Annotated in this window: 41 protein-coding genes and 1 tRNA gene (1 of these 42 cut by a window edge); 25 read left to right on the plus strand and 17 right to left on the minus strand. The window is 61.9% G+C overall.

The features are described from left to right. The 13 genes from coaBC to PLO63_05405 form a co-directional block, all read left to right on the plus strand. A protein-coding gene (coaBC, locus tag PLO63_05345; GenBank protein HOI73556.1) for a bifunctional phosphopantothenoylcysteine decarboxylase/phosphopantothenate--cysteine ligase CoaBC crosses the window boundary here: on the plus strand, positions 1–463 show its 3' portion. It extends 752 nt beyond the left edge of the window; only the last 463 of its 1,215 coding nucleotides appear in the window; its start codon lies beyond the left edge, outside the window; its stop codon occupies positions 461–463. Next, a complete protein-coding gene (locus PLO63_05350; GenBank protein ID HOI73557.1) occupies positions 460–1,200 on the plus strand; it encodes a uracil-DNA glycosylase in 741 nt (246 codons plus the stop codon). The genes coaBC and PLO63_05350 overlap by 4 nt, the downstream gene beginning before the upstream one ends. Beyond that, positions 1,197–2,513 carry a nodulation protein NfeD gene (locus PLO63_05355; GenBank protein ID HOI73558.1) on the plus strand — a complete coding sequence of 439 codons (1,317 nt, stop codon included), beginning with the start codon at positions 1,197–1,199 and terminating at the stop codon, positions 2,511–2,513. The genes PLO63_05350 and PLO63_05355 overlap by 4 nt, the downstream gene beginning before the upstream one ends. A gap of 3 nt (positions 2,514–2,516) precedes the next feature. Next, positions 2,517–3,257 (plus strand): slipin family protein, encoded by a 741-nt coding sequence (locus PLO63_05360; protein HOI73559.1) that lies wholly within the window; start codon positions 2,517–2,519, stop codon positions 3,255–3,257. Positions 3,258–3,374: 117 nt separating this feature from the next. Next, the gene (locus PLO63_05365; protein HOI73560.1) at positions 3,375–3,704 is read left to right on the plus strand and encodes a DUF5668 domain-containing protein; all 330 of its coding nucleotides are present in this window, start codon (positions 3,375–3,377) and stop codon (positions 3,702–3,704) included. Continuing rightward, positions 3,701–4,447, plus strand: a complete 747-nt coding sequence (locus tag PLO63_05370; protein HOI73561.1) for an MtnX-like HAD-IB family phosphatase — start codon at positions 3,701–3,703, stop codon at positions 4,445–4,447. Before PLO63_05365 ends, PLO63_05370 begins: the two co-directional genes overlap by 4 nt. A gap of 6 nt (positions 4,448–4,453) precedes the next feature. Then, entirely contained in the window at positions 4,454–4,834 is a 381-nt protein-coding gene (locus PLO63_05375; GenBank protein ID HOI73562.1) for a hypothetical protein, read from the plus strand. Then, positions 4,834–5,826: a methyltransferase gene (locus PLO63_05380; GenBank protein HOI73563.1), complete on the plus strand. Its 993-nt coding sequence runs from the start codon at positions 4,834–4,836 to the stop codon at positions 5,824–5,826. Before PLO63_05375 ends, PLO63_05380 begins: the two co-directional genes overlap by 1 nt. 399 nt (positions 5,827–6,225) lie before the next feature. Further along, a complete protein-coding gene (locus tag PLO63_05385) occupies positions 6,226–7,200 on the plus strand; it encodes a phosphotriesterase-related protein (protein HOI73564.1) in 975 nt (324 codons plus the stop codon). A gap of 60 nt (positions 7,201–7,260) precedes the next feature. Next, positions 7,261–8,913: a class I adenylate-forming enzyme family protein gene (locus PLO63_05390; GenBank protein HOI73565.1), complete on the plus strand. Its 1,653-nt coding sequence runs from the start codon at positions 7,261–7,263 to the stop codon at positions 8,911–8,913. Beyond that, positions 8,910–9,944 (plus strand): hypothetical protein, encoded by a 1,035-nt coding sequence (locus tag PLO63_05395; GenBank protein HOI73566.1) that lies wholly within the window; start codon positions 8,910–8,912, stop codon positions 9,942–9,944. Before PLO63_05390 ends, PLO63_05395 begins: the two co-directional genes overlap by 4 nt. 1 nt (position 9,945) lies before the next feature. Next, on the plus strand, positions 9,946–10,938 hold the full coding sequence (locus tag PLO63_05400; GenBank protein ID HOI73567.1) for a phosphotransferase family protein: 993 nt from the start codon (positions 9,946–9,948) through the stop codon (positions 10,936–10,938). A 1-nt stretch (position 10,939) separates the two neighbouring features. Continuing rightward, positions 10,940–11,332 (plus strand): DUF6285 domain-containing protein, encoded by a 393-nt coding sequence (locus PLO63_05405; GenBank protein HOI73568.1) that lies wholly within the window; start codon positions 10,940–10,942, stop codon positions 11,330–11,332. A gap of 21 nt (positions 11,333–11,353) precedes the next feature. Here the strand turns inward: PLO63_05405 and PLO63_05410 are convergent, their stop codons facing one another. From PLO63_05410 to PLO63_05425, 4 genes are all read right to left on the minus strand, one after another. Then, the gene (locus PLO63_05410; protein ID HOI73569.1) at positions 11,354–12,997 is read right to left on the minus strand and encodes a sigma-54-dependent Fis family transcriptional regulator; all 1,644 of its coding nucleotides are present in this window, start codon (positions 12,995–12,997) and stop codon (positions 11,354–11,356) included. A 239-nt stretch (positions 12,998–13,236) separates the two neighbouring features. Beyond that, the gene (locus PLO63_05415) at positions 13,237–16,557 is read right to left on the minus strand and encodes a caspase family protein (GenBank protein HOI73570.1); all 3,321 of its coding nucleotides are present in this window, start codon (positions 16,555–16,557) and stop codon (positions 13,237–13,239) included. A gap of 43 nt (positions 16,558–16,600) precedes the next feature. Next, complete coding sequence (locus PLO63_05420; protein HOI73571.1) at positions 16,601–17,032, minus strand: hypothetical protein; 432 nt, start codon at positions 17,030–17,032, stop codon at positions 16,601–16,603. Positions 17,033–17,237: 205 nt separating this feature from the next. Then, complete coding sequence (locus PLO63_05425) at positions 17,238–17,954, minus strand: HAD family hydrolase (GenBank protein ID HOI73572.1); 717 nt, start codon at positions 17,952–17,954, stop codon at positions 17,238–17,240. A 421-nt stretch (positions 17,955–18,375) separates the two neighbouring features. Here PLO63_05425 and PLO63_05430 point away from each other — a divergent pair, with 421 nt between their 5' ends. After that, positions 18,376–18,831 carry a PilZ domain-containing protein gene (locus PLO63_05430; protein ID HOI73573.1) on the plus strand — a complete coding sequence of 152 codons (456 nt, stop codon included), beginning with the start codon at positions 18,376–18,378 and terminating at the stop codon, positions 18,829–18,831. 245 nt (positions 18,832–19,076) lie between these two features. On the opposite strand, the gene PLO63_05435 is transcribed toward PLO63_05430, so the two are convergent. Beyond that, positions 19,077–19,997, minus strand: a complete 921-nt coding sequence (locus PLO63_05435; GenBank protein HOI73574.1) for a hypothetical protein — start codon at positions 19,995–19,997, stop codon at positions 19,077–19,079. Positions 19,998–20,503: 506 nt separating this feature from the next. Here PLO63_05435 and PLO63_05440 point away from each other — a divergent pair. Continuing rightward, complete coding sequence (locus PLO63_05440; GenBank protein ID HOI73575.1) at positions 20,504–20,713, plus strand: hypothetical protein; 210 nt, start codon at positions 20,504–20,506, stop codon at positions 20,711–20,713. Here the strand turns inward: PLO63_05440 and PLO63_05445 are convergent. The 3 genes from PLO63_05445 to PLO63_05455 all read right to left on the minus strand — a co-directional run bounded on the left by PLO63_05445 (position 20,670) and on the right by PLO63_05455 (position 23,011). Beyond that, positions 20,670–20,767 (minus strand) — tRNA-Sec (locus PLO63_05445). The two genes, PLO63_05440 and PLO63_05445, sit on opposite strands and share 44 nt — an antisense overlap. Positions 20,768–20,802: 35 nt before the next feature. Continuing rightward, on the minus strand, positions 20,803–22,044 hold the full coding sequence (locus PLO63_05450; protein ID HOI73576.1) for a molybdopterin molybdotransferase MoeA: 1,242 nt from the start codon (positions 22,042–22,044) through the stop codon (positions 20,803–20,805). Between the two features lie 82 nt (positions 22,045–22,126). Further along, positions 22,127–23,011, minus strand: coding sequence for an MBL fold metallo-hydrolase (locus PLO63_05455; GenBank protein HOI73577.1), 885 nt, complete (start codon positions 23,009–23,011; stop codon positions 22,127–22,129). Positions 23,012–23,211: 200 nt separating this feature from the next. Here PLO63_05455 and PLO63_05460 point away from each other — a divergent pair, with 200 nt between their 5' ends. Then, the gene (locus tag PLO63_05460) at positions 23,212–23,859 is read left to right on the plus strand and encodes an adenylate kinase (GenBank protein HOI73578.1); all 648 of its coding nucleotides are present in this window, start codon (positions 23,212–23,214) and stop codon (positions 23,857–23,859) included. Between the two features lie 76 nt (positions 23,860–23,935). Beyond that, positions 23,936–25,900 (plus strand): ATP-dependent helicase, encoded by a 1,965-nt coding sequence (locus PLO63_05465; protein HOI73579.1) that lies wholly within the window; start codon positions 23,936–23,938, stop codon positions 25,898–25,900. 195 nt (positions 25,901–26,095) lie between these two features. Here the strand turns inward: PLO63_05465 and PLO63_05470 are convergent, their stop codons facing one another. The 4 genes from PLO63_05470 to PLO63_05485 all read right to left on the minus strand — a co-directional run bounded on the left by PLO63_05470 (position 26,096) and on the right by PLO63_05485 (position 33,858). Next, a complete protein-coding gene (locus PLO63_05470) occupies positions 26,096–27,985 on the minus strand; it encodes a histone-lysine N-methyltransferase (GenBank protein ID HOI73580.1) in 1,890 nt (629 codons plus the stop codon). Between the two features lie 43 nt (positions 27,986–28,028). Beyond that, entirely contained in the window at positions 28,029–29,807 is a 1,779-nt protein-coding gene (gene aspS / locus PLO63_05475; GenBank protein HOI73581.1) for an aspartate--tRNA ligase, read from the minus strand. Further along, a complete protein-coding gene (hisS, locus tag PLO63_05480) occupies positions 29,800–31,083 on the minus strand; it encodes a histidine--tRNA ligase (protein HOI73582.1) in 1,284 nt (427 codons plus the stop codon). Before hisS ends, aspS begins: the two co-directional genes overlap by 8 nt. Positions 31,084–31,287: 204 nt before the next feature. Next, positions 31,288–33,858 carry a ComEC/Rec2 family competence protein gene (locus tag PLO63_05485; protein ID HOI73583.1) on the minus strand — a complete coding sequence of 857 codons (2,571 nt, stop codon included), beginning with the start codon at positions 33,856–33,858 and terminating at the stop codon, positions 31,288–31,290. Between the two features lie 118 nt (positions 33,859–33,976). Between PLO63_05485 and PLO63_05490 the strand changes: the two genes are divergently transcribed. The 5 genes from PLO63_05490 to PLO63_05510 all read left to right on the plus strand — a co-directional run bounded on the left by PLO63_05490 (position 33,977) and on the right by PLO63_05510 (position 39,569). Then, positions 33,977–35,671, plus strand: a complete 1,695-nt coding sequence (locus PLO63_05490; protein HOI73584.1) for an ATP-binding protein — start codon at positions 33,977–33,979, stop codon at positions 35,669–35,671. Positions 35,672–35,701: 30 nt separating this feature from the next. Further along, positions 35,702–37,069 carry a sigma-54 dependent transcriptional regulator gene (locus PLO63_05495; GenBank protein HOI73585.1) on the plus strand — a complete coding sequence of 456 codons (1,368 nt, stop codon included), beginning with the start codon at positions 35,702–35,704 and terminating at the stop codon, positions 37,067–37,069. A gap of 26 nt (positions 37,070–37,095) precedes the next feature. Next, positions 37,096–38,649, plus strand: a complete 1,554-nt coding sequence (locus PLO63_05500) for an FGGY-family carbohydrate kinase (protein HOI73586.1) — start codon at positions 37,096–37,098, stop codon at positions 38,647–38,649. Positions 38,650–38,766: 117 nt separating this feature from the next. Further along, positions 38,767–39,255, plus strand: a complete 489-nt coding sequence (locus tag PLO63_05505) for an HIT domain-containing protein (protein ID HOI73587.1) — start codon at positions 38,767–38,769, stop codon at positions 39,253–39,255. Beyond that, on the plus strand, positions 39,255–39,569 hold the full coding sequence (locus PLO63_05510; GenBank protein HOI73588.1) for a LapA family protein: 315 nt from the start codon (positions 39,255–39,257) through the stop codon (positions 39,567–39,569). The genes PLO63_05505 and PLO63_05510 overlap by 1 nt, the downstream gene beginning before the upstream one ends. A gap of 117 nt (positions 39,570–39,686) precedes the next feature. Here PLO63_05510 and PLO63_05515 read toward each other — a convergent pair whose 3' ends face one another. Together PLO63_05515 and PLO63_05520 are read right to left on the minus strand one after the other, a co-directional pair. Beyond that, positions 39,687–41,714: a diguanylate cyclase gene (locus tag PLO63_05515; GenBank protein ID HOI73589.1), complete on the minus strand. Its 2,028-nt coding sequence runs from the start codon at positions 41,712–41,714 to the stop codon at positions 39,687–39,689. A gap of 108 nt (positions 41,715–41,822) precedes the next feature. Continuing rightward, complete coding sequence (locus PLO63_05520; protein HOI73590.1) at positions 41,823–42,521, minus strand: arylesterase; 699 nt, start codon at positions 42,519–42,521, stop codon at positions 41,823–41,825. A 39-nt stretch (positions 42,522–42,560) separates the two neighbouring features. Between PLO63_05520 and PLO63_05525 the strand changes: the two genes are divergently transcribed. Beyond that, entirely contained in the window at positions 42,561–43,202 is a 642-nt protein-coding gene (locus PLO63_05525; GenBank protein HOI73591.1) for a metallophosphoesterase family protein, read from the plus strand. A 61-nt stretch (positions 43,203–43,263) separates the two neighbouring features. On the opposite strand, the gene PLO63_05530 is transcribed toward PLO63_05525, so the two are convergent. Next, positions 43,264–44,178, minus strand: coding sequence for a gamma-glutamylcyclotransferase (locus tag PLO63_05530; protein HOI73592.1), 915 nt, complete (start codon positions 44,176–44,178; stop codon positions 43,264–43,266). A gap of 99 nt (positions 44,179–44,277) precedes the next feature. Between PLO63_05530 and PLO63_05535 the strand changes: the two genes are divergently transcribed. Beyond that, the gene (locus PLO63_05535; GenBank protein ID HOI73593.1) at positions 44,278–44,763 is read left to right on the plus strand and encodes a Mut7-C RNAse domain-containing protein; all 486 of its coding nucleotides are present in this window, start codon (positions 44,278–44,280) and stop codon (positions 44,761–44,763) included. Here the strand turns inward: PLO63_05535 and PLO63_05540 are convergent. Together PLO63_05540 and fusA are read right to left on the minus strand one after the other, a co-directional pair. Then, positions 44,729–45,223, minus strand: a complete 495-nt coding sequence (locus tag PLO63_05540; GenBank protein ID HOI73594.1) for a MogA/MoaB family molybdenum cofactor biosynthesis protein — start codon at positions 45,221–45,223, stop codon at positions 44,729–44,731. The genes PLO63_05535 and PLO63_05540 overlap by 35 nt on opposite strands. Continuing rightward, the gene (gene fusA / locus PLO63_05545) at positions 45,220–47,316 is read right to left on the minus strand and encodes an elongation factor G (GenBank protein HOI73595.1); all 2,097 of its coding nucleotides are present in this window, start codon (positions 47,314–47,316) and stop codon (positions 45,220–45,222) included. The genes PLO63_05540 and fusA overlap by 4 nt, the downstream gene beginning before the upstream one ends. 222 nt (positions 47,317–47,538) lie before the next feature. Here fusA and PLO63_05550 point away from each other — a divergent pair, with 222 nt between their 5' ends. Beyond that, positions 47,539–48,075, plus strand: coding sequence for a ferritin (locus PLO63_05550; protein ID HOI73596.1), 537 nt, complete (start codon positions 47,539–47,541; stop codon positions 48,073–48,075). The last annotated feature ends 138 nt before the right edge of the window (positions 48,076–48,213 follow it).

Genomic DNA, 48,213 nt, shown 5'->3' on the forward strand with positions numbered 1-48,213 from the left:
TGCTCTGGAGATGCGGGACGCCGTCCTGTCCCGCCTGGAAGGCGTGACCGCCGTCATCAAGGCGGCCGCCGTGGCGGATTACCGCCCCGCCGCCCTGGCGGATCAAAAGATCAAAAAGAAGGAAGGTCCCCTGACGCTTGCCCTGGAGCGGAATCCCGATATCATCCGGGAGATCGGGCGAAAGAAGGGAAAGCGGGTGCTCGTCGGGTTCGCCATGGAATCGGAGAACCTCCTGGCAAACGCACGGTCCAAGCTGATCGACAAGAACATGGACCTGATCGTGGCCAACGACCTCCGCGAGGAAGGCGCCGGTTTCCAGTGCGACACCAACGTCATCAAGATCCTGGACCGCAAGGGAAACATCGAGGCCCTGCCGCTGATGGACAAGGCCGAGGCGGCCGGGCGGATCCTCGACCGGGTGCAGGCGCTCCTGAAGGAAACGAAACGGGGGCGGCGCCGATGAGCGGCTTTTCTCCGAACCAGGCGGAAGATCTCCGGCGGGTCGTCTCCTCTCTCCGGGAATACGCCCAGTGGGAGCGGGAGGCCGGGCGACGCGTTTCGTTCTTCCGGGCGTCGGGGCCTCTGCCCGCGGAGCCGGAGCCTGCGAGGGCGGAACCGGTCCTTCGGAAGGGACTGATCCTTCCGGCGGGAAGAACGCTGGAGGACGTGCGTGCGGAACTGGGGGACTGCCGCCGCTGTGTTCTGGCGGAGTCCCGGAAGAATCTCGTCTTCGGGGAAGGAAACCCGCGGGCGGACCTCGTCTTTGTCGGAGAGGCGCCGGGGGCCGACGAGGACGCCCAGGGACGGCCGTTCGTGGGGCGGGCTGGACAGCTTCTGACCCGCATCATCGAGGCCATGAAGCTCCGGCGGTCCGACGTGTACATCTGCAACATCCTGAAGTGCCGCCCTCCGGGGAACCGCAATCCCGCCCCGGCGGAGATCGAGGCCTGCGAGCCTTTTCTTCGGAAGCAGCTGGAGGCCATTGGGCCGCGGGTCATCTGCGCGCTGGGGACCTTCGCGGCCAAAACCCTGCTGAAGACGGAATCGCCGATCACGGTCCTCCGGGGCCGGTTTCACGATTACCAGGGAATCCGGCTCATGCCGACCTATCATCCGGCGTATCTCCTCCGGAATCCCGGGGCGAAGAAAATGGTCTGGGAAGACGTCCAGATGATCATGCACGAACTGGGGCTCTCATGAAAAAAAGATCGATATGGATCCTGGCGGCAGCCCTCCTGGCGTTCCTGATCCTGGCCGGTCCCGTGCCGGCGGCCGAGGAGGGGAAGAAACCGGTCTTCGACCTGATTACGGTGAACGCCACCATCACCCCGCCGATTGCCGAGTATATCGTTCAGAGCATCGCCGAGGCCGGGAAAACGAAGGCCGACGGCGTGATCCTGCTGCTGGACACGCCGGGCGGGCTTGATCTGGCCATGAGGGACATCGCCAAGGCGATCCTCAACGCACCCCTGCCGGTGATCGTCTATGTCGGTCCGTCGGGGGCCAGGGCGGCTTCGGCGGGAGTCATCATTACCGTCTCCGCCCACGTCGCCGCCATGACGCCGGGGACGAACATCGGGGCGGCCCATCCGGTAGCCTTGGGATTCGGTGGTGGCGACAAGACCATGATGCAGAAAGTCGAGAACGATGCCGTGGCCTATGTCCGGGGCATCGCCAAGCAGCGGAACCGCAACGAAGACTGGGTGGAGCGGTCCGTCCGGAAGAGCGAGTCCATCACGGCGGAGAACGCCCTGAAGCTCAATGTGATCGATTATGTCGCCACCGACGTGAATCATCTCCTGGCCCAGATGGACGGTCGGGAAGTGACCCTGGTGTCCGGCAAAAAAACCCTTCGGACCCAGGGTGCCCAGGTCAGGGCAAAGGAAATGGGGACCCGCCAGAAGATCCTGACCGCCTTGAGCGATCCGAACATCGCCTATATCCTGCTCCTGGTAGGCCTGGCGGGCCTGTACTTCGAATTCGCCAATCCGGGGGTTATCCTCCCAGGCGTGATGGGCGGGATCTCGCTGATTCTCGCCTTTTTCGCCCTTCAGACCCTGCCGGTCAACTACGCGGGGGTGGCCCTCATCCTGCTTGGGATCGTCTTCTTCATCGCCGAGATCAAGGTCATCAGCCACGGGGTCCTGACCATCGGCGGCGTTATTTCCCTGGTCCTGGGCTCGCTTCTCCTGTTCGACTCTCCCGAGCCGGCCCTTCGGGTGTCCTGGGGAGTCCTCGTCCCGGCGGTGATTCTTGTTTCCCTGTTCTTCGCCGCCATCGTCAGCCTGGCGGTGAAGGCGCAACTCCGGCAAAAGCGGACGGGACGGGAAGGAATGGTGAATACGGAGGGGTACGCGGTGACGGACGTCCACGGGGAGGGCAAAGTCTTCGTGAAGGGGGAATACTGGAGCGCCTGCAGCGATCAGCCCATTGAAAAGGACCAGAAGATCCGGGTCCTGGAGGTGCAGGGGCTCCGGCTCAAAGTGGAAGGGCTATTGAAAAAGGAGGATTGATCCATGTCTCTGACCGTCATTACAACCGTCGTCATTCTCGTTATCATGTTTCTTGCGTCGGCCCTGCGGGTTCTCAACGAGTACGAGCGGGCCGTCGTCTTCCGCCTCGGGCGGATCATCGACCAGAAGGGGCCGGGCCTCATCATCCTGATTCCCGTGATCGACCGGATGGTGAAGGTGGACATGCGGACCATCACCATGGACGTGCCGCCCCAGGACGTGATCACCCGCGACAACGTCTCCATCAAAGTAAACGCGGTGGTCTATTTCCGGGTCGTCGACGCTACGTCGGCCGTGACGGAGGTGGAGAACTTCCTGTACGCCACCTCCCAGCTCGCCCAGACGACCCTGCGAAGCGTCTGCGGCCAGGCGGAGCTCGACGAGATCCTTTCGGAGCGGGAGAAAATCAACGTCCATCTCCAGGAGATCCTGGACCGGAGCACCGATCCCTGGGGGATCAAGGTCACCCTGGTGGAGGTCAAGCACATCGACCTGCCGGAAGAGATGAAACGGGCCATGGCCAAGCAGGCTGAGGCCGAGCGGGAGCGGCGGGCCAAGGTCATCAGCGCCGAGGGCGAGTTCCAGGCGGCCCAGAAGCTCATCGAAGCGGCGGCCCTCATGGAGACCCAGCCGATGTCGCTCCAGCTTCGCTATCTGCAGACCCTGAACCAGATCGCGTCGGAGAACAACTCTACGACGGTGTTCCCCATTCCCATCGATCTGTTCAAACCGTTTCTGAAGTAGCCGAGAGCGGTTGCCGGACGCGTTGCATCCGCCTTTCCGCCCCTTCCCGCAAAGAGACGGTGGGGGGGAAGGAATGACGGGAGCCGTCCCCGACATCGGAAAGGAGAAAGGGATCTCTTGGAAGCGAGAGAAAAACGACATATCCTGACAGGAGGCATCATCCTCATCGCCCTCGGCGTGCTGATCTTTCTGCACAACACGGGCCTGTGGGGCTTTGGAGACAGCTGGCCGGTTCTCCTGATCGTCGTCGCCGCGGCGACACTTTTCCAGCGGGTGAAGGATCTGGGCGGCTGGATTTTAATGGCCGTCGGGCTCGTGTTCCTCCTGACGAAGACGCTGAACGTCGACCTGGAGGTCCTGGGCCAGTACATCCTGCCCCTCATCCTCATCGCCCTCGGTGTGAGCATGATCCGGAAGAAGAAAAAGAAAGACGATCAGAATCCATGAGGGGAGCCCCCGGGGACGGGAAGGTCCTCGTCATCTGCGACTTTGACGGCACCATTTCCCGGACGGATGTCGGGAACGGGCTCTTCAACCGATTCACCGGCCAGGGCTGGCAGGCCATCGACGAGGCCTACTGCCGGGGCGAGATCGGCTCCCGGGAGGCATACGCGAAGGTGGCGGCCATCCTGGAGGGAGACCGGGAACAGATGCTCGCCTTCGTTCTCGGGGAGGCGGAGCTGGACGGACACTTTCCCGCCTTCCGGCGATTCTGCCGGGAGAAGAGCCTGGACCTGATCATCGTTTCCGACGGTCTGGATTTTTACATCGACGCGGTCCTCCGGGGGCACGGCCTGGAGGATATTCCCGTTCATGCAAATAGGACGGTCTTCCGGGACGGATTGCCCCCGTCCATCGACTTTCCTTGGGCCAGCGAGGACTGCGGGCGATGCGGGACCTGCAAGCGGGGGATCCTCCGTTCCCGGCGGGACCGCTATGATCGCATCGTCTACATCGGGAACGGCCAGTCGGACGTCTGTCCCTCCGCCGAAGCGGACCTCGTGTTTGCCAAAGGGGTCCTTCTCGAAGTCTGCGGGAAGAGGCACCGTTCCTGCGTGTCTTTCGAGACGTTCGGGGATGTGCTCGATTTCCTGAAACGGAGCGTGTTTCCGTTCCCCGAGAAAGATCAGTCATGCCTCCGCGGCGCTCGCGCCTCGGATCAAATCGAAGAAAATTCAACTGGGAGGTAATGTTTCATGGCTTCGAAAGCAAAGGGGATCCGCCAGAGCCAGAAGGAAATCTGGCAGAAGAAACTGGATCAGCGACTGGCCGAACTGGCTGCCAAGGGAATTGAAGGCGTCGCCGCGGCCCGGGACGCCGTTGTGCGGGCCCTGAAAGCGAAAGTCCGGGAGGCCGACGGGCGTCTGGCCGCCATTGACGCCAAGGACAAGAAGACCACCGACAAGAAGGAGACGAAGGCCAGGAAACTGGAGGAGGCCAAGCTGGGGAAGACAAAGGAAGAGGCCCCACCACCCGCGGCGGAGGAGAAAGTCTCCAAGAGTAAGAAGAAGAAAGAGGAAAAAGCGGAGAAGAAGGAAGGCGCCGCCAAGGAAAAGAAACCCAAGGCAAAGGAATAATGAGGGAAAACTGGACAGCCGGACGCCTCCTGGAGGTGTCCGGCTCCTACTGGCAGACCTGCGCGCTCCATGCGGGGGTGAAACTGGGTATCTTCACCGCCCTCGGCAGGAGTCAGCTGACCGCGGAGGACGTGGCGCAAAGGACTGCGTCCAGCCTGCGCGGAACCGCGGCACTCCTGAACGCCCTCACCGCCATGGGGCTCCTGGCGCGCGACGGCGACCGGTACCGGAACACCGACGAGTCCTGGACGTATCTTGTGGAGGAGTCGAAGGAGTATATCGGGTACATGATCCTCCACCATCATCACCTGATGGAGTCCTGGGCCAGAATGCCTGCAGCCGTGCGGGGAGGCAGGCCGATCCGGAAGCGCTCGACGTTCCGGAACCGGGAGGTCCGGGAAAGCTTTCTCATGGGGATGTTCAACCTGGCCAGCCGCCTGGCGCCCATGATCGTAAGCGAAGTCGACCTGACGGGACGGAAGCATCTCCTGGACCTGGGCGGGGGACCGGGAACCTATGCGATTCACTTCTGTGGGCGTTACGAGGGGCTCCGGGCTACCGTCTTCGACCTCAAGACCACCCGGCCCTTTGCAAGGAAGACCATCCGCCGCTTCGGCATGGGGGACCGTATCGCCTTTCGGGCTGGGAACTATCTGGAAGATGCTCTGGGGGACGGGTATGATGCCGCCTGGCTGTCTCACATCCTGCACGGGGAAGGACCGGAAGACTGCCGGAAGATCGTGTCCAAGGCGGCGGCGTCCCTGGAGCCGGGAGGCATTCTGGTCGTCCACGAATTCATCCTGAACGATACGAAGGATGGGCCCCTGCACCCGGCCCTGTTTTCCCTCAACATGCTACTGGGGACCCCCGAGGGGCGCTCCTACTCGGACTCGGAGATCCGGGACATGCTCACCGCCGCGGGCCTCCGGGACATACGCCGCCTGCCCTTCCAGGCTCCCAACGACTCTGGCCTCATTGCCGGCTGGAAATGAACTGCATCATGCCTGGCAAGATTCACGGCGCCTGCTCCCGGTGAGGCAGGAATCGAATCACGTACCTGTTTCCCCGGAAAATTCCTGTCCCTCTCCAATCAGGCTGTGAGGCTCCGCTTTTGCTCACCGGCGCGAATCTTCTTCCCCCCTTTCCAGAGTAGACATTTTCCCCTTTCCTCACGACGGATCCCCGTCGAACACAATGGGACAGAGTGTCTCACGGCCGCGCGACAACCCGGCTCGCCGGGAAGGCAGCCGCCGTCCGTTGAATTCATGTAAAAATAAAAAATACAAGATGTTGAAGCATGCTGGCCCGCGGGACCGTTCATGGTACGCCTGTTGCTCCAGGGGAGAGCGCGGCAGTTCAAATCCCCATCAACCCTTTTCAGGAGGGCAGCCATGGACATCAGCACCGTTTCCGGCGTCATTTCTTCCGAGAACCTGGGCATGACCCTGATGCACGAACACTTCCTGTTCGGATTTCCCGGCTGGCAGGGCGACGTCACCCTGGGTCCCTTCGACCGGCAAGCCTGCGTGGAGGCCGGCTTGAAGATGGCTGAAAAGGTCATGGAGCAGGGCGTGAAAACCGTTGTCGACGTCACGCCGAACGAGTGCGGCAGGGATGTGGAGCTGCTCCGGGAGATCTCGGAAAAGAGCGGCCTCAACGTTCTCTGCTCCAGCGGATACTACTTCGAGGGCGAGGGGGCGCCGCCCTATTTCAAGCTGCGCAGCCAGTTCGGGCAGGGCATGGAGCAGGTGTACGAGATGTTCAAGACGGAGGTGGAGAAGGGCGTCGGGACCACCGGCATCCGGCCCGCCGTCTTCAAGGTTGCCTCCGGCAAAGAGGCCATCACGGACTATGAGGCGATGTTCTTCCGGGCGGCCGCCCGGGTCTCGAAGGAGAACGGCATCCCGATCATCACGCACACACAGGAGGGCAGGCTCGGACCCGAGCAGGCCGATCTGCTCATCGCCGAAGGGGCCGACCCGAAGCGGATCATGATCGGGCATATCGACGGATCGACGGACATGGACTACCTCCTCCGGGTCCTCGAAAAAGGCGTTTTCATCGCCTTCGACCGTTTCGGCGTGGAAAACGTCGGTGGAGCGCCGCCGGATTCCCGCAGGGTTGCCTGCCTCATCGGCCTTCTCGGTCTCGGCTGGGCCGATAAAATCATGATTTCAAATGACTACGTGAATTACTGGCTTGGCCGGCCGGGAGTTTCGGAAATCGTGAGCCTCGTCATGCCGAATTACAACATCACCCACATTTTCCAAGACATCATCCCGGCACTGAAGAAGGCCGCCGTCAGCAGCGGGCAGATCGAGACGATGCTGATCGCCAATCCGCGGCGGTTCTTTGAGGGAATCTGAGGCGCCCGCGAACCGCCCGGAGCAGAAGGAAAACATCGCCATTTCACGGAAGGAGGAACCATGTCCGAATACGTGCCGATCACGTTTGAGAAAAGAAACCTGCTGGAACACCTGGCGCAGGTCATCGGGGACTATCCGGATCGGACAGCCGTCGTCACCGCGGACGGCACGGTCCGGAAGACCTATGGGGAGATCGACCGACGCGCGAACCGGCTGGCGCATTATCTCGCCCGGCTCGGCGTCGGCAAGGGCGACCGTGTCGCCATCTTCCAGAACAACAGCTGGCAATACCCGGAGCAGTACCTGGCGATCCTCAAGCTTGGTGCGATCTGCGTTCCCATGAACTTCCGCCTGAAGAGTCCCGAGGCGCTGTTCATCCTGACGGAATCAGGGGCCAAGGCGCTGATCCTGGAAAGCCGGTATGCCGCCGTTTTCGAGCCGACCCTGACCTATCAGCTGGGGGTGAAGCACTATCTCTGCACCAACGGAGATGCCCCCGAATGGGCGGTCGATTACGAGACGGCGCTGGCCGGGGAGCCGGAAGAGGCAATCGAGTCACCGGACATGACCCTGGACGACATCCTGGCCATCTGCTTCACCAGCGGCACGACAGGCCTCCCCAAGGGCTCCATGGCGACGCACCGGCAGATCATGACGAACTTCTACGGTGAGATGGGGAACCTCATCGAGAGCACCATGCTTCCGGACCGGGGATATCATGTCGTCATGATGATCATTCCCGTGTACCACATCGCAGGCATCATGACGCTCTACGCGGGCATGAGATTCGGCTGCACCATCGTCGTATCGTCGGATTTTGTGCCGGAAGGATTCATGCAGACGGTAGAGCGGGAGCAGGTTTCCCTGTGCTACCTGGTGCCGATCATGTTCTTCTTCATCCTCCACGATCCGTCCTTCGGGAAGTACGATCTCAGCAGCCTGCGTTTTGTCCCCTATGGCGCGATGCCGATGGACCCCGCCCTCCTCCAGGACATCCTGAAGAAATTTCCTCCGGGCATCCGCTACATGGACGCCTTCGGCTCGACGGAGGTGTGCATCAACATCGCCAAGCTTCCCGAGGATCACGATCTGACGGGATCTCCCGAAGAAGTTGAAAAGAAGATCGCCCGCCTGAAGAGCATCGGCCGTCCTTTCCGTTACGGCATCGAGAGCACGATTCTGGATCCTTTCGGCAAGGAGGTTGCTCCCGGGGTCGTCGGCGAGATCGCCTCCCGGGGCGAGAAAGTGACCGTCGGATACTGGCGCAATGCGGAAGAGACAGCGCGGACGATCGACCGGAACGGCTGGTTCCACACCGGCGACGCCGGATGGATGGATGAAGACGGGTATGTGTATTTCGCCGACCGGGCCAAGGACATGATCAACCGGGGCGGCGAGAACATCTTCCCCGCCGAGGTCGAGCGCCGGCTCAATCAGCACCCCAAAATCCTGGAATCGGCCGTCTTCGGCGTTCCCGACCCGGCCTGGGGAGCCCGCGTCGTCGCGGCCGTCGTCCTGGCACCGGGGCAGACGGCGGAGATGGTTCCCGCGGAGGAGCTCATCGGTTTCTGCAAGGAGCAGGTGGCAAGCTACAAGGCTCCATCGGCGATCTGGTACATCGACCAGCTTCCGCGGCGGTTCGAACTCGGCAAGGTGATGCGGTTCATGCTGCGCGACGAATACATGAAGAAAAGGGAGGACACCGTTTCATGAGGAATATGCTCGACACCCTGTCCTTCCGGGTTTCCCCGGAGGACGAGTACAATCATCCCGTTGATGATGCGAAGAACTTCAATGAAAGCATGTACATCAACATATTCGACTTCAACCGGGCCATGGGCGGATGGTTCCGCGTGGGAAACCGTCCGAACGAGGGGAACGCGGAGGTCACCTGCTGCCTGTATATCCCCGACGGAAGCGTGGGATTCATCTTCAGCCGTCCGAACATCTCGTCGAACGAGTCCCTCGACGCGGCGGGGCTGAAATTCGAGGTCCAGGAGCCGCTGAAGCGGATCCGGGTCACCTACGGCGGACCGGTGTGCCTCCTGAAGAACCCGCATGAGATGGCGAAACCGATGAAGGCCTTCGCGGAGAACCCCATTGTTGACTGTTCGGTGGCCCTGGACTTCCAGGCGGTCGGACCGGTCTTCGGCGGCGAGATGGTCAACAAGGACGGCAGCCCTTTCCAGGAGCCTCCGGAGGAGGCGTTTGCGAAGGCGCATTACGAACAGCACATGAGCGGCGCGGGAACCATCCGTGTCCAGGAGCGGGAATGGAAGATCGACGGCTTCGGACTGCGGGACCACTCCTGGGGTCCGCGGTACTGGCAGAACATCTTCTGGTACCGGTGGCTGCCGATGAATTTCGGCCCCGATCTCGGGTTCATGTTCATGATCATGGGCAGGGAAGACGGAAACCACCAGATGATGGGGATCATGCTGGAGAACGGCCGGTACGTTCCCTTCCGGGACGTGGAACTGCAGACGGAGTGGGACGAAAACTACTATCAGACCGCCCTCAAGGTGAAGGCCGGGACCGACGACGGCGTGCATGAGATCGAGGGGCGGGTCCTGTCCCTCATCCCGCTTCGCAACCGGAGAAAGAACGAGGCGGGCGACGTGCTCGAGACCCGCATCACCGAGGGGATGACCGAATACCGGTACCGGGGCAGGGTAGGGTACGGAATGTCGGAATACCTCGACCAGATCATCCATGGCGAACCGGCGGGAAAGGAGAAGGGATGACATGAAGCAGGAAGAACTCGCCGGCTGCCTCACCCGCGCCGCGTCGCGGCATCTCGGAAAACCGGTGGTGATCGAAGATCTCAGGACGCTCTCCGGCGGCGCTTCCGCGGAGACCTGGCATTTCGACGCCCTCTGCGGCGCGGATCGCCACGAGCTGATCCTCAGGCTGTCGCCCCCGGGAGGGAAGAAAGACAAGAACCGCCTGGACCGGGGAACGGAGGCGCAGGTGCTGGCAAACGTGCAGAAAGCGGGCGTTCCCGTTCCTCCCGTCCATTTCATTCTCGATGACGAGGACGGGATCGGTCCCGGCTATGCCATGCAGCGCATCCCGGGCGAGACCATCGCACGGAAGATCCTGCGCGACGACGAATACGCAGAGGCGCGGGACATCATGGCCCGGCAGTGCGGAAGGATCCTTGCCGGCATCCACGCCGTCGATACCGGCCTGCTTCCACCCCTGAAGAAGCAGCCGGCGGAGGCGGGGCTGAAGCAGCTGTATACGTTCTACGACGCCTTCGGCGACAAGCACCCTGTTTTCGAGTACGCCCTGCGCTGGCTTCAGGACCACATCCCGAAGCAGGGGGACCTGCGCCTGGTGCACGGCGATTTCCGGAACGGCAATTTCATTATCGGTCCCGAGGGGGTCCGGGCCGTCCTCGACTGGGAACTCGCCCATCTCGGCGATCCCATGGAGGACCTTGGCTGGATATGCGTCAATTCCTGGCGCTTCGGCCACATCGACCACCCCGTCGGCGGCTTCGGCAGCCGGGAGGACCTGTTCGCCGGGTACGAGGGAGCGGGAGGCGTTCCCGTCGATCCCGCCGCGGTCCATTTCTGGGAAGTGTTCGGAACGCTGAAGTGGGGAATCATCTGCATCGTCCAGGCCTTCACCCATCTGATGGGAATGAAGCGCTCCGTGGAGCTGGCCGCCATCGGCCGGCGGACCTCGGAAACGGAGATCGATCTGCTGCGTCTGCTGAGAGAGGGAAAGTGACATGGCTCCATCACGACCGACCGTTTTAGAGCTGCTGGAGGCCGTTCAGGAATTCCTGGAAAAGAGGATCGTAAAGGCCGTCGATTCGCACCGGGCCTTTCACACGCGGGTCGCCATCAATGTCCTGGCGCTGGTAAGGAGGGAACTCCAGCAGGGGCCCGGATTCGCAAGCGAGGAACAGGGGCGGCTCCGCTCGCTGCTCGGTGTTGACGGTGGGATCCCGGAACTGAATGACGAATTGTGCCGGCGCCTGCGGAACGGCGAGCTGGACTGCCGCGGCGGGGATCTTTTCCGGCACCTGTTCGAGACGACGATGGCGCAGCTGGCCATCGACAATCCCGAGTATTCCGGGTACCGGAAGGCCCTGGAGGAATCGGCGGGCGCGGGAGGCTGAAAAACGGGCTCCCTTCGCCCGTTATGCGGTCTCCCTTGAAATGCCGTACCGTGCCATCTTCCGGTACAGTGTCGAACGGGCCATTCCCAACGAACGGGAAGCGAGGGAGAGGTTCCACCGGCACGTCCCGAGAGCGGCCCGGATGCGTTGCAGCTCCCGGGCGTCCGGCGATTCCGCGTGGCGGCTGCCGGCGATGTCTTCCTTGAGGTCCCCGGCTTCGATCACCCGTCCTTCCGAGAAGATGCAGGCCGTCTCGATCGCGTTTTCCAGTTCCCGCACGTTGCCGGGCCAGGGGTAGTAGAGTAGCGCTTCCATGGCCCGGCTCGACATCTCCTTCTGTTCCCCCCCGTGCCTGTCGCTCATTTTCCGGAGGAAATGACTCACCAGCCGGGGGATGTCTTCCCGGCGCTCCCGCAGGGGCGGGATTTGAAAGGATATCACGTTGAGGCGATGGTACAGGTCGCCCCGGAAGCGTTTTCGCTCCACCATTTCCTTCAGGTCCCGGTTCGTCGAGGCGATGATCTGGACGTCGACCCGCTGCGGCCTGCCGCCGCCGAGGGGGATCACCGTCTTGTCCTCGATGACGCGCAGCAGATAGGCCTGAAGATTCATGCTCATTTCGCTGATTTCGTCGAGATAGATGGTCCCGCCCGCCGCCTGTTCGAACCGGCCCGGGCTTCCTCCCCGTCTGGCTCCCGTGAAGGCTCCCGCTTCATAGCCGAAGAGTTCGCTTGCCGTCAGATCGGGCGGGATGGCCGCACAGTTGACGGCCACGAACGGGTGGTGTCTCCGCGGGCTGTTCTCGTGAATGAAGCTTGCCAGGACCTCCTTGCCCACGCCGCTTTCCCCCATGATCAGCTTGGTCGAATCGTATTGCGCGGCCTTCCGGGCCTTCCCGAGGAGCCGGCCGATGCCGGCGGAGCCGAATATGAACTCGCACTGCATCCGGGCCCATGCGGACGGTTTTTCCTTTTCGGGAAAACGAACGCCCGCGGCGGTTCTCGCGCCGGCCCGGGGTGCGGACGGGATGGAAGGCCTTGACGTCCAGTTCGTTCGAACGGCCGGCTCCAGGGCGTATCCCAGCCTTTCTTCGATCATGCCGGCGATGGACTGCACGATGCCCAGTGCAAATATGTGAAAATGCTTGATGAAGCAGGTAAGGCACACGGCACCGGCAACTTCCCCCGTGAAGGGGTCCCGGATCACCGTTGCCGCATTGGCCGAGTCCTGCCACTGCTTGATGTAATTCTCCTCTCCGATGACGCAGATGGGCTGGCCGGTGGCAAGAGAGGTCCCGATCGCGTTGGTTCCGATGTATTCCTCGCTGCAGCTTGTTCCGATATTGAAGCCGCAGCGCATCCCGCTCTCGGACCACCGGTCGTTTCCCGTGCCGGCGATGATGACGGCCTTCTCGTCGGCGATGGCCACCACGAAGCGCGACAGTTCGAGCATGGGGTGGAATTTCTCCAGGATGGGCGTTGCCGCATCGATGAGTCTCCTCACCCGTTCGGACCGCTCGTTGATGTACTCTTTGCTGAATGTTACGGGAGCCCTCTTGATGTCCTGACTGATGCCGACGGCGAAGCTCCTCTCCAGGGAATAATCGATCTGCCGGCGAAACATGCTCCTGAGGTACAGCACGCTGTCCCGAACGGTCACGGACATAGGATGTTCCCCCTCTGGTCTCTGCGATTCGCGTCCCGGATATTGCCGTTGACGCTGCTCCATGCCGCCGCCGTTCTCATGGTTTTGCTTCCGTCGGCTGGAAGACTGTAAATGCCCGGGAAAAGAAAAGTCAAGGAGGGATGGCAGGCTGGAGCGACGGGAGTCACGCGGGCGGGGATTCCGAACCGGATGCAGTGGGGGGATCTCCGAGCACGACGAGGGCGTCCACCGTCTCCGGGTCACGGCCGCCGCACGACGTAGACGGATACGTCCTTGCCGAAATGGTTGATCACCGGCGTCTGCGTGTGGCCGGACTCTTTCGAATATCTTGCCGTATGCTCCCGGGCGTAGGATCCCAGTTCGCGGATGCTTACCCGGCTGTCCCCGTCCGCGTCGGCGGCCCGATGGTTGTCCAGTCCCTCCAGAAGGCTGTACGTGAAGACCCCGTTCCTGCCCCGGTAGCCGTCCAGCGCCCCCTGCGTGGAGCTTGCCGAGGCGAACATGTGCAGGCCCATGTTCCTCGCCATGACCGTCATTCGCGCGTCGTAAAGGCCACTCACAAAGCTGTCGAGGCCGCCCGCATGGCAGGTATCGAGAATGTAAATCTGTGTCAGCGACTTGATGTTCTTCGAAATTTCCATGATCTCGTTTGAGTTGATGAGGCTGCCGCCGTCGAGCGTACCGTTGTAGTCATGGGTGACGATGGAGTAGAGGCCCGACTCGATGACCCCGTGGCTGGCCATGAAGAGCACGAAGACGTCGCCGGGTTTTACGGTCCGGGACAGCTCGCGGATCCTGTCCTGAATGTTTCTCTTGGTCGCATCGCCGTTGGTCAGCGTGGTAACGCGGATGTTCTCGCGTCCGTATTGTGTCCGGGACTGCTCCTGAATTTTTTGGGCGAAACTCTCCGCATCCTTGACGGCAAACCGGAGATTGCTCTCCCGGGATTTGAATTCGTCGATCCCAACGGCCAGGATGTAGATGCGGGGGTCATCCGGCCTGAGGGTTGACCGGAAGGTGGCCGTCTTCAGAATGCTCTGCACGGAATTGCTCCGGTTGAAGGCAGCGAGGCCGATGTCGTTCTCTCCCGGGATTGCGTCCACGGTGATCGCTCCTTCGTAGACGTCGCCTTTCGGCGCGGTTCTTATGAGGCCCAGCCCGTTTTCCTGCCTGGCGACGAGGTTGATGCTGCGCAGGTCCTCCCGGATTGCCCGCGAGTTGTAGGCAAGAATGGTCGTACTGCCTGCCGGTGCCGCCTTTGCCTGCCGGTAAAAACCGTCGGACTGGATGAGCTTGCCGTTGTGGAACAGGCGGACCTCGCCGATTCCGCCGCCGGCAGCCGTGATTCTGTAGCCGATGGTGACGTTTGTCTCCGCGGTTTCCTTCGGTACGGTGAGGAACGCGACCTGAGGCGAAGGATTTCGGAGGGCTTCCTCGATATTCGTCGCATTCAGCGCGGCCGTATCCTCGCCCTTCAGTTTCGCCTCCACGATGTCCGGCCGATAGAAGACATCATAGAACTGTTCGAGGCCGAACACCCGGTTGCCCTGCCTGACGTTGAGGAACGCGGGGCCGTACCTGGATCCCTTGAAATGGCCCTCCGGGGTGATGACGATCCAGTCGTCGTCGACAAGGCTGATGAATTGGGCGATCTCCCTGTCGCTGGAAACGTCCCAGAGGCGGATCGTGCTGTCCCCGCCGCTGCCGTGGTAGGAAATGGGCCGTATTCCGACACCGCTCGCGGAAAGGATGTGCCGGCCGTCCGGATGGAAGGCCACGGAATTGACATTGCCCGTGTGTCCCCGGAACGTCCTGATCTCGGAGCCGGTCGCCGCATCCCAGAGCCGCAGGGTGGTGTCCTCGCTTCCCGAAAGCACCTGCCGTCCGTCGGGGCTGAAGGCCACGGACGTGACCCAGTCCGTGTGCCCCCGGAAGGTCCGGTTCTCCTTGCCGCTTTTGGCGTCCCAGAGCCTCAGGGTCCTGTCCAGGCCTCCCCCTCCGGACAGGATGTGCCGGCCGTCGGGACTGAACGCCACGGCATGCACGAAATCCGAATGTCCCTTCATGATGATAGGCTCCCCGCCGGAGGCCAGATCCCGGAGCTTCAGAACGTAGTCATCTCCCGCCGACACGGCGAACCGGCCGTCCGGGCTGAAGGCCTGAACGGTCATGGAGCCGGTTTTCAACTTGAATGTTCGGATTTCCCGGCCGGTCTGCACGTCCCAGAGCCGCTGGGTGTCGTCCAGGCCGGTCGAAAGGGCCCGCTTCCCGTCCGGGCTGAATAAAACGGAGTTGACGCTCTTGGAGTGCCCCTTGAGGACCCGGATCTCACGGCCCGTCTTCACGTCCCAGAGCCGGATGGTCGTGTCTTCGCTTCCCGACAGGGCGAGCCGCCCGTCGGGGCTGAACGTCGCGGCGGTAACAGGGCCGGAATGTCCCGAGAACTTCCTGATCTCAATGCCGGCGGCCAGATCCCAGAGCTTCAGGGTGCGATCCGGGCCTCCCGACAGTGCAAGGCTTCCGTCCGGGCTGAAGGCCGTGCATGCCGTCTCTCGTGCAAATCCGATGAACACCTGCAATCGCCGGCCGTCGGCCGCATTCCAGAGCAGCACGGCAAAATCGGCGCCGCCCGACAGGATCTGCCGGCCGTCGGGGCTGAAGACAGCGGATTGGACCCGGAAGGAGTGCCCCTTGAACGTTCTCAACTCGTTTCCGTCGGCATCCCAGAGCTTCAGGGTGTTGTCGAAGCTGCCGGACAGGAATTGCCGGCCGTCCGGGCTGAACGCAACGGTCTGCACCCAGTCCGAGTGCCCCTTGAACACCCTGACCTGCCGGCCGCTGGATGCATCCCAGAGCCTCATCGTTTTGTCGATGCTACCCGACAGGATGTACCGGCCGTCCGGGCTGAACGCCGCGGACCTCACCTCGTCGGAATGCCCCGTGAAGACTCTCACCTCCCGGCCGCTGTCCGCGTCCCGGAGCGTCAGCGTGTTGCTGAGACCGATGGACAGAACGGATCGATGATCCGGACTGAGGGCGACGACATCGCGCGAGTATCCCTGTAATTTCCCGATCTCCGCGCCGGTGGCGATGTCCCAGCGCGTCAGTGTGCCGTTCACGCTTCCCGCCAGGGCGTGCCTGCCGTCGGGGCTGAAGGCGGCGAAGGTGACCCAGTCGGCGCGGAACGTCCTGAGGGGCGCGCCGCTTGCCACGTCCCAGAGCCTCAAGGTGTTGTCCCTGCTCCCGGACAGGGCGTACTTTCCATCGGGGCTGAAGGCCACGGACGTGACCCAGTCACGGTGCCCCTTGAAGGTCCTGATCTCCATGCCGCTGGACACTTCCCAGAGCTTCAGGACGTAATCTTCGCCCCCCGAGAGGGCGTACCGGCCGTCGGGGCTGAAGGCCACGGCGTTCACTTTTCCCGAGTGCCCCATCTGCACGAAGATGTCCGGCCTTGCATCGGCGGAGACGGACTCCTCCGGCACTGCCCACGCCAGCACGGCGGCGAAGAGCAGGAGGATCAAGGGTCCGGTTCCCATCCTGAAACCGGTAGATTTCATATGCCAGCATCCTTTCCGCAGGCCGGCCGGGCCGGCGAAGGTCCTACAGCAGCAGGATGATATCGACGATGACCATCCCGATCAGCGCGACTCCGGCCAGAAAATTCAGCACTTCACTCAACCACCCCAGACGCTGGATCCAGAGCCCGCCCATGATGCCCAGGATGTAACCGGCCAGGGCGCCGACCAGCCCGCACAGCAACCGTGTTCCGTAAGCCGTCTTGTATGTGTGTCCTGTTCCCAGCCCCGCCGTGAATCCGAGAAAGACCAGAAAGAAAAAGACGCCCACGCGGAAGTCGTCAAAGGACGGTTTTATCCCCGCTTGAGAACGGATGCCGTGGACAAACAGAAACAGGACGCCGCCCGTTCCCGCCAGGGCGAAGATCCAGCCGAGGATGGAACCCTTTCGCAGTGCCTCGGCATACCCGGTGATGGAGGCCACGAGCGAGACGGCCAGTAGGATTGACAGTTCCATCTTGGCGTGGCCGGCAAAGGGCGATTGAACGGTTTTTTCTTTGGGAAATACACGGCGGTACAGGAGGGAAGGGAAAAACCGGGAATGGAAAGTCCACGATAGCAGATGGGGTGGCTGGCTTGATCCGGGCATGCTGTCCCTCCCTTCATGACCCGGCGAGGGGCCTTTCCAGGCTGAACCCGGCCGGACGATAATCTGATGGCGGTTATCCGAGCGCTCCAAGGAACCAGTCCCGGAAGTCGGCCAGGGGTCCCAGCGGCGGGGAAGCGGGGGCTTCCGTCGAACCGGCTGTTCCATTGACCCAGAAGACGTTGAGGCCGACTTCCATGGCAGGCTCCATGTCGTTGACCCAGTTGTCGCCCACCATGACGCACTCCTCCGGGCGCCGGCCGATGAGTTCCAGAATTTCCCTGTAATAAAACGGATTCGGCTTGGTCGAGTGCATGTTTTCGTACGACGTCACGAGCCGAAAGGGAAAATCGGAGACACCGGCCCAGTCCATGCGTTGTCTCATGGCCGTCTCCGGAAAGATCGGGTTCGTAGCAACGACCACCTCGCATCCCGCTTCGAGCGCGGTCCTGACAGCCAGACGGGCCGCGGGATTGGGACTGGTCAGCGGACGCAGGTTGCCGAACCGGGACGCGTAGAATTCGTCGAAGAGGGGCATCATCTCCTCCGCCGTCCGCTCGACGCTCGGGAAGAAGTGATCGATGAACACCTGCTGATTCGTAACGGCGGGATTCTGATTCTTTGTCATCGCATACGTTGCCTTGAAAAGCGCGTTGATGAACTTTTTCGGAGGGACCAGATGAGCCATGCCGGGGGTCAGCAGGTCAAAATACTCTTTTACAAAGCGGTTCATGTCATTCAGGAGGAGAGTGTCATCCAGGTCGAACAGAACCGCGCGAATCGTCTTGTCCACGTTGCAATATCCTGTGACGGCTCTCTGCCTGCAGATGCCTCGGTGTTTTCCCGTTTTATGATGAAACGGTCATGGATTGGAGGATTGAGGACGATGGCGTTTTGTTTTGATTCAGAAAAGATCTCCGTTTTTCAGTGGGTTGAAGATACGGGATGGGGTCTCGAAAGTCAACTTCCATTACAGGGCGGTCGGACGGTTTCTCCGGAATGGGAAAGCGGGATGCTGCCGATGTTATTTACTGTTTGAAGCGGACCGGAGTGTCAGGACTGTGGATTGCTTCATTTCAGTCGACCTTTCCTCCATTCATCAACTGCCGGACAGACGGGCTGTCCAGATCCAATGGGAGACGGATGGCCATACTTCCAGGACCGGAATTCGGTACGGCAGTTCATGCTTTCGGGATTTCAAATCAGCCGGTTGAATGATAAAGAAGAAAAACGATGATGATTCAATTGTCCTTTACAGCAGACCAGCCAAAGGGGGGAACGCAATGGGGAGCTTGTGGGACAATCTCCGGAAGTTATTCAGGAAGGGCCGTGTGCATAATCGGTTCTCGGTGACAGGCACAGCCATGGTCATCATTGCCCCAGGCGAGAACGGGGAAAGGAAGGTACGGATTCTGGACATTAGCAAGGGTGGATTGGCCTTCATTTATGACGGACCGAAGGAAAAGCTGGAAGAATCTGGGATTATGCAGCTTCTTGCGAATAACGTAGTGTTCGTTGATAAGGTTCAATACGATACGGCTTACGACATTCCCCAGCAGGAAACAGAAGGTCAATATCGCCGCCGGGGGGTAAAATTCAGATTCATGGGTGTCCTGGATGACACCAAACTGGACTCTTTTATCAGGGATATTAAGTCATTCGAATTGTAGCACAGATTTCACGTTCAATTGAGCGACGTGGTTCTTCCGCCATGTCGGGAAAAACGCGGTTGCCGATTCAATCACGATTGAGTTTACGTCCCTCTTCAGCAATATCCGCAGCTACGACAACGCATTGAGTCCCGGATACCTGCAATATTTGTTTCTCAGGTGGAAAACCTCTTCATTTGTGCATGCCCGCCTTATACAGATCTGGAAACACACAAGCACGAGGGAAGTCAAGGAATTGAATGCTGTTAAGCCTGCAGCCCGCGCATCTTGATTCTTTCCACGATGCCTCCCCTTCTCAATAAGGATGTGTATTCTTCATGACGGATAACCTGCTTCAGGTATTCTATGTTGTTGTTGATGCTTTCTATGTACAAATCACTGTCGATGCCCCACCTGACCCGAAAGTGTAGTTTCATATGCTTGTAGACGCTTCCAAGGTCATATTCCATCCGATTCAGTGTAACATGATAAAATTGCAGAGTCTTAGAGAGCAGGTCATATTCATTTTCATAACCGGCAATGCCCGCTTCCTTAAATTCATAATAAAGAAAGAGGAGTTTTTCGAGATAGAGACGATCGGCCATCTGCCCGAGAAGGTCAGCCGTGCCCAGAATTTTACCTGCTGTTTCAACCTCTTGATTAAGAAAACGAATTTCGTTGATTCGCTCGGTGAATCCTGTGCACAGCAGTATATCTCCAAATGATTTCCATTCGTTCGCGAAGCTTGGATGGCCGGCGAAATAATGGTTACAAAAATCAATGCTTCTCAGGATATGATCATTCGTATATTTTGCTCCGGTGCCACTTGTGTCATCAAGGGTTTGATTATAACCCGTATCGTGCATCAGCGCGCTGATGATGTCGATGTTGATCATCTTTTCTGAAAGCAATTTGCCGTCAACGAAAGCACCATGAATGAGTCGCGCCGTTGCCAGAAAAACTTCCATGGTATGACGCAAATCATGGTATTCTGTATTACATGCCTGAAATCCTGGATAATTGCCCTCAAAGAGCCTTATGATGTCTTGAAACACATGGGATATTTCCTTGATTGAAAAGGAAGGATCAATGCTGTGCAGGATGATTTCGACTTCATGAAAAATTGTCTCTGGATCGTCGATATCGACGAGGCTGATAAGCTTTTGGGTGCTATTATCCTTTTTCATGATGTTTGATATGGTATCTGTCTCAGTAGCGTTGTTGCGGGATGCCTGAGTGCCATCCGGGGCCTGGGTATATAGGGGACGGTTTTTTCCCAGATTGTATTTTCGCCATCACGTTCGGAGGAGGGTATGGACACGATAGACGATACCTGACACATGATGCATGGATCATCGTCGCCTCATCGACAATGCGACCGCAAACCCTTCTTTTCAAATTAATATTTAGTCTATATCCGTTTAGAGATAAGTCACAATATACCAAAAGGTTCATTTTTCTATACTTTTGGGTATAGATTGGGACATGTGATCGGTGAAAACCAGATGGTGACAGACCGTGCCGGAAGAAATGCATGCTGGTATGCCGAACCTGGTAGATGGAGCGGCTGCATGATTCAGCACATGCAGCAACTCACGTGGCTTGAGGTGAGATGGAGGAGGAAACGGATGTGCACTCCGGTCTAAAAACACTCCTCCTGTTTTCATAAGACAACAATGAGAAGGGACTATCGATGGACGAGCTCCAAATGGTCACCGATCATGCACGACGGGAAAGCCTGCTGAAATATGCAGCTGTCCAGGCGGAAGCAAAGCGCACAACAACGACGAGAGTGGTCAAGCCTGGGGACAGAACGGGGACAGGAAAAAGACAGCGGATGATTGAAATGATTGAAAAAATGGCGGAAGTGCATGGGAATCGAACCCACCTGAGAGGTGTCTAGCCCCTCACTCCGGATTTGAAGTCCGGGAGGCCCACCAGTGACCTTGGCACTTCCGCGCGTTCGGGTTTATAGCAGAATCGAGTCTGCTTTCAAAGATATTCCGGCCGCTCCACCGCCCACCAGCCGTCGTCGATGACCTGAACCGTGACTTCACTGCCGGCCTTGACCAGCGTGACGTCTTCCGGAACGACGACGAGGCCGTTTGCCTGGACCATCGATTTGAGGATCCCCGACCCCTGCTCGCCGGTCGTCCGGACGACGACGCGGGCGTCTTCCCGCTCCAGGCGGGCCCTCAGGAACGTCCTTACCCCCTTGCCTTTCTTGATGTCCTCCATTGTAACGGCCTGGACGGTTTTGCGGAAGATGTGCCGGTGGCCCGCCATTTTCAGGAGGGAAGGCCGGACGAACTGCTCGAAGGAGACCATGGAAGAAACCGGGTTGCCGGGGAGGCCGAAGAGGGGAACGCCCTCCATCTCTCCGAAGGCCAGGGGCTTGCCCGGCCGCATGGCAACCTGCCAGAACTCGATCCGGTTCCCCTCGCTTCGCAGTATGTCCTTCACCAGGTCGTAGTCCCCCATGGATACGCCGCCCGACGACAGGATCACGTCGGCCCGGAGGGCCATGCGGAACTTGGCTGTGAGGTCCTCCCGGGTGTCGCGGGCGATGCCGATCATCAACGGAACGGCGCCGCAGGCCGCTGCCTGGGCGGCCGAGGAGTAACTGTTGCTGGAGATGATCTTCCAGGGCGTTACGGGCTCGTCGATGTCCGCCAGTTCATCACCCGTCGCCAGGATGGCCACAAGGGGCCGTTGGTAGACGGAGACGAAGGAGCGACCCAGGGAGGCCAGCATGCCGATCTCGGCGGGGCGGATGACCTCTCCCCGCCGAATGACCGTCTCGCCCTCCCGGACGTCTTCACCAGCCCGGCGGATGTCCTGACCTTCCTGGACAGGCACCAGGATGCGGACGTTGTTCCCGTCTTTCTCCGTGTCCTCCACGCGAAGCACCGCGTCGGCCCCTGCGGGCAGGGGGGCTCCGGTCATAATCCGCGTGGCCTGTCCCGGGCCTACCTTCTTCTTTGGAACGGACCCCGCCGGCAGGTCCTCGATCACCTTCAGGATGACTGGTTTTTTCGGGGAGGCGCCGAACGTATCCTGCCATCGCAGGGCGTAGCCGTCCATGGCGGAGTTGTCTTTCGGCGGGATGTTGCGGGGGGCCGCCACGTCCTCTCCGAGGACCCGTCCCAGGGCATCGAGGATACCGACCCTCTCCAGGCCCAGAGGCGTTATGGAATTCAGAATGCAGTGGAGGGCTTCATTGACGGATATCATATGGCTGACACATTGAAGATCCTGCACGATAGAAGAAGTATCCGCGGGATTCGTTTCTTATCCCTGGTTGATGAATCGGTGTTCAACTCTGTATGTAATGTATTCCTGTACGTTGAATGAGTCCCCGCTTCAGCAGATACTCCAGATGCTTCCTGATCAGGGCGCTTTCGGCAAAGTCGAAAAATGCCTTGGGGGTTCTTGGTTTGCCGTAACAGATCCAGGCGTTCGTGATTTCCTGGAACGTCCGTTTACGCTTCAGGAACGCCAGGATCTTCCGTTCCCGTTCAAAGATCACTTCTTCGTAACGATGCCACAGGGGGCCCGGCGGACTGTTGAATATACCCGCCTCATGGCTGGCCAGCCATACCCTGGCGGAAATCCCCTGAAGCCGGCGAATGGAATCAAGGGTCTGCTCGATGCTGGAGTAGCGGTCTCCATACCAGGGGCCGAACGGCGTCAGGTCGTAATCGCCGATAAAGAGGATTTTCGAATTCCGGAAGAAGAAAGAAAGATTGCCCGGTGTATGGCCCGGCGTGGCGATCACTTCCACCTGCTCCGACCCGAGGTCGATGACCTCCCCGTCCTGAAAAAAGCGCGAGGGCTGGCGGGGGCGGTATCGGAACTGCTCTTCCATGAAGCGCCTCCAGTAATCCCTCTCCTCCATTCCCTCGATTCCATACCAGTCCAGAAAGACGGAAATGCCGCTCATCGGTGGGGCGTCCCGCTCGGAAATCCAGATGGGCAGGTCTTCGAAGACGTCGATCTCTCCGAAATGATCCTCGTGGAAGTGGCTGAGCCAGACCTCCTTCACCTTTCCCTTTTTGTGGATATCCTGAAGAATTTCGCGGTCGGAGGACGGGTCGATAATGATCCCCGCCTCCTCGATGAAAAGGGAGTGGCAGTAGGGATACTTGCCCCCGTTCAGGCCGGGGATGAACTCAATTGGACCAATCTGTTTTCGTTCCATGATGTGCATGATTATATAGAGGGCGTATCGGATGCTGTCAAGAACCGACTGACATCCAACCGGCATCCGACAGGAACCCATGGGCGGATGGATGTCCTTGCCATTTTGCTTGACCGTTCCTCCATTCATCCGTTATAGGGGGCTCCTGTTTCGGGATCTCGCGGAATCAACATTATGATAAAATATCGGGAGGTTGTGTTATGAGGATCATATTGCTGGGCGCCCCCGGGGCCGGCAAGGGAACGGTGGCCAAGCTGCTGACGGAATTCGACGGCTCCGTGCAGATCTCCACGGGAGACATCCTGCGGGCCGCCGTGAAGGAGGGGACGCCCCTCGGAAAAGAGGCCAAGGGCTACATGGATAGGGGCGACCTGGTTCCGGACAGCCTCATCATGAAGCTCATGGAGGTCCGCCTGCAGGATCCGGACTGCGCCAGGGGATTCATCCTCGACGGCTTCCCCCGCACGATTCCGCAGGCTGAGGCCCTGAAGACCCTGCTGGCGAACCTGAAGATCCGCCTCGACTTCGTGGCGAACCTGGATGTGCCCCGGGACGTCATCCTGGACCGCCTCACCACCCGGCGGACCTGCTCGAATCCAGACTGCCAGGAGATCTACAACGTCAAGAGCAATCCCCCCGGCCCGGACGGCTCCTGCAAGAAATGCGGAAGCCCCACCATCCAGCGGGCCGACGAGACGGAGGAGGCCATCTCCTTCCGCCTGGAGACCTACAATTCCAAGACGGCTCCCCTCATCGGCTTCTACGAAAAGGAAGGGCTTCTGAAGACCTTCTTGTCCCTGAGCAGCAAGGACACCGTGGAGGCCGTCAAGAAGGCCCTCCAGGCCTGAATTCGAGTCGCCGGGAAGGGAGAGAGAAGCGGAAGTCCTGCGTCCGTCCGGACGGCTCCGCTTGCGGGAGGCGCGGGTGTCCAGGAAAATCGACTACGGGAAGGAACTCAACGAAGAACAGCGGGGGGTCGTCCTCGAAGAGAGCGGTCCGCTGCTCGTCATAGCAGGCGCCGGGAGCGGCAAGACCCGGACGCTGACCTACCGGGTGGCCCGTCTCATCGAAACGGGCGTGCCGCCCAACCGGATCCTCCTGGCCACCTTCACGAACAAGGCCGCCTGGTCCATGCTCTCCCGGGTCCGGTCCCTTCTCGGGCTGGAACTGGAGCGCTTCTGGGGGGGCACGTTCCACTCCGTGGCGCACCGGATCCTCCGCCGCCACGCCGACCGCCTGGGCTACGAGCGGAGCTTCTCCATCCTGGACGCCGAGGACGCGGTCTCCCTCGTAAAGGCCTGCATCGCCGAGCTGGACCTGAAGAAAAGCTCCGAGAAGTTTCCCAAGGCGGAGGTCGTCCAGAGCATCCTGAGCTTCTCCGCCAATACCGACACCCCCGTCGGGGACGTCGTCTTCAGTCGCCATCCTTTTTTCATCTCCCGGGCGGACGACATGGCCGCCGTGGCCGGGCGCTACCGCGAGCGCAAACGGAAGCTCCAGGCCATGGACTTCGACGATCTCCTCCTCAACGTCCGGCAGCTCCTGGCGGAGCACCCGGAGGCGCTCGAGGAGTACCGGGGACGCTTCCTCCATGTGCTGGTGGACGAGTACCAGGACACGAACGTCATCCAGGCGGACCTGGTGGATCTCCTGGCCTCGGGCCACCGGAACCTGATGGTGGTGGGTGACGACTCGCAGAGCATCTATTCCTTCCGGGGGGCCGACTTCCACAACATCCTCCGCTTCCCGGAGCGCTACCCCGACTGCCGGGTGTTCCGCCTGGAGACGAACTACCGCAGCACGCCGGAGATCCTGAACCTGGCGAACCTGAGCATCCGGAACAACGAGAAGCAGTTCGAGAAGACCCTGCGGGCCGTCCGCACGGAGGGGGTGAAGCCCGTCCTGGCGACGGCGTCGTCGGTGCTCCAGCAGGCCCAGTTCGTCGTCCAGCGCATCCTCGAGCTGGAAAGCACGGTGCCGCTCCGGGACATCGCCGTCCTGTACCGTGCTCATTACCACTCCATGGAGCTGCAGATGGAGATGACCCGGCGGGGGATCCCCTTCGAGATCCGCTCGGGCATCCGGTTCTTCGAGCAGGCCCATATCAAGGACGTGACGGCGTACCTGCGGATCCTGGCCAACCCGGGCGACGAACTGGCCTGGAAGCGCGTCCTGCCGCTGTACGGCGGACTCGGGAAAGTCGCGGCGGAGAAAGTCTGGCGCTTCGTTTCGTCCCAGTCGGAGCCCCTGGCTTCGCTGGATTCGGAGGCCTTTCTCAAGGGGGCCACCCGGACGGCCCTGCCGGGGCTGAAGCGGTTCCGGGAGGTCATGCGGCGCCTCTGGGAGCAGGCCGGCGACGCCACGGTTGCGGACCTCATCGGCCTCGTCCTGGAGGAGGGATACCGGGACCATCTGTACGAGCTGTACCCGGAGGCGAGTTTCCGGGAAGAGGACCTGCAGCAGCTGGCAAACTTTTCCGGAGGATTCGAACGGCTGGAGGACTTCCTGAACGAGCTGGCGCTCCTGACGAACCTGGAGAAGGAGGACGTGGCCGCTTCGTCCGATGCGGACAAGGTGACCCTGAGCACCATCCACCAGGCCAAGGGGCTCGAGTGGTCTTCCGTGTTCCTGATCTGGTGCGCCGAGGGCATGCTTCCCCTGGCCCGGGCCCTGAACGACGAGGGCGGGGTGGAGGAGGAGCGGCGGCTTTTCTACGTGGCCTCCACCCGGGCGAAGGACCAGCTCTACCTCTGCTACCCCGTGTCGGACTACCGGCGCGGCATGGGCTCCATGATCGTTCAGCCCTCCCGCTTTATCCGGGAGCTGGCCCCCCGGTACCAGGGGATGCGGGAGAGGCCGTACGAGGAGTGGCTGGTGGACGAAGCGTAGCAGCGGGCCCGGAAAATGTCCGGATGCTGCGTTACGCTTCATCCGTCGTCGTTGGACGTACAAAAGAGTACGCCTCATTCCTCCGGGCTTGCGTGCCTCGCCTGCGGGCGATTTGCGGACCCGTTCAAAAGACAAAAAGGGGACAGGCTCATGCCCGTCCCCCTTCCTGTGCAAAGTCAAATCCGACTCGTTTTTTCAGAGCCAGCGGTCGCTCTTCATCTTCTCCTCGTACTCGGCTTTCAGGGCGATCTGCGTCGCCTCGGCCATGTCCTCGGCCCTCTTGACCCAGTCCTCGAATTTGATGTCCAGCCCGAAGACGCCCACCATCTCGTCCTGGTCGTCGACGATGGGAGCCGACACGGTGATGCACAGCGCGCCGGTCAGCTTGGAGATGTAGAAGTTCGTCACGTGGCTCTTGCCTGTCTGGATGGGCCGGATGAACCACTCCCGATCGGACTGGTCCGTCCCGACGCCGTAGTGCTCGAACCGTGTGCGGTCCGCCAGGGCGGTGATGTTCCGGGTCGTCTTCCGGCCGTTCATGTCCACCACGTAGGCGAACTGGATGGACGGATGGTCTTCCAGTACCTTCTCCATGACGGGCTCCTGGAGCTCCGGCTTCATGGTCTTCATGGCCGGATCCTCGAGGGCCTGCCGGACGACCGCCATGGCCGCCTGGGCCGCCCGGTGCTTGATCTTGTCCAGGTCCGACATGAACAGCTCCGGCAGGTACTTCCGCACCAGCCGGTCCATCTCCTCGTGGGAGATGCTGGTCACGCGTCCGGCCTCGTACTGGTCCGCAATCCACTTGTGGATCCTGGAGACCCCCGGGTGGCGCTTGTCGACGGCGCTGTCCCCCTCCAGCCCCAGGGTGGAGTTGATCCAGAAGGCGACTCCCGACTTTCCGGAGACGTCCGAGACCATGGGCGTGATCGGCCGCTTGAGGAGCTTCGACGTGTCGAAGATGTTGTAGATCTCCTCGCACTTGATCAGGCCGTCGGCGTGGATCCCCGCCCGGGTCACGTTGAAGTCGGCTCCCACGAAGGGGTAGTTGGCGGGGATCTTGTACCCCACCTGCTTGTCAAAGTACTGGGCGATCTCCGTGATCACCGTTGTGTCGATGCCGTCGGTGCCGCCCGTGATGGAGAGGTACTCGATGATGAGGGCCTCGACGGGCGGATTGCCCGTCCGCTCGCCCAGCCCGAGGAGCGTGCCGTTGGCGGCGCTGCAGCCGTAGAGCCAGGCCGTGGTCGCGTTGATCAGGGCCTTGTGGAAGTCGTTGTGTCCGTGCCATTCCAGGAGCTCCCCGGGCACGCCCGCATCCTCGATGAAGGCCCGGACGAGCTTCTCGACACTCCGGGGCAGGGAGGCGCCGGGATAGGTCACGCCGTAGCCCATGGTGTCGCAGAGCCGGATCTTGACGTCGATGCCGCTCTCCTCCCGGAGCTTCATCAGCTCGATGGCGAAGGGGATGCAGAATCCGTAGATGTCCGCCCGGGTGACGTCCTCGAAATGACAGCGTGGCTTGATTCCCGCGTCGAGGATGGCCTTCACGATGCCCAGGTAGCCGTCCATGGCCTGACGCCTGGTTTTATTGAGCTTCAGGAAGATGTGGTAATCCGACACGGAGGTCAGGATTCCCGTCTCCCGGAGGCCGGCCTGCTTCACGAGATGGACGTCGTCGATGGCCGCCCGGATCCATCCGGTCACCTCTGGAAATGTGAATCCCAGGGCCTGGCAACGCTCCACCGCCTCCCGGTCCCGGTTGCCGTAAAGGAAGAACTCCGTCTGCCGGATGACGCCGCGGGGTCCCCCGAGGCGGTGCATGAACGTGAAGAGGTCGACGATCTGCTGGACCGTGTAGGGCGGCCTGGACTGCTGGCCGTCCCGGAAGGTCGTGTCGGTGATGAAGATGTCGTCCGCCGGGTTGATCGTCACGATCTTGTGGTCGAAGTCGATCCGGCAGACCTCATCATAGGGAAAAACTTCCTTCTGGAGGTTGGGCTCGTCGATGTCCTTCAGCTCGTACTTCCAGAACTTCGAGTGCTCGTGATCCAGCACCTTCCTGTATTTATTCCATTTTGCCATGGTATAGGTCTCCCGTTGGAAAAGGGTTCTTCTTTTGGTTGCCTTACTGGACGATCTTCAGCGACAGCTCCATCAACTGCCCGATGCTGGCCGGCGACGGCGCGTCGGTGAGGAGGCAGGTCGCCTTCTGGGTCTTCGGGAAGGCGATGACGTCGCGGATCGAGTCGGTCCCCGTCATCATCATGATGAGGCGGTCGAATCCGAAGGCGAGGCCGCCGTGAGGGGGCGTGCCGAACTCCAGGGCATCCAGGAGGAAGCCGAATTTCTGCCGCGCTTCCTCGTCGCCCAGCCCCAGGGTCTTGAAAATGAGCGCCTGTACCTCCTGGCGGTGGATCCGGATGCTGCCGCCGCCGATCTCCGACCCGTTGAGCACGAGGTCGTAGGCCCGCGCGCGGACCTTTCCGGGGTCCGACTCGAGGAAAGGCAGGTCCTCCATCACCGGCGACGTGAAGGGGTGATGGGTGGAGACGAACCGTTTTTCCGTTTCGCTGTATTCCATGAGCGGGAACTCGGTGATCCAGTTGAAGGCGAACCGTCCCGGCTCGATGAGCCCCAGTTTGCGGGCCACGTATAGTCTCAGGTTGCCGAGCGAATCATGAACGATCCCCGGCTTGTCGGCTACGAAGACGATCAGGTCGCCTTCCTTCGCCTCCATCCGCTCCTCCACGGCCTTCATCTCCTCGGGCTTGAGGAACTTGGCGATGGGGGACGTCCAGCCGTCGGGGTTCACCCGTGCCCAGGCCAGCCCCTTGGCGCCGAAATCGGCGACGTAGTCCCTCAGCTCGTCCAGGTCCTTGCGGGACAGCTTCCGGTTGTCCTCGATTTTGATCGCCTTGATCACGCCGCCGACGGAGGCGACTTCCTGGAACAGGTTGAAGCCGCACGCCTGCAGGACATCCGTCAGGTCCCGGAGCTCCAGGGCGAAGCGCGTGTCCGGGCTGTCCTTGCCGAATCGGTTGATGGCGTCCCGGTAGGGAATCCTCGGGAAGGGGATGGTCAGCTCGATCCCGAGGCACGTCCGCCACAAGTGGGCCATGAAGCCCTCCATGACGGCGATGAGGTCGTTCTCCTCGATGAAGGACATCTCCAGGTCGATCTGGGTGAACTCCGGCTGCCGGTCTGCCCGGAGGTCCTCGTCGCGGAAGCACTTGACGATCTGGTAGTAGCGGTCGAACCCCGACACCATCAGGAGCTGCTTGAAGATCTGCGGCGACTGGGGCAGGGCGTAAAACATTCCCGGATTCACCCGGCTGGGGACGAGGTAATCCCGTGCCCCTTCGGGGGTGCTCTTCGTCAGGACGGGCGTCTCCACCTCGATGAAGCCCTGCCCGTGGAAATACTCCCGCGTGGCCGCGGCAGCGCGGCTGCGGAGCATGATGTTGCTCTGGATGTTCGCACGGCGCAGATCCAGGTAGCGGTAGCGCAGGCGCACGTTCTCGGAGACTTCCGTGTCCGCATCGAGTGGAAACGGCGGGGTCTTGGACTCGTTGAGGATCTCCAGCTCGTCCGCCAGGACCTCCACCTCGCCCGTTTTCATGTTCGGGTTTTCCATGCCTTCGGGCCGGCGGCGGACGGTTCCCCGGACGGCGAGGACGTACTCGCTCCGGATGCGGTGGGCCACCTGGTGGGAATCGGGATTCGTCTCCGGGTTGAACACCACCTGGACGAGCCCTTCCCGGTCCCGCAGGTCCACAAAGATGACGCCGCCGTGGTCCCGTCTCCGGTGGGTCCAGCCCATGAGCACGACGGAGTTTCCGAGGTCCGCGGCCGATACCTGGCCGCAGTAGTGCGTTCTTTTCTGCTTGGTGATGAATTCAGACAAGGTCTTCTGCTCCTCTTTGCAATGCTTCCATTTTCCCGGTGATGCCCGCAAGATCGAGGGGAACCGGGGTCTGCGAACTGTTCTTCAGGTCCCGGAAGACGCCGCTGTTTTCGGCGATCTCCCGGTCTCCAATAATCAAAGCGTAACGGCAGCCGAGCTTGTCGGCCCGTTTCATCTGGCTCTTCAGGCTCTTTCCGGCGTAGTCCATCTCTACTTCGACGTCCTCCAGGCGCAGGCGGTTCGCCAGCTCGAAGGCGATTTTCTGGGCTGCGGCGCCCAGGGCGGCAATGAACAGCGCCGGCTCGCGGCGGTAGTCTTCCGCTCCCCTCGGCATCAGCGAGACGAGGCGCTCGAAGCCGATGGCGAAGCCGATTCCCGGGATGTCCGGTCCTCCCAGCTGCTGTACGAGCCCGTCGTAGCGGCCGCCGCCGACGACAGCGTTCTGGGCGCCCAGGACGTCCGTGGTCACCTCGAAGGTGGTCCGGGTATAGTAATCGAGGCCCCGCACCATGCGGTTGTTGATGGAGTACTGCACACCGAACAGGCCGAGGGATTCCTGGACAATTCCGAAATGGGCGCGGCAGTCGTCGCAGAGGTAATCGGCCAGGCGGGGCGCATGCTCGACGGCAGCCCGGCAGGATTCGATCTTGCAGTCGAAGACCCGCAGGGGATTGGTCTGGATCCGCCGGCGGCAGTCCCCGCAGAGTTCTTCTTCCCGCCCCTGCAGGTGGGCGACCACGGCCGACCGGAAGGCGGGGCGGCACAGGGGGCAGCCGAGCGAATTGATCTCGACATGAGAATTTACAAGGCCCACCGCCTTGAGGAAGTGGGTCAGCATCAGGATCAGCTCCGCGTCCACCCGGGCATCGTCGAGGCCCAGGATCTCGGCGTCGATCTGGTAGAACTGGCGGTAGCGTCCCTTCTGGGGCCGCTCGCGGCGGAACATGGGGCCGATCGTGTACAGCCGGGCCACCGGTTCGGCGGCGTACAGGGCATGTTCGATATAGGCCCGGACGACCCCGGCGGTCGCCTCCGGCCGCAGGGTCAGGGACTCTTCCCCCCGGTCGGTGAAGGTGTACATCTCCTTCTCCACGACATCAGTGGTCTCGCCGATCCCCCGGGCGAAAAGCTCCGTCTTTTCAAGGATCGGGATGCGGATATCCCGGAAGCCGAAGGCGTGGAAGACCCGGCGGGCCTGCTCTTCGACGAACAGCCACTGGCCCGCCTCGGCGGGCAGGATGTCTTTGAAGCCCCGGATGGCGCTGATGGTTTCCATGGCACAACCAAACCCTTTTTCTCAAAGAGCGGATTCCTAACACAGATACCAGGGAAAGGCAACCGCATTCTGGGACGGGCCGGGACGGGAGGGGCGTTCGACGGATGTCCCTCCCGTTCGATGCACCGACCCGGCGCCGCCGTTCCTCCACTCCCCCCGGGCCGGCCCGGGTAGAGGCTTTTCCATGAACGGGACACCGCAGGCTCATGATGTTCCTCCGGTCCTCGGACCGTTCTTCAGAAACGTGTCGACCTCGATCTTCCGCCCGTCCGTCGTGACCGTCACGGCGCCGGAGCGGTCCGTCCGGTAGACCGCCGCCCCGACGGCCCGGCAGCGTGCCAGCAGATCCGGATGGGGATGTCCGAAGAGGTTGTCCCGGCCGGAGCTGACGATGACGAGCCGCGGCCGGACATGCCGGAGAAACGGAAGCATCCCGGAGGATCGGGCGCCGTGATGGGGGGCCAGCAGGATCGATGCGGACAGGTCCCGCCCCGAGCGGACCAGTTCCTCCTCGACGTTGCCCGAGATGTCCCCGGGAATCAGCACGCCGACCTCGCCCATGGTCAGGCGAAGGACGAGGGAGGAATCGTTGGCGTCCCCGTAGTCGGATTCTCCGGCGGCCGGTTTCGGGATCCTCGGGGTCGGGTGGAGAAATTCGATCCGGACGCCGTCGAGGACTGCGGCCTCCGAGGCGGTGCCGACGGTCCTGAGAACAATGCCCCGGTCCTCCAGAATCCGGCGGATCGGCAGGAACTCCGGGGAGGAGGCGGTTTCGGCGGTCGTCCAGAATTCGCCGACCTGAAAGTTTTTCAGGACAAAGGGGAGGCCCCCCATGTGGTCCGGGTGGGGATGGGACAGGACGACGGTGTCGATCCGGAGGATCCTCTCGTGCCAGAGAAACGGGGCGAGGACCTGTTCCCCGATGTCGAAGCGGGAGATCCCGTGCACGCCGCCGCCGTCCACGAGCACTCGGCTTCCCCGCGGCAGGCGAAGGAGGGTGGCGCTTCCCTGCCCGACGTCGACGGCCGTGACCCGGAGCGTTTCGGGGCGGCGGTCCGCCAGCAGGAGGTACGTGCTCTGGAGGACGAGGAACAGGATGCAGGCCCCGGCGATCCAGGCGAAGGGGGCGAACGGGCGGTTTCTCCGGTCTTCCGGATCACCTGTTGTGATGCGGCTCCCCCGCTCCCGCCGTTCCGCCAGGACCTCGATGCACAGGACCGAAGCGACAAGGAGGATGTAAAAGACGGCCACCTGCAGGACACCGGGCGTCGGCACATAGAGAGAGGCCCAGGGAAGGGAGGCCAGCGATGACAGAAGGTCCAGGGAGACCTTGACGAGCAGGGCCGCCGCGGAGGTCAGGATGGACGCAAGCCCGTCGGAAAACAGCCAGGCCAGGATCAGGAGCGTGCACAGCGGGATCGCCAGGAGCCCCAGGATCGGGACGACCAGCAGATTGGCCGCCAGCGCGATCAGGGATACCCGGTTGAAATGGAAGGCCACCAGCGGCAGGGTCCCCAGCGTGGCGGCCAGGGTCACGACGACGAACAGAGCAGCCTGGTGGAGGGCCTTCCGGAATAGGCGGACCGTGGGGGAACCCTGTTCCGGATCCGGCCGGGGAATCCAGAGGGCGAGCCGCGGCGCGACAAAAAGAAGGGAGGCGACGGCGGCGAAGGAGAGTTGGAAGGACACGTCGAAGAGCGAGCCCGGCGAGACCATCAGAATGGCAATGGCCGCCAGGGCCAGGACGTTGTACAGGTCCCGCTCCCGGCCGATCAGGAGGGCGGCCATCAGGGCCAGCACCATGATGGCCGCCCGGAGGACCGAGATCCCCGCCCCGGCGACCAGCGTAAAGGCAAGGACGGGAATGACCGCCAGGGCCATGGCCAGCGGACGGACCGGAGAGGCCAGGAGGATCGTCTCCGACCGCGACAGTGCCGCCCGGAACAGGAAAAAGAAGAACGCGGCGATGATCCCGATGTTGAACCCGGAAATGGCGATGATGTGGGACGTCCCCGTGCGGTTGAAATCCTCCGTGACGCTTTCCGGGATTTCCTTCGCGTCGCCCAGGATGACCGACTGGATCACCTCCCGCTCGGGAGAAGGCGCATGCCCGTAAATGAACCGCTTCAGCCCTTCCCGGAAGGACTCCAGCCCGGCACGGGCGGGGTTGCCCGTGTCCTTCCGGATGAGGATGACCGCCGACGGATCCGCCAGGGAGGCCCGGAGGCGGATGCCCTGCAATCGCAGGTACCGCTCCGCGTCGAATCCGCCTGGATTATGAAAGGAGGAGGGAACTCGGAGGCGGGCACGGAAGCGAAGATGGTCACCGTAGACAAAATCGCGGGGCGCCGGGTCCTTCAGGGAGAGCAGTACTTTCCCCGTCGCGGTCTCCCGGTCTCCGCCGCGGAAGGTCTGGGAGGCGCAGACGATCAGGTCCGTCCTGTCGGGGGAGCGCCGGGGATGCTCGCAGACTGTCCCCTGGACGGTCACCGGGTCCCGTCCCGCGAACCGGGACACCGAATCCGGAGGCGGGGCGCCGTACAGGGAGGACTGTATGAGGATCGCCGCGGCGATGGATATCCCGGCGCAGGCCGTCCAGGCTGCCGCCCGGCTCCGGCGGCGGATTCGGAAGGCGAGCAGAAACAGGAGAAGCGCTGCCAGTGCGGCCGGCAGGATCGCCTCGGGCAGACGGAACGATGACCCGATGAGGATTCCCGCGATCTGGAACGCCAGCAGCGGCAAGAGCGGTCGCTTCATGGGTCCATTGTACACCATTCCCCGGAAAAGTTCCTGTTGATCGGGAGCTCCCTCCCATAGTAATCAGGAGCACCGCCGGATTCCGATGAAAACTCGACGGCGGACGCCCCCGGACGGGCGGGAAGGATCCACCCGGATGACCGAACCGTTTGCGCTCAATGACGAGAACACACCGACCCGGCTGCAGATCCTCCTGCTTTCCCGCCTCCTCATCACGACGCTTCTCCTGGTGATTTACCTCTACCTGCAGTTTCAGGAGGAGGAACTGCTCCCGGAGATCTCCATCCGCGGGTTCGGGGCGGCCATCTTTGCCAGCTTCGCGCTTGCGGCCGCATATACGGTTTTCAGGTACTTTGTCGCCGACGCCCGCCTGAATGTTTATCTACAGGGTGTGGGAGATGTTTTCCTGGTGACCGGGCTGGTTCATGCCACCGGCGGTGTCGTCAGCGTCTACGCCGTGTTCTACCCCCTGATTGTCATCTACAGCGTGTTTTTTCTCGGGCGGGGCGGAGGGATGATCATCGCCTCGCTGTGCAGTGTCTGCTACGGCCTCCTGCTCGACTTGGAGTACTATCGCATCGTTCCCGTCGGGGAATACGTCCACTTCCAGTTCTACGATCAGCGGGCGGGGCATGTCTTCACCCGGATCGTGACCTACATCGTTTCCTTTTACATCATCGCCTTCCTGGCGAGTTTCGTCGTGGAGCGCGAGCGGCGGGCCCGAACCCTCCTGGCGGAAAAGGAGACGGCTTTCGACCAGCTCGACCTGCTCCACCGGAGCATCATCGAATCGGTGGATGCCGGGATCGTGACCACGAACCTCCTGCAGCAGATCAAGTCGTTCAACCGGGCGGCCACGCAGCTCACGGGATTCTCCTTCCGAACCGTGGAGAACCGGAACATCAACGAGGTGTTTCCCGGTTTTGCCAACGCCGCCGGCCTTGCGGACGACCGGGATCCCAGCGGCGTCCCTCGCAGCCGCTTCGAGATGCCCTTCCGGGGCAGCGACCGGGAAGAGATGATCCTCGGGTGCGCCGTCTCCCCGCTCAAGGACAAGAGAGGCCGGAGAATCGGCCATATCCTCGTTTTCCAGGACCTGACGGCCATCAGGCGCATGGAGGAGTCCGTCGAGAAGAGCAGGCGCCTGGCCTTCATCGGCGAAATGGCCGCCGGGCTGGCCCATGAAATCCGGAACCCCCTGGCCTCCATCTCCGGGTCCATCCAGGTCCTCAAGAACAGCCTGGTCCTGCCCGATGCGGACCACCGGCTGATGCAGATCATCCTGCGGGGCCGGGAGCAGCTTGAGAACGTCGTCCGGGATTTTCTTCTCCTGGCACGCCCGAGCACCGGTATTCCCGAGTCCTTCGATCCCCGGGCGGTGATCGACGACGTCATCGAGTCGCTTCGCTACGTGGCGGACTGGAACGAAGGCATCCAGGTTGTCAGGAATTACCGGCATTCCGGCTCCATGTCGGCCAACCGGACGGAATTCCGGCAGGTCCTGTGGAACCTGCTCCTCAATGCGGTTCAGGTAATGCCCGAGGGAGGCACACTGACGGTGGAGACGGACATGGCGGAAGCGGCGGACGAAAAGCGATTCCTCCAGTTGAGGATCAGCGACTCCGGGCCGGGTATCGGCGCATCGGACCTTGAAAAAATATTCGAACCTTTCTATACGACCAAGGAGCGTGGAACGGGGCTGGGACTGGCCATTGTCAACCGCATCGTGGAGGGGATGGAGGGGAGTATCGCCCTGGATACCCTTACCGGGCGGGGGACGACGTTTCGGATCCGGCTGCCCCTTCCGGAGAGCGAGACAGGGGCACCGTAAGATCCGGTTCCCCGGACAGGAGATACGGACATGGCGAAGATCCTGATCGTGGATGACGACCAGGGTGTGCGGGAGCTGCTCGAGATCATGCTCACCCGGGAGGGGTATGCGGTGACCTGCGCCTCCGATGCCGACAAGGCGCTGAACCGCTGCCGCAAGACGGCGTACGACCTCGTCATCACCGACCTGAAAATGCCCAAGATCGACGGCATCGAGTTCATCCGCCGCCTCAAGGACGTCGCCCCCGCCACCATGGTTATCCTCATCACCGCGTATGCATCCCCGGAGACGGCGCTCCTGGCCATGAAGGAGGGGGCGTACGATTACGTGGAAAAGGGATTCGACTTCGAGGATCTCAAGACGATCATCCGCAACGCCCTCGACAAGAAGGGCGTCCGGACCGAGGACGCCCGTTTTCTCCAGCAGCTCGAGGACGTGGTTTCCTTCGGCGAGATGATCGGAAAAAGCCGGGAGATGCTCAAGGTCTATGGGACCATCAAGAAGGTCGGCGAGACCTCCGCCAACATCCTGATCCTGGGGGAGAGCGGGACGGGCAAGGAGCTGGTGGCAAAAGCGATTCACGACCACAGTCCCCGCCGGAAGCTGCCCTTCGTGGTGATCAACTGCGGCGGAATTCCCGAGAACCTGCTGGAGTCGGAGCTGTTCGGGCACATGAAGGGCACTTTCACGGGCGCCCTGACGGACAAGCCGGGACTCTTCGAGATCGCCCGCGGGGGAACGGTCTTCCTGGACGAGATCGCCGAGCTGTCTCCCTTTCTCCAGGTCAAGCTGCTCCGGGTCGTCCAGGAAAAGACCTTCCGGCGCATCGGGGGCGCCGAGGAGATCCGGGTGGACGTCCGGATCATTTCCGCAACCAACCAGGACCTGGCAAAGAAGGTGGGAGAGGGGACCTTCCGGGAAGATCTTTTCTACCGGCTCAACGTGATTCCCATTCACCTGCCGCCGCTCCGGGAGAGAAAGGAAGATATCCCGGCCCTGACCCAGTTCTTCATCGAGAAGTACTCCAGGGCCTTCGGGAAGCAGGTGCAGCGGATCTCCACGTATGCCATGGAGTTGCTGATGGGTTACCCCTTTCCGGGGAACGTCCGCGAGCTGGAGAACATCATCGAGCGCAGCATCGCCCTGGAGACGTCGAACATCATCCTCCCGGAAAACCTGGTGCTCTCCGGGAGCGCCTCCGCACAGGCTCCTCCGGTCATCGACATCGATATCCCCCCGGAGGGAATTCTGCTGAATGACGAGCTGGCGGAGGTCGAGCGCCGGATCATCCGGAAGGCGCTCCTCAAGACGGAGGGATCCAAGACGAAGGCCGCCGAGCTTCTGCACGTGAGTTTCGATTCCCTGCGGTACCGCATGGAAAAACTGGGAATCACCTGACCCGAAACCACCATCGAGGATAACCGATGCCGGAAGGCCCCTTCATTCTTGCCATCGACAACGGGACGCAGAGCGTTCGGGCCCTGCTGTTCGATCTGAGAGGGAACCTCGTCGCCAAGTCGAGGGTTCTCCTGGAGCCCTACTACTCCGAGAAGCCGGGCTGGGCGGAGCAGGATCCCCGCTACTACTGGGAGAGTCTGTGCCGGGCCTGCCGGGAGCTGTGGAGCCGGAAGGACGTTCCGAAGGAGGCCGTCCGGGCTGTCGCCCTGACGACGCAGCGGTGCACGGTGATCAACGTCGACAGGGAGGGACGCCCGCTCCGGCCCGCCATTGTCTGGCTGGACCAGCGCCGCACGGAGGGACTCAAACCCATCGGCGGGTTGTGGGGAGCCGCCTTCCGCGTCGCCGGCATGAGCGAGACCGCCGCCTATCTGCAGGCGGAGGCCGAGGCTAACTGGATCAAGACCCATCAGCCGGACGTCTGGAAGAAGACCCACAAGTTCCTCTTCCTCTCGGGATACCTGACCCACTGCCTGACGGGGCGATTCGTGGATTCCGTGGGCTGCCAGGTGGGGTACGTGCCCTTCGACTACAAGCGTCTCCGGTGGGCGGCCTCGTGGGACTGGAAGTGGCGTATCCTGCCGGTGGAGCCGTCCATGCTGGTGGACCTGGTTCCCGCCACTGGCACCCTGGGGGAAATCACCCCGGAGGCTGCGGAGGCGACGGGAATCCCGGCAGGCCTTCCCCTCATCGCCGCGGCGGCCGACAAGGCCTGTGAGGTGATCGGCGCCGGATGCCTGGAGCCCGACGTCGCCTGCCTGAGCTACGGGACGACCGCCACCATCAACACGACCCACCGGAAATACCTGGAGGCCATTCCCCTGATTCCTCCCTATCCATCGGCTGTACCGGGGGCCTACAGCCAGGAGATCATGGTGTACCGGGGCTACTGGATGGTGAGCTGGTTCAAGCGCGAATTCGCCGATCGCGAACAGGCCCTGGCCCTGGAGCGGGGCGTGGAGCCCGAGGCCCTCTTCGACGACCTGCTCCGTCAGTCTCCTCCCGGGTCTCAGGGGCTGGTGCTCCAGCCTTACTGGTCGCCGGGCGTCAAGGTGCCCGGACCGGAGGCGCGAGGAGCCATCATCGGTTTCGGCGACGTTCACAATCGGGCCCACGTCTACCGGGCCATCCTGGAGGGCGTCGCCTATGCCCTCCGGGAAGGGAAGGAGCGAACGGAAAAGCGGAACGGCATTCCCATCACCGCCCTCAGGGTGGCGGGAGGCGGATCCCAGAGTGACGGGGCCATGCAGCTGACGGCGGACATCTTCGGCATTCCTTCGGCCAGGCCCCACATCTACGAGACGTCGGGACTCGGCGCCGCCATGGATGCCGCCGTGGGCACGGGACTTCATCCGGACTTCGCGACGGCGTGCCGGGAAATGACCCGGGTGGGCCGGGTCTTCGAGCCCGATCCTGCCACGCACCGTCTGTACGACGATCTGTATCGCCGGGTGTACTGCCAGATGTACGGGAAGCTGAAGCCCCTTTACGAGGAAATCCGAAAGATATCCCGGTCCTGACGGGGCCGGGAGCGGGCGGCCGGCGGAACGGGGAGAAAAATGTCCTTGTCTTTTTGCGGGGGGCCGCTATAATCCAGCGCCGGTCCGGCATGGTTGAAGGGGCCGGGAAAGGGTCCGATGGACGTTCAGTTTGCCCCCTGGAGAATGGTCTACATCAAGGGAGAAAAACCGAAAGGATGCGTCTTCTGCAGGGAGGAAGCCCGTGATGACGAGCTCCTGCTCTGGGAGGGGGCGACCTGCCTCGTGATGCTGAACCGCTACCCTTACAACAACGGCCATCTGCTGGTGATGCCGTCCCGCCATGTGGCGAATCTCGACGATCTGACGGGAGAGGAAAGAACGGAGCTGTTCGATCTGCTGGACCGTTCCGTGCAGGTCCTTCGGGAGGCTCTCCATCCGGAGGGGATCAATGTCGGCATCAACCTCGGCCGGGCAGCCGGCGCCGGCGTGGAGGACCATCTACACATCCACGTGGTTCCCCGCTGGTCCGGGGACACGAATTCCATGACCGTGGTGGGAGGAATCCGGGTGATTCCGGACAGCCTCACCGGAACCCGTGACGAACTGAAGCCCCGTTTTCAAAAAGCCGCTTCCGGAGGCACGTGATGAAGGTAGTCTATATCGTCCTTGTCATGCTGATCATGCTGTTTGTGATCACCTTTGCCCTGCAGAACCAGACGGACGTCGTCATCCAGTACTACGAGCTGTTTCCGAGGGTCGCGGTGGCCGCCTACATGCTTATTTTCCTGTCCTTCCTGGTTGGCGTGATCTTCACGGGGTTCCTGGGAGTCATCGAGCGCTTCCAGCTCAACCGCACCATCACAAGGCTGAACAAGCAGATCCGGGAGCTCCGGCGTGAGATCAGGGCCGGCGAGGCCCCGCCGGTCATCGAGGAGGGGACGACTGAACAGCAGCCGTAGAACGGCATGAAAACAGAGGCGGGCTTCCGGCTCCGGCCTCGTTTCCGAAAAAAAGGGGGGACAGAATTGATATCTGTCCCCCTTTCTGCGTCCGCGGAGGAAGGGGCTCCATCCCTTTTAAAGCCCGATCTGCTCGTGAACGCCGCACATCGCCGCGAGGGACAGCTCGACAAATTCGGGCAGCGGGATCCCGAGCTGCTCGCACTCCAGGATGTTCTCCCGCCGGACCGAGGCGGCAAAGGCCTTCTCCTTCATCCGCTTCACCACCGATTTCACCTTGACGCTTGCCACCTTCCGGTCGGGCTGAACCAGGGCCGTTGCGGTGATGAGGCCGGTGATCGTCTCGCCCGCCGCCAGGGCGTGATGGAAATCCGTTTCCCGGGGGAGCTTCGAGGCCGTTTCGTTGTGCCGGAGAACGGCGTCGATCATCTCCGGATCGTATCCCCACTTACGCAGGATCCGCTCCGCCTCGATGCCGTGGCGGGTGAGGTCGCCCTCCACCCGTTCGATGTCCAGGTCGTGAAGCAGGCCGGCCATGGCCCACAGATCCTCGTTTTTTCCCAGGCGCCGGGCCAGGGAACGCATCACCGCCTCGGATGCAAAGCTGTGGGCGAGCATCCTTTCATCCGTCACATGGGCCTTGAGCAGGGCTACCGCTTCTTCACGATCCGGAATCATCGCGTCACCTCCTGCGGGGGGCTTCATTCCCGTGCCGGCCTTTGATGGCCTGGACGGGCCAGTGTTCGCCGGCGTCGTGCAGACCCGGTTTTTTCCCCGGCGTTTCGCCTCGTACATCAGCGAATCGGCCCGGGTGATGAAGGATCGTGATCCCTCTTCCGCATCGCACTGGGAGATGCCGATGCTGATGGTCTTGTGAACCGCCTCGCCGTTCCGGGGATGGAAGGAATGGGCCTGGAATACCTCCCGCATCCGCTCGGCCATGATGGTGGCCTGAACGGTTGACGTCTCCGGCAGGAGGACCACGAACTCCTCGCCTCCGTAACGGCAGGCGACGTCGGATTTCCGGGTGCAGCGGCGGATCGCCGCGCCAAGGTGCTCGATGACGCGGTCCCCCTCCATGTGGCCGTAGGTGTCGTTAAAAACCTTGAAATCGTCGATGTCGATCATCATCAGGGACAGGGACCGGCCGTAGCGCTGCGAGCGGGTCATTTCAAGGGTCAGCGCGTTGTAGAAGTGCCGCTGGTTGTAGAGGCCCGTCAGGTTGTCGGTGATGCTCAGCTCCTCCAGGTGCTGGACGCTATCCCGCAGAGCCTCCTCCATCTGGCGACGTTTCGTGATGTCCCTCGACATCCCCTGGAGAGCAATGACCTCCCCCTTATCGTTGCGGATGGCTCGCAGTACGTTCTCGATCCAGAGGATGGATCCGTTCTTGTGATAGTATTCCAGCTCGAGCGTCACGGATCGGTCCGGATCGACGCCGGGCCGGCCGTCGATCTCCAGTTCGTGGGCCAGGCGCTCGAAGGCCACCTTGAGCGATTCCGGGGTGAGCTGCTCCTCGACGGTCTGCCGGTAGCGCTCCTCCGGCGTATAGCCGAGGACGCGGAAAATCGAGGGGCTGACGTACGTTGTCCGGAGGTCCAGCGACTGTGTCCAGAGGATGTCCCCCATGTTCTCCACCAGGAAGCTGAGCCGCTCCTCGTTTTCCCGGAGCGCCCTCTCCGTTTTCAGCCGCTCCGTGATGTCCCGGCCCACCGCATGATAGCCGGTCAGATTCTGCCCGCCTTCGAAAACGGCGATGAGCATCCACTGGTGCCAGGAAATCCCGCCGTCCGGATCGGAAATCCGGTACTCCGTCGTGACGACCGGTTTTTCCGGTGTCAGGGCTCTGTGCTGCGATCTTGCCTGGGATCGGCTTTCCTGCGGGATGATGTCGTAGATGCTTTTGCCGATCAAGTCCCCGGGGGATATGGAAAAGCGGGAGCAGAGGGCTTCGTTGACGAACGCCACCATGCCGTCGGGCAGGCAGTGGATGATGAACTCGGGGGACGTCGACACGGAAATGTGACGGTTCTCGATCCGCCGGTTCAGGTCATTTCCCCTGACGGGCTGCCGGAACGTCGATTCCACCGTCGACTCAACCTCAGGGGCTCCCGGGGGCCCGGGTATGTCGTGCCGATCGCTCATAGTGAATCTTCCGTGTATCCGGATGGTTGAAAACTGTCCGGTCCGTCAGGGCCGTACTTCTTAACGTGGCGGCCTGTTGCCGTCAACGGAAAAAGATGCCGCCGACAATCAGGAAACGGCACCGTGTTTCCGCAGCAGTTGCACAACGGCGCCGGCCACCCTCCTGTAGCCTTCCGCGTTGGGATGAATAGGGTCCCCCTTGAGGCTTCCGTCGGACAGGACGTCCGTCAACACCCGATCTTCCAGGGGAACCTTCATCTCGCCGGCGATCTCCCGGTAGAGAGCGGGCGGTTTCAGGAGAAGACCCGGCGCGGGTACGGCCAACAGAACCACGGCCACTCCCTTTTCCCGGGCGATGGCGATCATGGCGCGCAGGTTCCGCGCCGTTTCCCGTGTGTCCATCCTCCTCAGAAAATCGTTGCCGCCGTGGCAGAGAATCACCACGTCCGGCCTTGTCTCGGCGAGTGCGGCAGGGAGCCTCCGGAGTCCCTCCGCGGACACCTCGCCCGGCACGCCGGACCGAACGACCCGGATCTTCAGGAGCCCCTCAAGGACCTCCGGGTAGCTTTGTCCGGGACCCGCCCCGTTGCCGGCGGTCAGGCTGTCGCCGAAGGCGAGGATGGTTTTCCCGGAATCGAGCCGGGGCAGCCGTTCCCGATCGGAGCAGCCGGCCAAAAGGGCCAGGAGAAGAAGGAGAATCAGAACGCCGGCGCATCGGCGGGACGGGGGATGAAGGCTTCCCGTTGCGGAGACCGGGCTGTTTCGGGTAGAGGAGGAAGGAACCGACCCGTCCGTGCGGGGGTGCAAAACACCGGCCGCCGGCAGGCGGGGAAGAAGGAGGGGACGATGATCCTGTATGCCGTGGCGGACGTTCATGGGAAAAAGGAGAACCTCGATCGAATCGAGCGGACCATTCGGGAATGCAGGCCCGACGCCGTCATCGTCGCCGGGGACGTGGCAACGCGGCGGGACGCCGCTCCCGTTCTCAAGCGTTTGGACAGTCTGGGCGTTCCGGTCATGCTTGTCCGCGGCAACATGGACCCTCCCGGCCTGGACGCCGAGGCGGATAGATACGGGAACATCCGGTCCCTCCACCACAGCGAGGTCGTGATCGGAGACGTTCCGTTCATCGGGATCAGTGGTACGATCCCCGTTCCCTTTCGCACCCGCATTACGTTCCGGGAAGACCGGGATCTCGCGGTCCTGATGCCGCGGGTCCGTCGAGAGACGGTCCTGGTCGCCCATCCCCCGCCGCTGGGCGTTCTCGACCGGGCCTTCGGGATGCTTCACGCCGGTTCGCCGGGCCTTCGGGATTTTATCCGGAAGACGGAGCCGCGCCTCTTTGTCTGTGGTCACATTCACGAGGCGGCTGGGGCGGAGCGGATCGGGCGCACCCTGGTCGTCAATGCCGCCATGGGGAGAAGGGGAGGAGGAGCGTTTATCCGCCTGGGGCAGCAGGATGACGACATCCGCCTGGAATGGCCGTGAGGCGGAACGGGCACGGGCTTCTCCACGCCATGAAAAGCCGGAGACCCTCCGGGGATCCTGCTTATTCCTCCGGCAGCCTCTCGTGCGGTACGTCCAGCCAGTTGCCCGAGGGGATGGGGCTCATGCCGGCCGGCGTTCCGTCGTAGAGATACGCCCAGGCCGCATAGGCGTTCCCGTCTTCCGCCCGGACCCTGACGATGGCGCGCCGGAAGAGAGAGCCGGTGGAGCCGTAACGCCGGACGGTCTCGACGATGTCCAGCATCTCGAAGGCCCTTTTCAGGTCTACCAGGGGATAGATCTCACCCTGAATCTCCTGGCCCTCGTGCTCCGCCGGAAACATGGCCGGAAACCCCTTCCCGCTTGCGTAGAGCACTCCCGGGGCCTTTGCCCGCATGCCCGCCCGGTGGTCGCACCAGTGTTCCAGAATGTGGTGCCGGACCTCCCCTTCCATCAGGGTGCCGTATACGAAGAGATTTTCGATGCACCAGGGGGGCTCCTTGCCGCGGGAAACGGGCCGGAGTATGCGGTCGGTGAATCCGTGTGCCGCAAGCCCCTCCTTGACGATCTCGACATATTCCTCCGTGGGCTTGACGAATCCCCCCTCCGTCAGGGAGGTGTCGACCTGGTATGTGACGGCGGAATGTTCCCGTCCGTCCTCCGTCAGGGCGACGACGTCGAGATGCTTGTAATCCTTGGGGGCGCTGACCCTCCGGTCCAGGATCTTCCAGCCCTCGGGCGTCATGTGGTATAAGACGCCCGGGGTGGCCTGACCGAGCCGGTGGCGGATGTTGAGGGAACCGCCCACCCGGACGGGCGAGGGGAGGTTGAACACGATCTGCGTGTCCGGCAGGTAGGCCCGGGCGAAGACCGATCCCATCGGGTAGGGCTGGTTGTTGTCCCGGCACCACTGCCGCAGATCCGCCTCGTTCATGTTCGTACCGTATGAAAAGTAAAGGATGTCCTGTCCGTCTTCCATGTGCTTCCCCCTGTTGAAGGGCTCCCGCCCATGATGGAGGGCGAATATAGCACAAGGCAAAACGGATTGGAAATGACTTCCCTTCGCGGAGGTGCGGGCGTGGAAGCAGGCGGCGTTGTGAAGCTGATTGTCGACGGGAACCTCGGGAAGCTCGCCCGGTGGCTGCGGGCCCTGGGGTGTGACACGGTCTGCCACGAGGGCCGCGCGGACCGCTTTCTGCTCAGGAGGGCGTATCTGGAAGAGCGGATTGTGGTCACGAAGAGCCGGACCCTGGCGGCGAGGCCGTTCCGGGGGCGGCTGGTCCTGATCACGGCGGACCGGTGGGAGGAACAGCTTGTGGAAGCGGTGGCCGCTCTCGGGCTGTCCTTCGATGCCCTCGCCGTTTTGGGGCGATGCCTGGAATGCAACGAGGTGTTGTCGGACGTGGAGAAGGGAGCGGTGGAAGGGCTGGTCCCCCCCTACATCCTGGAGACGCAGCCGGGTTTCCGGAGATGCGGGCGCTGCGGGCGGGTCTACTGGGCCGGGAGCCACGCGGAGAGGATGCTCCGCGTCATGCGGAGCCGCATTCCGTCTCGTCCCCCTTGATCTTTTCGACGGCGTGGGGAATGGCCGGCAGGAGCACCTCGAGATTCTCCCGGGCACCCCTCGGGCTGCCGGGGAGATTGACGATCAGCGAGGCGCCACGGATGCCCACAATGGCGCGGGAAATCATGGCGTGTGGCGTCTTCGTGGCGCTTGCCCTGCGCATGGCCTCCGCCATGCCGGGGATCTCCTTGTGGATCACCGCGAGCGTCGCGTCCGGCGTCACGTCGCGGGGGCTGACCCCCGTTCCGCCGGTCGTGACGATCAGGTCCAGCTTTTCCTCGTCTGCGAAGCGGACCAGGATCTCCCGGATCCGGTCCGTCTCGTCGGGCACGATCGCCGTCTGGTCGATCCGGCAACCGATCCCCTGAAGCAGGCGGGCTACCTCGGGTCCGCTCAGGTCCTCCCGGGCTCCCTGGGAGCCACGGTCGCTGACCGTGATGACGCCGGCACGGATGATCATTTCTCCGCCGCTTCTTTTTCCTTCTTCGCTTCGGCGATCACCTTCTCGGCGATCTGCGCCGGGACTTCCTCGTAGTGGGAGAACTCGTAGGTGAAGGTTCCCCGGCCGCTCGTCATGGAGCGCAGGTCCGGGGCGTACTTCAGGATCTCCGCGAGGGGGATGCTGGCCTTGACGATCTGGTTCGACCCCTTGGAATCCATGCCGAGGACGCGGCCCCGGCGGGAATTCAGGTCGCCGATGATGTCACCCATGTACTCGTCGGGGATCTCGATGTCGATGTTGACGATGGGCTCCAGCAGGGTGGGCTGGCATTCCAGGACGGCCTTCTTGAAGCCCATGGAGCCGGCGATCTTGAAGGCCATTTCCGACGAGTCCACCGTATGGTACGAGCCGTCCACGAGGGCGACCTTCAAATCCACCGTCGGATAGCCTGCCAGGACCCCTTCCTCCATGGCCTCCACGATGCCCTTCTCCACGGCGGGCCGATACTGCTGGGGAACGACGCCGCCGACGATCTTGTCGGCAAACTCGAAGCCGCCTCCCCGGGGAAGGGGCTCCACGTCCAGCCAGACGTCGCCAAACTGGCCCCGCCCGCCGGACTGCTTCTTGTACCGTCCCTGGATGCCCATCTTCGCCTTCTTGATCGTTTCCTTATAGGGGACCTTCGGGGTCTTAAGGTTCACTTCGACGCCGAACTTCCGCTTCATCTTCTCGACGGTGACCTCGATATGGACCTGGCCGGTGCCGGAGAGGATCATCTCCTTGGTCTGCTCGTCCCGGCGGTAGGTCAGGGTTGGGTCCTCCTCGATCAGCCGGTTGATGGACGATACGATCTTTTCCTCGTCGCCCCGGGAGCGGGGCTCGATGGCGAAGGACATAACCGCCGCCGGTGTCGGAATCCTCGGCAGCAGGATGGGTGCCTTCTCGAAGCAGAGCGTGTCTCCCGTCAGGGTTTCCTTGAGCTTTGCGACGGCCGCGATGTCGCCCGGAATGAGGGGATCATCTGTGGGTTTCTGGGTCTTGCCCTCGAGGAAGAAGATGTTGCCGAACCGCTCCGTGGCCTTGTGGGCAGGGTTGAAGAACGTGGCGTCGGAGGTCACCGTGCCCGAATAGACGCGGAAAATGGTCACCCGGCCGGCGTAGGGATCGGCGATGGTCTTGAACACCCGCGCCGCGAAGGGGGCCGCGGGATCGGGAAGCCTTTCATCCAACTCCTCCGTCCCGGGTTTGGTTCCCGTGACGGCGCCCCGGTCCACCGGGGAGGGGAACAGCCGGACCATCAGGTCCATCAGGAGGGAGGTGCCGATGTTCTTGAGGGCCGACGTGCAGACGACCGGGACTACGGATCCCGAGAGCACGCCTTTCCGCAACCCCAACTGGAGATCTTCGGCACTGAGTTCTCCCGATTCCAGGTACTTGTCCATCAGGGTTTCGTCCGTTTCGGCAATGTCCTCCACCATGCTGCCCCGGTATTTCTCCACCTGGGCGGCCATGTCGGCGGGGATGTCCGCGGGTTTGCAGGTCCCTTTCCCTTCGTCGAAGAGGAAGGCCTTTCCCGTCACGAGGTCCACCACGCCCTTGAATTCAGCCTCCTTGCCGATGGGCAGCATCAGGAGGGTGACCTTCCGGTCGAGCTTCGCTCCGATGCTCTCGACGGCCTTCCCGAAATCCGCCCGCTCGCGATCCAGCCGGTTGATGACGGCGATCCGGGGCAGTGCATAGGTATCGGCGGCTTCCCAGACCTTGATCGTCTGGAACTCGACGCCGCTGACGGCGTCGATGACCACGAGAACCGAATCCGCGTGGGCCATGCAGCCCATCATGTCGTAGGCAAAATTGGAGTCTCCCGGGGAGTCGAGCAGGTTCACCTTGTGTTTGTCCCACTCGAAGAAATTCACCGCGGTGTTGATGGAGCTGCGCCGTTTGTGCTCCTCCGGCTCGAAGTCCATCGATGAGCTTCCGTCGTCCACGCGGCCGAGGCGCTCCGTCTTGCCGGAGACGAACAGGAAAGACTCGCACAGCGTCGTCTTGCCCGTTCCTCCGTGTCCTGCAACGGCAACGTTCCTCAAGGCTTGTGACTCGTATTTTGCCATGGTTGCTCCTTTCAGATTCAATGGAAGGGTCCTGTCCGAAGACCCTGGTGTTTAGCCAAGATCGGCGCGCCAAGTCAAGACAATTTTCGGCATCGGAGAGGGCAGGGAACATTGACAATCTGACGCTGCGGCTTATGTTTATCCGGCAAGGGAAAAGAGGCGGAAACCATTAGCCCCGGACGGTCCCGGACCGGTCCGGAATCGAGAAAAGGAGGCACGGCGATGATCGGTAAGAAAGTTCACCAGGCAATGAACGAGCAGGTCCGTCACGAATTGGAGTCTTACTATATCTATCTGTCCATGGCCGCCTGGTTCCACGCCCAGAACCTGGATGGGATGGCCCACTGGATGCGTTGCCAGGCCCACGAGGAGATGATCCATGCCATGAAGTTCATGGACCACATCCTGGACCGTGGCGGAGCGGTGAAGCTTCAGGACCTCAAGCAGATCAAGACGTCCTGGCAATCCGTCCCGGAGGTCTGGCAGGATACCCTGGCCCATGAGCAGTTCATCACGGGCAAAATCCACGGGATCGTCAAGATATCCCGGGCGGAAAGCGATTACGCCTCCGATACCCTGTTGAACTGGTTCACGAAGGAACAGGTGGAGGAGGAGGCGACGGCGGAAAAGATCCTTCGGCAGATCGAAATGATCGGTCACACGAAGGAAGGACTCTTCATGCTGGACAAGGAACTGGGAGCGAGGATGTTTCCGGTCGGCTCGCCGCTGGATCCGGCGGCGTACAACCTGGCGACCTGAGCGGGCCAAGTGCCATCCGGCAAATAGGGGGAGTGGATTTCGAATCCATCATCCCCTTTTTTGTTTCTCGTTGCATCACGGCGCGGGGGCTGCCACGGGGGCTCCCGCCGTCGCGAAAACGTTTCCGCTCTTCGCCTT

Source organism: Syntrophales bacterium (assembly GCA_035363115.1).
In the GTDB taxonomy this organism is placed as follows: domain Bacteria; phylum Desulfobacterota; class Syntrophia; order Syntrophales; family PHBD01; genus PHBD01.

Coding starts and splice junctions, on each gene's coding strand:
- PLO63_05350 (HOI73557.1), top strand. CDS start 460: ATGAGCGGCTTTTCTCCGAACCAGGCGGAAGATCTCCGGCGGGTCGTC.
- PLO63_05355 (HOI73558.1), top strand. CDS start 1,197: ATGAAAAAAAGATCGATATGGATCCTGGCGGCAGCCCTCCTGGCGTTC.
- PLO63_05360 (HOI73559.1), top strand. CDS start 2,517: ATGTCTCTGACCGTCATTACAACCGTCGTCATTCTCGTTATCATGTTT.
- PLO63_05370 (HOI73561.1), top strand. CDS start 3,701: ATGAGGGGAGCCCCCGGGGACGGGAAGGTCCTCGTCATCTGCGACTTT.
- PLO63_05375 (HOI73562.1), top strand. CDS start 4,454: ATGGCTTCGAAAGCAAAGGGGATCCGCCAGAGCCAGAAGGAAATCTGG.
- PLO63_05380 (HOI73563.1), top strand. CDS start 4,834: ATGAGGGAAAACTGGACAGCCGGACGCCTCCTGGAGGTGTCCGGCTCC.
- PLO63_05385 (HOI73564.1), top strand. CDS start 6,226: ATGGACATCAGCACCGTTTCCGGCGTCATTTCTTCCGAGAACCTGGGC.
- PLO63_05390 (HOI73565.1), top strand. CDS start 7,261: ATGTCCGAATACGTGCCGATCACGTTTGAGAAAAGAAACCTGCTGGAA.
- PLO63_05395 (HOI73566.1), top strand. CDS start 8,910: ATGAGGAATATGCTCGACACCCTGTCCTTCCGGGTTTCCCCGGAGGAC.
- PLO63_05400 (HOI73567.1), top strand. CDS start 9,946: ATGAAGCAGGAAGAACTCGCCGGCTGCCTCACCCGCGCCGCGTCGCGG.
- PLO63_05405 (HOI73568.1), top strand. CDS start 10,940: ATGGCTCCATCACGACCGACCGTTTTAGAGCTGCTGGAGGCCGTTCAG.
- PLO63_05410 (HOI73569.1), bottom strand. CDS start 12,997: ATGTCCGTGACCGTTCGGGACAGCGTGCTGTACCTCAGGAGCATGTTT.
- PLO63_05415 (HOI73570.1), bottom strand. CDS start 16,557: ATGAAATCTACCGGTTTCAGGATGGGAACCGGACCCTTGATCCTCCTG.
- PLO63_05420 (HOI73571.1), bottom strand. CDS start 17,032: ATGGAACTGTCAATCCTACTGGCCGTCTCGCTCGTGGCCTCCATCACC.
- PLO63_05430 (HOI73573.1), top strand. CDS start 18,376: ATGATAAAGAAGAAAAACGATGATGATTCAATTGTCCTTTACAGCAGA.
- PLO63_05435 (HOI73574.1), bottom strand. CDS start 19,997: ATGAAAAAGGATAATAGCACCCAAAAGCTTATCAGCCTCGTCGATATC.
- PLO63_05440 (HOI73575.1), top strand. CDS start 20,504: ATGGACGAGCTCCAAATGGTCACCGATCATGCACGACGGGAAAGCCTG.
- PLO63_05450 (HOI73576.1), bottom strand. CDS start 22,044: ATGATATCCGTCAATGAAGCCCTCCACTGCATTCTGAATTCCATAACG.
- PLO63_05455 (HOI73577.1), bottom strand. CDS start 23,011: ATGGAACGAAAACAGATTGGTCCAATTGAGTTCATCCCCGGCCTGAAC.
- PLO63_05460 (HOI73578.1), top strand. CDS start 23,212: ATGAGGATCATATTGCTGGGCGCCCCCGGGGCCGGCAAGGGAACGGTG.
- PLO63_05470 (HOI73580.1), bottom strand. CDS start 27,985: ATGGCAAAATGGAATAAATACAGGAAGGTGCTGGATCACGAGCACTCG.
- hisS (HOI73582.1), bottom strand. CDS start 31,083: ATGGAAACCATCAGCGCCATCCGGGGCTTCAAAGACATCCTGCCCGCC.
- PLO63_05485 (HOI73583.1), bottom strand. CDS start 33,858: ATGGTGTACAATGGACCCATGAAGCGACCGCTCTTGCCGCTGCTGGCG.
- PLO63_05490 (HOI73584.1), top strand. CDS start 33,977: ATGACCGAACCGTTTGCGCTCAATGACGAGAACACACCGACCCGGCTG.
- PLO63_05495 (HOI73585.1), top strand. CDS start 35,702: ATGGCGAAGATCCTGATCGTGGATGACGACCAGGGTGTGCGGGAGCTG.
- PLO63_05500 (HOI73586.1), top strand. CDS start 37,096: ATGCCGGAAGGCCCCTTCATTCTTGCCATCGACAACGGGACGCAGAGC.
- PLO63_05505 (HOI73587.1), top strand. CDS start 38,767: ATGGACGTTCAGTTTGCCCCCTGGAGAATGGTCTACATCAAGGGAGAA.
- PLO63_05510 (HOI73588.1), top strand. CDS start 39,255: ATGAAGGTAGTCTATATCGTCCTTGTCATGCTGATCATGCTGTTTGTG.
- PLO63_05515 (HOI73589.1), bottom strand. CDS start 41,714: ATGAGCGATCGGCACGACATACCCGGGCCCCCGGGAGCCCCTGAGGTT.
- PLO63_05525 (HOI73591.1), top strand. CDS start 42,561: ATGATCCTGTATGCCGTGGCGGACGTTCATGGGAAAAAGGAGAACCTC.
- PLO63_05530 (HOI73592.1), bottom strand. CDS start 44,178: ATGGAAGACGGACAGGACATCCTTTACTTTTCATACGGTACGAACATG.
- PLO63_05540 (HOI73594.1), bottom strand. CDS start 45,223: ATGATCATCCGTGCCGGCGTCATCACGGTCAGCGACCGTGGCTCCCAG.
- fusA (HOI73595.1), bottom strand. CDS start 47,316: ATGGCAAAATACGAGTCACAAGCCTTGAGGAACGTTGCCGTTGCAGGA.
- PLO63_05550 (HOI73596.1), top strand. CDS start 47,539: ATGATCGGTAAGAAAGTTCACCAGGCAATGAACGAGCAGGTCCGTCAC.